Genomic DNA, 56,968 nt, shown 5'->3' with positions numbered 1-56,968 from the left:
CTACCCGGTGTTCGTGCACGAACTGGCCGGCCGCACCGCAGTACCGTCGATGCCGGGCGTGGAGCGGCTGTCGATCGAAGAACTGCTGAAGGTGGCCGAAGAGGCGCTGGAGCTGGGCATTCCGGTAATCGACCTGTTCCCGGTGATCGACCCGTCGCTGAAGTCGCTGGATGCATCGGCGGCGTGGGCCGAGGACGGCCTGGCGCAGCGTGCGATCCGCGCGCTGAAGTCGCGCTTCCCGGAGCTGGGGGTGATGACCGACGTGGCGCTGGACCCGTACACCACCCACGGCCAGGACGGCATCATCGATGACAAGGGCTATGTGCTGAACGACATCACCGTCGACGCACTGGTCAAGCAGTCGGTATCGCACGCCGAGGCCGGCGTCGACATCGTTTCGCCGTCGGACATGATGGACGGCCGCATCGGCGCGATCCGTCGTGCGCTGGATGCCGACAACCACATCAACGTGCGCATCATGGCGTACTCGGCCAAGTACGCCTCGGCGTTCTACGGTCCGTTCCGTGATGCGGTGGGCAGCGCCGCCAGCCTCGGCAAGGCCGACAAGAAGACCTACCAGATGGACCCGGCCAACGGCGACGAGGCCCTGCGCGAGATCGCGCTGGACCTGGAAGAGGGCGCCGACATGGTGATGGTCAAGCCGGGCATGCCGTACCTGGACCTGGTGCGCCGGGTGAAGGAGAAATTCGGCGTGCCGACCTTCGCCTATCAGGTGAGTGGCGAGTACGCGATGATGAAGGCCGCCTTCGCCAATGGCTGGCTGGACGAGCGCGCCTGCGTGCTGGAGTCGCTGCTGGGCTTCAAGCGGGCCGGTGCCGATGGCGTGCTGACCTATTTCGCGCCGCAGGTGGCGCGATGGCTGCGCGAGCGCTGACAATAGCGCCACGATAGACGGAGGAATACGCGATGGGACCCGAACTGGGATGGATGCAATGGCTGATCTGGGGCATCGGTACGCTGGTGTTCGGCGCCATCATCGTCGGTGTCTTCATCGCTGCCTGGCGGGCCGGCAAGCGCCCGCCGGAGCAGCTCTCCGCCGCCCGGCATGTCGCCCGTGAGCAGGCCCTGCCGGACAGCGTGCAGGCCGAACTGGCCGCGCTGAACCAGCGCAAGGACAATGGCCAGCTGAGCGAGGTGGAGTACGAGCAGTTGCGCGCCAAGGTGTTGTCGCGCTGACCGGGCGTTCCATCCACGCATGGCGTGGATCTACCGGATACACCCGGCCACCGCCGCCACCTTCGGCGCCGCCAGCCGGTACACATCCACGCCACCGGCACGCGGGGCCTTCGCCGCGCTGCTGGCGACCATCATCTCGCCCGGCTTGGCGTTGTCGATCACCGGCGCGCCGGTCCAGCCACCGGTCTGGTTGAACGACAGCCCCAATGGCTGCAGCGACGCGCCGGTCCACGCACAACCGCTGCTCCACACCTGTGCGGTCGTGCCGTTGCCGCGGCTGAACACCACGGCGCCGTCATTGCCCAGCCAGTCGCCGTCGGTCTCGTCGTCGGCGCTGTTCGACGCGGTCAGTGCGGTGGCCGGGCCACGCACGCCCTGCGCATCCAGCGTTGCCACGAACAGGTCCCAACCAGCGCCACGGCCCTGCTGGCGGGCAAACAACAGCCGCTGGCCGTCCGCGCTCAGGGCCGGCCCGCGCTCTTCCCGGCGCCCGCCATCGCCGGCCAGGGCCTGCGCGCTGCCCAGCTGGCCATCGGCGGCCAGCGCGGCCCGATACAGCGCCAGCTTGCCCTCGTGGCCGGCCGCGAACAGCAGCCAGCGGCCGTCACGGCTGAAGTAGGGATCACGGGCCTCACCGGCCACGCTTACCGGCAAGGCCTGCGCCTGCTGCCAGCGGCCGTCGACCACGCGCGCCTCCCACAGGCCCCAGCCAGCTTCGCTGCGGCGGGCGAAAACGATGCGCTGGCCATCGGCGCTGATCGTGGCGCGGCCCTCGTCGGCACGGGTCGAGACCACGCCCATGCCTTCGATACCGTACTCGTTCAACGCCATCGCCACGGGGGCAGAGAGTAGACTGGCGGCAAGCACCAGCAGGGGCGGGGTGATGCGCATCATCCGGGTCCGTGCACGAAAGAGCATCAGTCTAGCCAGCTTGAGGATTCCATGACCGACCGTTACGCCGTCTTCGGACACCCCGTTGCCCACTCGAAGTCGCCGCAGATCCACGCGACGTTCGGTCGCCAGGAAGGCATCGCGGTGGATTACCGCGCGATCGACCTGGCCCCGGATGCGTTCCTTGCCGGCCTGGAAGCCTTCGCCGCCGACGGCGGTGTCGGCGCCAACGTCACCTCGCCGCACAAGGAGGCCGCGTTCTCGGTGTGCACCACCCTGACCGCACGTGCGCGCCGCGCCGGCTCGGTCAACACGCTGCTGCGCAAGGGCGACCGCTGGCATGGCGACACCACCGATGGCATCGGCCTGGTGCGTGACCTCACCGACCGCCATGGCCTGGACCTGCGTGGCCGCCGCATGCTGCTGATCGGTGCCGGTGGCTCCGCGCGCAGCGTCGCCCCGGCCTTCCTCGATGCCGGCATCACCGAGCTGGTGGTGGTCAACCGCACGCCGGAACGCGCCGATGAACTGATCGACGCGATGGGCGAACCGGGCCGCGCGATCAGCCGCTACGGGGAAGACCTGCGTGACCTGGGCGACTTCGAGCTGATCGTCAATGCCACCTCGGCCGGCCGCGACCGCGACGTCGAGTTCAAGCTGCCGCTGTCGCTGGTCAATTCAATGACCACCGCCGTCGACCTGAACTACGGCGAGGCGGCCATCGCCTTCCTGGCCTGGGCGCGCGCGGCGAACTGCCGCAATACCGTGGATGGCCTGGGCATGCTGGTCGAACAGGCGGCCGAGAGCTTCCTGCAGTGGCATGGCGTGCGCCCGCAGACCGACGAGGTCTACCAGACCCTGCGGCAGGGCTCGGCCGTGCTGGCCGGCGAGGACTGATCGATGGACAGCACAACGTTGATGGTGACCGTGCTGAGCATGGTCGGCGTGCGCCTGCCGGTACTGATCGCGCTGTGCATCGGCCTGGTCTGGGTGGTCGGCGCACCGCGCGATGCCACCCGCACCGGTGCTCTGGTCGGCCTGGTGCTGTTGCTGCTGTCCAGCCTGGGCGGCCTGGCGGCGGGTGTCCTGCCGATGTGGTTGGTCAGCAGTGGCAACTTCAGCGCCATCTCGGGCATGGGCGCCATCCTCGGCGTGCTGCATTTCGCGCTGGCGATGGTCGAGGCCATCGGCGTGGTGCTGCTGGTGTGGGCACTGGTACGCGTGCTGCGTAGCCGTACGATCCCGGCGGCCTGAGCGGCAGCGCCGGGCCATGCCCGGCGTATCTGGCCCTTGGGCGGTCCGGCGATCGGACCGTGACCGCCGCCAGGCGTCGTCGCTGGCCCGTTCAGGGTGCCGGCAACGGTGAATGCGGCCTGCCATGCGACAATGACCGGCCTGATCCAGCCACGGTAATTCCCGGCGTGACCGAAACCGTCGCCGCTCCGCGCACGCTCGATGACCCCTTGAAGGATGCGATCCGCAAGGCGTACACGACGCTGCAGGCCAATACGCCCGGCTTCTCCACCCGCCGCTCGCAGAGCCAGATGATCGGCGTGGTGTCGCGCGCGCTGTCGAAAAGTGGCGGCGTCGGCGTGGTCGAGGCGCCCACCGGCGTCGGCAAGAGCCTGGGCTACCTCACCGCAGGTGTACCGATCGCGCTGGCCAGCAAGAAGAAGCTGGTGATCAGCACCGGCACCGTGGCCCTGCAGTCGCAGCTGGTCGAGCGCGACATTCCGAATTTCCTGAAGGCCACCGGCCTGGAAGCGACCGTGGCGCTGGCCAAGGGCCGTACCCGCTACCTGTGCACGCGCAATGCCGCCGAAGCGCAGGGCGAGGGCTCGCAGGGCGGCATGTTCGAGGATGACGCGCCCCTGTTCGACCGGCCGCTGGCACCGATCGAGATGGACATCGCCAAGCGCCTGACCGATGCCTTCACCGGCGGCAGTTGGGATGGCGATATCGACAACGCACCGGAGACCATCAGCCCCGGCCTGCGTAGTCGCATCACCACGCCGGCTTCGGGCTGCGCGGGGCGCCGTTGTGCCTATTCGGCGCAGTGTGCGGTGCTGCGTTCGCGTAACACCGTGCGTGATGCGCAGATCGTGGTCACCAATCACGCGCTGTTGCTGTCGGCGCTGTCGATCGGCGACAGCGACAACGGCCAGCCGTTGATCGCACCGCCGTCGGACATGCTGCTGGTGCTGGATGAAGGCCATCACATCGGCAACGTGGCGATCGACCAGGGCGCGGCCAGCCTGGCGCTGGACGAGATGGCCAAACGCACCGGTCGCCTGCAGATCCTGATTGCCGGTGCCTACCGCGCGGTCGACAAGGATCGCCTCGGCAACCTGCTGCCGAACGAAGCGATCGAGGTGGCCAGCAACGTGGCCAAGCAGCTGCGCGCGTTCCGCGATCATATCGAGCGCGTGTGGATGCCTGCGCCGGCCGACGAAGAGCCGATGTGGCGCGCGGCCAATGGGCGCCTGCCCGAGGCGTGGCGCGAGCCGATCGAAGCACTGGCCGACGATACCCGCAGCCTCTACAACTGGGCGCATGCCGCCACCGCGCAGGTGGCCAAGGGCAAGCCGGACGATGCCGCGCGCGAGCGCCTGCAGCGCAACCTGGGCATGGCGCTGGAGATGATCGAACAGCAGTACAACCTGTGGCAGGCCTGGCGCCGCGAGGACAAGGACGGCGCGCCGCCGATGGCGCGCTGGGTCACCGCTACCCGCGATGGCGACCTGGTGCTGCACGGCTCGCCGGTATCGGCCGCGCACGTGCTGCGCAAGCTGCTGTGGGATGAAGTGGATTCGGTGGTGATGACCTCGGCGACGCTGACCGGCGGCGGTGACTTCCAGTCACTGGCGATCGACAACGGCATTCCGGAAGAGGCCGAGATGGTCTCGCTGTCCTCGCCGTTCGACCTGCCCAACCAGGCTGAGCTGATCGTGCCGAAATTCCCGGTCACGCCTGATGACCGCGAAGGCCACCCGCGCGAAGTGGCGCGCTATCTCGACACCGAACTGGACTGGGCCAAGGGCTCGATGGTGCTGTTCACCTCGCGCTGGAAAATGGAGAAGGTAGCCGGGCTGATGTCGGCCGCGCGCCGCAAGCAGGTGCTGGTGCAAGGCGAGATGTCCAAGACCCGCCTGATTGACGAGCATCTGCGCCGCGTGGCGGCGGGTGAAGGCTCGGTGCTGTTCGGGCTGAACTCGTTCGGCGAGGGCCTCGACCTGCCCGGCGAAGCCTGCACCACGGTGGTGATCACCCAGGTGCCGTTCGCGGTGCCGACCGACCCGCAGACTGCCACCCTCAGCGAGTGGTTCGAGGGGCGTGGGCTCAATGCCTTCAACCTGATCGCGATTCCGCATGCGCTGCGCACGCTGACCCAGTTCGCCGGCCGCCTGATCCGCACCTCCACCGACACCGGCCGCGTGGTGATCCTCGATTCGCGGCTGCTGACCCGCCGTTACGGCAAGCGCATCATCGACGCGCTGCCGCCGTTCAAGCGCGTGATCGGCTGACCGGTAGTGCCGGCCGCTGGCCGGCAAAAAGGGGACGGAGGGAATTAAGTCGTTTTTGCCGTAAACGACTTAATTCCCTCCGTCCCCTTTTCTGCCCCCGTAGTGTCTACCGCCGCAACGGCAGCCATTGCCCTTCGCTGGCGCTGCGCCACAGCCATTCGACCGGCCCGAAACGATGGCCGCGCAGCCACCATGCGCTCGCCAGCAGTTGCAGCGGGAACACTACTGCAGCCACCAGCAGCACCGGCCACAATCCATGCCGCGGGCCGATGCCCAGCCCGAAGCCGGCAAACAGCGGTACGCAGATCGCGCTTTGCAGCAGGTAGTTGCTCAGTGCCATGCGCCCGGCCGGAACGAATACGCGCAGCACGCGTTCGGCCCACGGGCGCAGATAGAGCAGGGCGAAGATCGCTGCCGCAGCGATGCCCAATGCCAGCGGCGCAACGCGGTACGACACGCGCAGCAGGTAGCCGGGCACGCCCCCACGCAGCGCCGGCCACGCCTGCTTGAGCGCATCTGCATTGACATCGATCCAGAGGAACACGATGCCCAGCAGCAGACCGCCGAGAGCGATCACGCGCAGCAGAGGCAGATGCGCGCGCGGTTGCTGCAACAAGCCGCGGCGGCCCGCCCAGTAGCCCAGCAGGAAGCGGCCCAGCACGAACAGCAGCAGTGCCCAGTTGCTCAGCTTCAGCCACGCCGCCAATTGCAGGTTGCGCCACCACGCCTGGGCCAGGCTGCCGTGCGCCAATGCATCGAGCGCTGTGGCATTCATCTGCGCGCGCGGAGTCAGCAGGGCCACCCATTCGCGTATCCACGGCGACAGCAGCGGTGGCAGCAGCAGGGCGATGATCACGCCGCTGCATAGCAGGGCACGATCACCCAGGTGCCGGAAAAGCGGCAACAGCAAGCCGACCAGTGCGTACACCAGCAGGATATCGCCCCACCACAGCAGTACCGAATGCAGCAGGCCGATCACCAGCAGCACACCCATGCGCCGCAGGTGCGCGGCCATGCTGCCCTGCGCATTGCCGTCCATCTGCATCGCCACGCCCATGCCGAACAGCAGCGAGAAAAGGGTGATCGCCTTCATGTCCACCAGCCATTCCATGCCGGTGCGGATGGCGTGATCAAACGGGGCACTTGGCAGGGTCTGCTGCGCGGCCTCGGTCATCAGTGCATCGAGCGAAAAGAAGCGCAGGTTGACCAGGAACACGCCGAGCAGCGCGAATCCGCGCAGGGCATCGATGAGGGGTTGGCGCGGCGGGCGTTGGGTCATGCCGCGCAGAGTAGCGGATCGGTAGCGCCGGCCGCTGGCCGGCAACCGTTGTTGGTAGATGCCGACCTTGGTCGGCGCTGTGGGTTCCGTGCCAACCAAGGTTGGCACCCACCAGAGCGATGCGGCGATTGTTGCAGAGGTAGTGCCGGCCGCTGGCCGGCAACCTCATTGATGTGGGGCGTCGCAGTACAGATGCCGGCCAGCGGCCGGCACTACCGTATGGCGGTCAATCACCCAGCAGGGCGGTGTTGCGTACGGCGCCCTTGTCGGCGCTGGTGGCCAGCAGGGCGTAGGCCTTCAGTGCGCTGGTGACCTTGCGCGGGCGCGGCGCACGCGGCTTCCAGCCACGCGCATCGGCGTCGCCGCGTCGCTGTGCCAGCGTGGCCTCATCCAGCAGCAGGTCGATGCGGCGGGCCGGAATGTCGATGCGGATGCGGTCGCCATCTTCCACCAGGCCGATGACACCGCCGCTGGCGGCTTCCGGTGAGACATGGCCAATCGACAGGCCGGAGGTGCCGCCGGAGAAGCGGCCATCGGTCAGCAGCGCGCACTGCTTGCCCAGCCCCTTCGACTTCAGATAGCTGGTCGGGTACAGCATCTCCTGCATGCCGGGGCCGCCCTTCGGGCCTTCGTAGCGGATCACCACCACCTCGCCCGGCAGCACCTCGTCGGCGAGGATGCCGGCAACGGCGGCGTCCTGGCTTTCATAGACACGCGCGGGACCTTCGAATACGTGGATCGATTCGTCCACGCCGGCGGTCTTCACCACGCAGCCATCGACGGCCAGGTTGCCGCGCAGCACGGCGAGGCCACCTTCCAGTGAGTACGCATGCTGCAGCGAGCGGATGCAGCCCTCGGCGCGGTCGACGTCCAGCGTCGGCCAGCGCGTGGCCTGGCTGAAGGCTTCCTGGGTGGGAATGCCGGCCGGGCCGGCCTTGAAGAAGGTGTGTAGGGTGTCGTTGTCACTGCGCACCACATCCCAGCGTTCCAGCGCTTCGGCCAGGCTGGCGCTGTGCACGGTGGGTACCGTGGTTTCGAGCAGGCCGGCGCGGTCCAGTTCACCGAGGATGCCGAACACGCCGCCGGCGCGGTGCACGTCCTCGATGTGGTACTTCGGCGTGTTCGGCGCCACCTTGCACAGCTGCGGCACGCGCCGCGACAGCGCGTCGATGTGGGTCAGGTCGAAGTCGACCTCCGCTTCCTGCGCTGCGGCCAGCAGGTGCAGGATGGTGTTGGTGGAGCCGCCCATGGCGATGTCCAGGGTCATCGCATTGGCAAATGCGGCCTGGGTGGCGATGCCGCGCGGCAGCGCGCTGGGGTCTTCGCCGCCATACCAGCGGTGGCACAGTTCGACGATCAGGCGGCCGGCGCGGCGGAACAGCGCCTCGCGGTCGGCATGGGTGGCCAACGTGGTGCCGTTGCCGGGCAGCGACAGGCCCAGCGCTTCGGTCAGGCAGTTCATCGAGTTGGCGGTGAACATGCCCGAGCAGGAGCCGCAGGTGGGGCAGGCGCTGCGCTCGAACGCGGCCACCTTCTCGTCGGAGGCGCTGTCATCGGCGGCCACCACCATCGCATCGACCAGGTCCAGCTTGTGCTCGGACAGTTTGGTCTTGCCCGCTTCCATCGGCCCGCCGGAAACGAACACCACCGGGATGTTCAGGCGCAGCGCGGCCATCAGCATGCCGGGGGTGATCTTGTCGCAGTTGCTGATGCACACCAGTGCGTCGGCACAGTGCGCGTTGACCATGTACTCCACGGCGTCGGCGATGATCTCGCGGCTGGGCAGCGAGTACAGCATGCCGTCGTGGCCCATCGCGATGCCGTCGTCCACGGCGATGGTGTTGAATTCCTTGGCGACGCCGCCGACCTGCTCGATCTCGCGCGCGACCAGCTGGCCGAGGTCTTTCAGGTGCACGTGGCCGGGCACGAACTGGGTGAAGGAGTTGGCGATGGCGATGATCGGCTTGTGGAAGTCGCCGTCCTTCATGCCGGTGGCACGCCACAGGGCGCGGGCGCCGGCCATGTTGCGGCCGGCGGTGGAGGTGCGGGAACGGTATTCGGGCATGGCTGGCGGAACGGGCGGGCCGTACGACGTGGGAGTCAGCCGATCATGGCCAATTTTTTCGGTTGCTGCTGCAACCACCTTCACCGCTTGCAGCGGCTTGGTGGTCCGCGCATTTCCCCTTATCCCCGCGCCTTCGGCGCGCCCCCCTTGAACAACAAGGGGGCTTCTTGCCGAAGACTTGGCTGCGCGTGCCGGGCATGACCGGGCGCCGCGGGATGTGTGCCAACCAAGGTTGGCACCTACTAGAGCGGTGCGTCGCCTGGGGTCGGATCCCATCGCGGCGCGATGGGCTCTGACCCCAATGCCGACGAAAATGAAAGTCCGTTCATCTTTCGGACTTTGCCGATTCCGGTTGCTGGTCCGGATTTGGCATCATTGGGGCATTGATCCGTCGACAGGGCATGAGGCCATGAAACGTTCCCGCACCACCGCGCTGCTGCTGATGAGCGCCGCGCCGCTGCTGTTCACCGCCTGCCAGAAGGAGCCGGAGGTGAAGGTGCAGGAAGGCCTGTACACCTCGGTCGAGGCCTGCACCGAGGCCACCGGCGATCCGTCGTCGTGCCGCAATGCCTTCGCCGAAGCGCAGAAGCAGGCCGCCGATGCGGCGCCGAAGTACGCCAGCAAGGAGGCCTGCGAGAAGGACTACAAGCCGGAGCAGTGCGTGCAGCAGCACACCTCGGCCGGCACCTCGTTCATCGGCCCGATGATGATGGGCTTCTTCATGTCGCAGATGCTGAGCAACCGCGGCGGCCTCGCCCCGCAGGCGCCGGCGGCGTCGCCGGCCTACCAGGACAAGAGTGCCGGTTGGGCGCGCCCGGCACCGGGTGGCAGCGGCGGCCTGAACACCGCCAGCGGCATCGGCGCGGGCAAGGCTGGCCTGGCCCCGGTCACCAGTGAACCGAACCGTGCGGTCACTGCCAGCCGTGGTGGCTTCGGCAACACCAGCGCGCGCCGCAGCACCAGCGGCAGCTACGGCGGCTGATCGACCCATGCAGCGTATCCGGATTGCCGAGCGTGCCCAGTGGCGGGCACGCGCGGAAGAGGCGGGTTTCCGCTTCCACACCATCGACGGCCAGCCATACTGGGATGAAAGCGCGTACTACGCGTTCACCCTGCGCCAGATCGAGCAGGACATCGAAGACCCCAGCGCCGAGCTGCATCAGATGGCGCTGGATCTGGTCGGCGATGTCATCGGCAGCGAACGGCTGATGGACCAGCTGGCGATTCCGTCGCACTACCGCGACTGGATCGCCGACAGCTGGCGCCAGCGCCAGCCGCACCTCTATGGCCGCCTGGACCTGGCCTACGACGGCACTGGCCCGGCCAAGCTGTACGAACTGAACTACGACACGCCGACCTCGCTGTTCGAGGCCAGCTTCTTCCAATGGCAGTGGCTGGAAGACCAGCGCAACGCCGGTCGCCTGCCGCAGCATGCTGACCAGTTCAATGCCATCCACGAAGCGTTGGTCAAGCGTTTCAGCGAACTGGCCACGCAGTTGCCGCCGCCACTGTATTTCAGTGCGGTGGGCAGCTCCGAAGAAGATCGCGGCACTGTCGACTACCTGCGCGACTGCGCCTCGCAGGCCGGCCTGCATGGGCAGGCTATCGCCGTCGAGGACATCGGTCTGTCCGAGGATGGCCGGTTCACCGCGCTGGATGATTCGGTGATCGGCACGTTGTTCAAGCTGTATCCGCTGGAAGACCTGATGGCTGAAGAGTTCGGCCGCGCGCTGCCCGGCTCGGGCGTGCAGCTGCTGGAACCGGCGTGGAAGGCGGTGCTGAGCAACAAGGGCATCCTGCCGCTGCTGTGGCAGCGCAACGTGGGCCACCCGAACCTGCTGGAAGCGCATTTCGATGACGGCAGCGCGCTGGCCTCGGGTTGGGTGCGCAAGCCGCTGTTCTCGCGCGAAGGCGCGAACATCGAGATGCACCTGGCCGATGGCAGCACCCAGCGCAGCGACGGTCCCTACGATGGCCCGGCGATCATCCAGCGCGCCCATCCGCTCACCCGCTTCGAAGGCGGCTACCCGCTGATCGGCAGCTGGGTGATCGGTGACCACGCCTGCGGCATCGGCATCCGCGAGGACGACAGCGCGATCACCCGCGACAGTGCGCGCTTCGTGCCGCACGCGATCGTTGATGAGGCGCCGACGCGGATCTACGTCTGATGCCGGTGCGGCGCCCCAAAGGTCGACGAGGACGAGTGACGCCGGTGGCAGGGCGACATTTTGATGATGGTCGTGGTCTTCGGTCGTTCTCCGACCCGGTCGCGGTGCGCTGCCATCGTTGTGATACGCCTGGTTGGGTGGTTACCAGCAAGACTTGCTGCAGGACGTCAGCGCGGTTCCGCTGCACCGGGTGCAGTGCGTCCCTGGATGGCTCGGATTGGGTCGGTGCGATGCGCATGCAGGGACATCGGCCGTGCGGCTACTGTGGTCATCAATGGCTGTGCGTCAATCGGCACATTGCATCGGGTACACCCGCACCGACCACTTTTCCTGCTCGCTGTGAGCAGTGTGGACGAACCAGTGATGTTTCGGTCACGGCTTCCCCGCTGCGTGAAGCAGAGGCTGCAGATCCGCATTTCGGATTGCCGTTGCGCTTGGTTGAACCGACCCGCGCAGGCTTGCTCTGGGCCTACAACGCCGAGCACCTTCAGGCATTGCATGACTATGCGGTATCGACGTTGCGCGAGCGCGGCGCTGTACACAATGGATCCATGTTTTCGCGCCTGCCGCAGTGGATGAAGCTGGCCCGCAACCGGGTGTTGCTGCAGCGTGCGGTGGAGCGGTTGCAGCGGCGGTTGTTGCAGGGGTAGTACCGGCCGCTGGCCGGCAACCGTCGTTGGTAGATGCCGACCTTGGTCGGCGCTGTGGGTTCGTGCCAACCAAGGTTGGCACCCACCAGAGCGATCGTTGGTATCAGAGCAGCCCTTCGCGCTTCACCGCCAGGTAGCGCTCCACCAGCGCGCCGGGCAGGGCATCGGCGGTCACGTCCAGCACCATTACCTTTTCGCTGCGCAGTGCCTCATGCGCCTTCGCACGCTGCTGCAGGTACAGCGCCGCGGCACCGGCCTGGGTGGCGTCTTCCAGTGTCTGCACTTCGCCCTCCAGCACGCCGTCCAGCTCGCGCTCGCGCAGGCTGGCCACGCACACCAGGTGGCGCCGCTGCAGCAGGCGCACTGCCGCCAGCAGGTCTTCGATGTCTTCGTCGCGCACGTTGCTGACCAGCATCACCAGCGCACGCCGGCGCTGGCGCAGTGAAACCTCGGTGGCGGCGGCCAGGTAATCGGTGGCCACCGCGCGCGGCTGCAGGTCGTAGCTGGCGCGCAGCAGGTGCTCGACCGTGCCCATGCCGCGCTGCGGCGCCACCCATCGGCGTTCACCACCGGCAGCGAACAGGCCGGCGGCGTCGCCCTGGCGCAGCGCCAGGTAAGCCACCACCAGCGAGGCATTCAATGCGTGGTCGAAGTGCGAGAGTCCGCCTTCGCTGGCCAGCATGCGCCGGCCACTGTCGAGCATCAGCAGCAGTTGCTGGTTCTTCTCGTCCTGGTACTCGCGCGAGATCAGCTTGCGCGCACGCGCGGTGGCCTTCCAGTCGAGCTGGCGCAGGCTGTCACCGATGCGGTACTCACGCATCTGGTGGAAGTCGGTGCCTTCACCACGGCGGCGCTTCACGTGTGCACCGACCAGCCGCGAGGCCTGGTCGGCACTGAACAACGCAAAGCGGGTAAGCGGCACGAAGTTCGGATAGACCCGCACGTCCAGCGCGGGCGGCAACGTGCGTTGCTGCCACCACAGGCGCCATGGCGAGCGCATGCGCAGGTGCACGCCTTCGAAGCGGAAGTGCCCACGCTGCAGCGGCTGCAGGTGATAGTGCAGGGTGGAAGCGGTGCCCGCCTGCAGGCGCACGCGCTGCGGCAGCGATTCCAGCGGCCAGCCGCCGGGCACCAGGTCGAACACCTGCACCGTCATCGACGCGTCTGCCTGCAGCCGCAGTGCAGCCTCGCGGCGCACGCCCAGTGCCAGTGCTTCGGGCAGTTCGCGCTGCACCTGCGGCGACGGACGCCGCGACTGCCGCCACAGATCCATCAACGCCGGCACGGCAATCGCCAGTGCCGTCAGCGCCCAGCTCCAGCGCGGCAGCACCCCGCCCAGCACCAGGCCGCCCAGCGCGGCCCAGGCCAGCAGCAACGCCAGCAGCAGCGGGGCCGGCCTCATCGGCGCGGCGCTTCCACCTTGGCCAGCAGCGCGCCCAGTACATCGTCGGCGTCCTGGCCTTCGATCTGCAGTTCCGGGGCCAGCGCGATGCGGTGGCGCAGCGCCGGGCGTGCGATGTCGCGCACATCATCCGGAGTGACGAAATCACGACCGGCCAGCACCGCCTGCGCGCGCGAAGCACGCACCAGCGCGATGCTGCCGCGCGGACCGGCGCCGACCGCGATACCCGGCCACTGCCGGGTGGCGGCAACGATGCGTACCGCGTAGTCAATCACTTCGTCATCGACGGTGATCGCCGCCGTGGCACGTTGCAGTTCCAGCAGTTCGCCGGCACCGAGCACGCGCGGCACCTGGCTCAGGTCGAAATCGCTGGCAGCGCGGCCGCTGGTGATCGCGGTCACCATGCGCTTCTCGTCCTCAAGCTGCGGGTAGTCGATCAGCACCTTCAGCAGGAAGCGGTCCAGCTGCGCTTCCGGCAGCGGATAGGTACCTTCCTGCTCCAGCGGGTTCTGCGTGGCCAGCGCCATGAACGGCGGTGCCAGGGTGAAGGCCTTGCCTTCGATGGTCACCTGGCCTTCCTGCATCACCTCCAGCAGTGCCGACTGTGTCTTGGCCGGTGCACGGTTGATCTCGTCGGCCAGCAGCAGGTTGGTGAATACCGGGCCGCGGCGGATCTTGAAGCTCTCGCTCTTCGGGTCGTACACCGCGTGGCCGCTGACGTCGCTGGGCATCAGGTCGGGGGTGAACTGAACGCGACCGTAGTCCAGCTCCAGGGCCTGGGCCAGCGCGCGCACCAGCAGTGTCTTGCCCAGCCCGGGTACGCCCTCGATCAGCACGTGGCCACCGGCCAGCAGGGCCACCAGGATCTGGTCCAGCACATCGGCCTGGCCAATGAAGGCGTGTCCGACGGCGGTGCGGATGGCATCGACGCGTTCGATCAGGCGGGCGTTGGCGGCCGCCGGCAGCTCGGGGACTTCGGTCATAGCAGGGATCTCATCTGGAGCAGCAAGCGGATGCGCTCGCGCAGGGCGGAGGAATCGTGCGGCGGAGGGGGCGTGAGCGCGCTGGCAACGCGGCCCTGCGGCCACTTCAGCAGCTCGGCGATGGCTTGATCGCGCGGTGCGCCCTCCAGTGCGGCGGCAATCGGTGCGCGCAGGCGCAGGCGGTGCAGGAACAGGGCGAGTACGGCCTCGTACAGGCGTATGCCGTGACCGAAACGCAGCAGCAGTTCACCACTGGCTCGCACGTGCTCCAGCAGCGAACGGCGTTCCAGTACCGGTGACGGCAGCAGGCTGCCGAAGCGCTGCGAGCGGCCCCACAACCAGCCCAGCAGGGCCAGCAGCAGCGGCGCCCACAGTGGCCAGCCCTGATAGAACATGCGCGACCACAGCGATGGTGGGCGGCTGGCATAGACCAGCCAGACCGCACCCTTGCCATAGTTCGGATCGAGCAGGTAGCGGGTCAGGTCGCGATGCGACGCGTCGTGCAGGCCGTCGCTGGGCCCGCCGCCTGCTGACCCCAGGCGCGCCGCCGGTGAGTCCACCTCGCTGCGCATGAACTCCATGTCGGCCAGCACGCTCACCTTGCCCTGGCCATGGCGCAGGCGCGCGAACACCAGGTCGCGATCAGTGCCCCAGCGGCGTTCGGCCTGCGCACTGGCGGCAAAACCCAGGGTGAAGCGGCGGCCACCACAGAATTCAACGTGGCCAGGATCGTCGTCGACATGGAACGGCTGGCAGTCGCTGCGCTGGAACAGGCTGTCCACGCCCAGCCGGTCCAGCAAGGGGCCCTGCGTGCTGCCGGCATCGTCCTCGGCCGGCGGCGGTGTACGTACCAGCAGGTGGCCGCCACCGTCGACCCAGTCCAGCAGCGCGCTGGCGACGGGCGGCGGCAGTTCGCTGCTGTCCTGCAGCAGCACCACCGTATCGTTCGGCGCCAGTGCCATCTGCTGCAGTTCCAGCCGTGGCCGCGAGTGCACGACGATGCCATCGGCGCGCAGGGCCTGGCCGAGTACGTACAGCGGGTTGTAGGCGGCCTCGCCCTGTGGCGGCAGCCGGATCGTCTCGGTCACCCGTTCGTGCGTGCGCAGGTAGAGGATGGTCAGCGGTACGCCGAACAGCACCAATGCACCGAGCAGCAGCGACCAGAACAGGCGCGGACTCATGCCTGCCACCCATACTGCTGGCGCAGGGTATCGGCCAATGCGTCGAAATCGGCGCGGCTGGGCAGGCGGCCACCGTAGGCGGCGTACTGCCACATGCGCACGATGCGCGCGAACAGGTCACGGTCGCTGGCATCGGGCATGCGTCGCGACGCGCGCAGGCATTGCGCTTCGGTGGCACCGGGTGGAAGCGCGATACCGCTGCGCTCGCCCACCGTGCGCACGCTGGCGCGGTACAGCAGGGCCAGCGCCTGCCGCGGCCGGCCCTGGTCCCAGAGCAGGCCGGCCTGGGTGGCCACGTCCGGCGGCAGCACCACCGGCAACTCCACCTGTTCCTCCACCACCGGCGGTGCGGCCTCGGCCTTGCGTCGGCCACTGCCCCGCAGCCACGGCAGCCACAGCCGTGCGGTCAGCAGCAGCACCAGCAGCAGGATGCCGAGCAGGCCCCACAGGCCCCATTCGGCCAGCCGTGCCAGCCAGGCGATGCCGTCCTTGCGCGCTTTGCGTTCACCTTTGCTGTTGGTGTCACGCTGCAGCTGCTTGTCTTCCTTCTTCTCTTCCTCGGCCTGTTCGATCGGCTTCCAGCGGGTGACCTGGCGGGTCGGGCGCTGCAGCGGGTCTTCATAGGCGCGGTTCACTGCCTGACGGAAACCGGCGGTGTCCACCGGCGTAGCGCCGAAGATCGTTGCCGGCGTGTTGGCCGGGTCGATGGCTGCGGTGGCCGGTTCTTCCGCACTGTCTTCGTCTTCTTCGGCATCCTCGGCCTGCTCAGCGACCGTCTGCGCGTCCTGCGCATGCACCGGTGCGGAGACCAGCGGCAGTGCCAGGCACAGCAGCAGCGCCAGCGTCGATGCCGCCGGCAGCAGCCGCTCGCGCAGGCGGCGCAGGGCGATTTCCACGTCCCACGCTTCCATCTGCGTACGCCGGTTCAGGTACAGGCCGAAGCCGGCACCGACGTAGAACGGCCCGATCAGCACCGATGCCAGCCAGCACGCCAGGTTGAAGGCCAGCCGCGCCCATGCGGGTGTGTCCTGGCCGATCATGTCCCATGCGGCGCGCCAGGATTCGGACATCAGCTCCAGTGGCATGAACATGAACACCGCACCGATCGCGCCGGATACCAGCACGGCTTCGAACGCCAGGCAGGTCACGGTCAGTACCAGTGCCGCGCCCGCTGCGCCGGCTGCCACCGCACGACGGCGTGGGCCGCGCTGCCCCGGTGTGTTGCCTTCCAGCAGGTTCACCGGCAGGCACAGACTGCGCAGCACGCTGAAGCGGCGCCAGCTCAGGTAGCCCCAGAAGCCGCTGTTGCCCCAGCTTCGCTGCGCGCGCAGCGCGGCCAGCGTGCCGACCGGCTCACCGAAAATGCCGCGCGACAGCACGTACAGCGGCGCGCGTTCGAACAGCGGCTTGCACCACCACATCGCCAGCCAGGCCCAGCCGAAGGCATCCAGCCACCAGCCCAGCGCGTTGAAGATCACGAACAGCGGTGCACTGGCCAGCAGCCAGCTGCCCCACACCGCACGCGCGTGACGGCGGGACAGGGCGGTGCCCAGCTCCATCGCTTCCCAGCCACTGCGGGCGCGGAGCGCCACATCCAGGTGGTCAATGCGCATGGCCGCCCCCACGTCCGCCGCGCCACAGCCACAGCAGCACGCCGGCCCACAACACACCGGCCACGCTGAACTTGCCCCACGCCGGTACCTCGGCAAGCGAGGACCAGAAGGCTTCGATGAAGGCGGCCACCAGCAGCATGAACGCCGCGCCCAGGCACAGCCGGGCGCCGATCCGTCCGCCTTCGACCAGCGCATCCAGGCGGCTGCGCCGGCCGGGGGCCAGCAGCTTCATGCCCAGCTGCAGGCCGGCACCGCCGGCGATCACGATCGCAGTCAGCTCGAAGGCGCCGTGGCCGACCACGAAGCGCCAGAACGGGTCGCCATGGCCGATGTGCTGCAGGTGGCCCGCCACCGAACCGATGATCACGCCGTTGAACAACAGCACCAGCAGCGTGCCCAGCCCGGCCAGCAGTCCGCTGGCGAAGGTGCGCAGGGCGATGCTGATGTTGTTCATGATGTAGTGGCCGAACATCATCCAGTCGGTGCCGCTGTCACGCCCCAGGCGCTCGGCGGCGGGATCGTACATGCGCTCCATCTCGGCGATCTGGAGGTTGTCCATCAGCATGTGGATCAGGTCCGGATAGACCTGCACCAGCACGAAGCAGGCCACCGCCGGCAGCGCGAACATCGCCAGCGCCACCCACATGCTGCGCGCCTGGCTGCGCACCAGCAGCGGGAAGTCGGCGACCAGGAACTCCAGGGCACCCCGCCAGCGTGTCGGCGGCGTGCGGTACAGCACGCTGTGGCCCTGCTGCATCAGTTGCTGCAGGCGCTGCACCAGCTGCGGGCTGTAGCCGCGCTCGCGCGCCAGCGCCAGCTGCTGGCACAGCCGTCGGTAGCGCTGCGGGAAGGTGGTGTCGTCCAGTGCCAGGCCGCTGGCCTTGCGGCGCGTGCGGCGTGAGGCGCCGGCACGCAGCAGCAGCCACTGCTCCAGGTCCTGCCATTCCTGCTGGTAGCGGGCGACGAACTGCTCCTGTTTCATCGCCGCCCCAGCAGCCAGTTGGCCATCGCATACAGGCGCAGCACGCCGACCTGGCCATGGGTGCCGGTCAGTGGCTCGGCAATACCGGCCAGCTCCTGCTGGCGTGCCGCCGACAACCGCGGCGCGCGCTCGGCGAAGGCCATCAGCGCGGCCTGTTCCTCTGGTCGCAGGGGCTGCGGCGGAGCCAGCACGCTGTCGATGGTCGGCGGCGGTGGCAGGTACAGCGCGGGTGCGTGCACCACCACGGTGCCCGCCACCAGGTCGCCAAGGCGACGGCCATGCGGATCGAACAGGCTGCTGATCAGGCCCAGCGCATAGCCGAAGGGCAGCATGTCCACCGTGCGCAGCAGGTTGCGGGTGATCGCCGCCATCCAGCCTACCGGCGCGCCATCGCGGGACAGCACGCGCAGCCCCAGCGCACGCTTGCCCAGCGTGCGCCCCCACAATGCTTCGCAGACGATCGGGTAGGCCCAGTAGACCAGGAACATCAACACCAGGTAGAGGCCGGAGCCGAACTTGTCCAGCAGCGCCAGCGGAATGGACACCAGCACCAGTGCCGCGATGCGCACGCCGAGATCGACCAGCCAGGCCATCGCCCGCGGTACCGGACCGGCGGCAGGCAACTGCAGCGGCACACCCTCCGGCGTCACCACCTCGCGGTAGGTATCGAGCATCGGTGCGGCCATCAGCGCAATGGCCTTCGTTGTGGGCGCCGGGGTCCTCTCCGGCGGGCAGCCACAGGCATGGGGGTCTCGACAGGTCCTGGTCGGGCCAAGACTTTAGCAGAGCCGCATGGCAGCGTCGGGGGCTCAGCCCCGGTATTCGTCCTTCAGCCGCACGTAGTGGTCGGCCGAGTAATGCAGCGCCTCGATCTCCTTGTCACTCAGCGTGCGTGCCGGCCGGGCAGGGTTGCCGACCCACAGCTCGCCTTCGCCCACCACCTTGCCGGGGCCGATCACCGCACCGGCGCCGACGAAGCCATGGCGCTCCACGCGGGCACCGTCGAGGATGCAGGCGCCCATGCCGATCAGGCTGTAATCGCCGATCGTGCAGGCGTGGATGATGCAGCCGTGGCCGACGGTCACGCCTTCGCCGATCAGGGTCGGATAGCCGGCCTTGTTGTACGGGCTGTGGTGGCTGACGTGGATGATGGTGCCGTCCTGCACGTTGGTGCGTGCACCGATGCGCACATGGTTGACGTCACCGCGGATGACCGTACCCGGCCACACCGACACGTCGTCGGCCAGCTCCACGTCGCCGATGAGGGTGCAGGCCGGATCGATGTACACGCGCTCGCCGAGGACGGGCATCTTGTCGCGGAAGGGGCGCAGCGGGTTCATCGATGTCTCCGGAAATCAGGGCGTACGCGACGATGATACGCGCTCGGCCAATGGCGACCCCGCCGACACCTACCAGAGCGGTGATTGCAGTAGATCCACGCCATGCGTGGATGGCATCCAACGGCCTCGCGTTACGCCACGCGGCCGCGGCGCGCCCGCTCCAGGTGCACCAGCAGCAGTGAGATCGCGGCCGGGGTCATGCCGGGAATCCGCTGTGCCTGGCCGATGGTCTGCGGGCGCACGCGCTCCAGCTTCTGCAGTGCTTCGGCCGACAGCCCGCGCACCGTCGCGTAATCGAAGGCTTCGGCGATCGGCATGGCTTCGTGCCGCTGCTGGCGCTCGATCTCCTCGCGCTGGCGGTCCAGGTAGCCGGCGTACTTCACGCCGATCTCCACCTGCTCGGCGACCTTGGCGTCGGCCACGGCCGGGCCCAGTGACGGCACCTGCATCAGCTGCGCGTAATCCAGCTCGGGGCGCTTGATCAGGTCCAGCACATTGGTTTCGCGGCTGACCGCCACGCCCAGCGTGTCCTGCACTTCGCGGCCCAGTGCATTGGCCGGGGTTGCCCACAGTGCGCCCAGGCGCGCGCGCTCGGCAGCAACAGCGGCCTGCTTGGTCTCGAACGCGTTCCAGCGGCGGTCATCCACCAGGCCCATCTCGCGGCCGGCCGGGGTCAGGCGCTGGTCGGCATTGTCCTCGCGCAGCTGCAGGCGGTACTCGGCGCGGCTGGTGAACATGCGGTACGGCTCGTTGGTGCCGTGGGTGATCAGGTCATCCACCAGCACACCCAGATAGGCCTCGTCGCGGCGTGGGCACCAGCCGTCCAGCCCGCGCACCTGGCGTGCAGCGTTGAGGCCGGCCAACAGGCCTTGCGCGGCAGCTTCTTCATAGCCGGTGGTGCCGTTGATCTGGCCGGCGAAGAACAGGCCGTTGACCAGCTTGGTTTCCAGTGAGGCCTTCAGCCCGCGCGGATCGAAGAAGTCGTACTCGATCGCGTAGCCGGGGCGGGTGATGTGCGCGTTCTCGAAGCCACGGATGCTGCGCACCATCTCCAGCTGCACGTCGAACGGCAGCGAGGTGGAGATGCCGTTGGGGTAGATCTCGACGATGCCCAGGCCTTCGGGTTCGACGAAGATCTGGTGGCTGGCCTTCTCGGCAAAGCGCACCACCTTGTCCTCGATGGACGGGCAGTAGCGCGGGCCGATGCCTTCGATCTGGCCGCTGTACAGCGGTGAGCGGTGCAGTGCGTCGCGGATGATCTGGTGGGTCTGTTCGGTGGTGTGGGTGATCCAGCAGCTGACCTGCTGCGGATGCTCGTCCACCGAGCCGAGGAAGGACATCACCGGGCGCGGCGAATCGCCGGGCTGCTCGTCCATCGCGCTGTAGTCCAGCGAGCGGCCGTCGATGCGCGGCGGCGTGCCGGTCTTCAGGCGGTCCACCTGGAAGGGACGTTCGCGCAGTCGTGCCGCCAGCGTGGTGGCCGGCGGATCGCCCATGCGACCGGCGGCGTACTGGGTGGGGCCGACATGGATCTTGCCGGCCAGGAAGGTGCCGGCGGTCAGCACCACCGCCTCGGCGTCGAAACGCAGGCCGGTCTGGGTGATGACCCCGCGCACGGCGTCGCCTTCGATGACCAGGTCATCGACCGCGGCCTGGAACACGGTCAGGTTGGCCTGGCCTTCGACGATGGCGCGGATCGCCATGCGGTACAGGTTGCGGTCGGCCTGGCAGCGGGTGGCGCGCACGGCCGGGCCCTTGGACGCGTTGAGGGTGCGCCACTGGATGCCGGCGCGGTCGGCGGCATGCGCCATCGCACCGCCCAGGGCGTCGATTTCCTTGACAAGGTGGCCCTTGCCGATGCCGCCGATGGCCGGGTTGCAGCTCATCGCGCCCACCGTTTCGATGTTGTGGGTCAGCAGCAGGGTGCGCACGCCGGTGCGGGCCGCGGCCAGCGCGGCTTCGGTGCCAGCGTGGCCACCGCCGATGACGATGACGTCGTAACGATGGAAGGACGGATTCATGGGGGCTGTTCAGCTGGGCGCGGCCGGGGGGCGGCGCCGGGGTGGCGATTTTAGCGCCATTCGAGGCCGGGACGTCGGTGCCGGCCGGCCGGCGCCGAAATCAGCCCTAAAGTTGGCAGGATTTTTGCAGATAACCCAATAGCACCCATCGTGGCTGGCGCCGTAGGCGCCCGTGACCGGAATTGGAACAGGGGCCGGTACAGGCGCACGGTGGGGGAGCAGAGGGCCGGCAGTCGGGGGACTGTCCGGCCCTGTTTTTTGGGGCTGTCGGGAAGGCGCCATCCACGCATGGCGTGGATCTACTGAAGCTGGGGCCCTCGCCGGTTGGCGACCCCACAAAACAAACGGCCCCGCACTGCGGGGCCGTCTGCCTTCAGAGGTGCCGACATCCGACAGGGCCGGAACAGGGGGGATCCAGATGTTCCTGTCGGATATCGACGTAGAGCTTTTTGCGGCGGCCCGTGTCGTTTTTGTCACTTTGTGACGCGGGCCGTCACTGTCCGCGTAGATTGCGGCTTAGACCGTGTGAAATGCAAGACGGTTCAGCGCTCAACTGTGCGCTGCGTCGCACGATCCATGTTGCGCCAAGGGGAACCGTTCATCCTCGGCGCACTCGGTGCCGGCGCCGGACGGGCCTGCGGCGGGGGCGCCGACGGCTGGGCGTTCGATTGCGGCGGGCGGCGCATCGAGTCCATGTTCCGCCACGGCGAACCCCCGTTGTACGACGGTCGCGACGGCGGCGGCGGACGGTGCTCGCCGCCATTGCCCGGGCGCGGCGGCGGGCGGTGGTTGTGCGGCGGGCGGTAGATCGGGCGCGAGTAATACGGGTTGCCGTAGCCGCCGTAGTAGCCGCCATAGCCACCGTAGTAGGGGCCGTAGTTGTAGGGATAGCCGGCCGGGTAGCGGTATTCCACCGACGGCGCACCGTGGTAGTAGCTGCCGCTGCGGCCGCCGCCGACATAGTCGTAGGTGGTGCAGCCGGTCAGGGCCAGCAACAGGCCACCGGCAAGCATCAGGCGCATTTTCATGGTGGGTCCCCCCAGAGGACGGGTGTGCAGTCAGCTTCGGGCGCCAGCGTTGAATCGGCCCTTAATTCCGCCGGCCAGGATGAATGGAGGCGTAGGGCTGCATGCTGGCATGACCTGTGTCCCGGTCGCCAGCGCGAAGCCATACGTTAATCTTGCGTCATGAGCGATTCACTGTTGCCCCGCGCCGATGACGTCCTGCTTGCTGCGGCGAGGATCGCTCCGCATGCCAGCGTGACGCCGGTGCTGCGCTCGCGCACGCTCGACGCGCTGGCCGGCGCGCAGCTGGCGTTCAAGGCCGAGCACCTGCAGCGCGGTGGCGCATTCAAGTTCCGTGGTGCCTGCAACGCGGTGTGGTCGCTGGAGGCCCATCGCGCCAGTGCCGGCGTGGTCACCCACTCTTCCGGCAATCACGGCGCCGCCCTGGCGCTGGCCGCACGCACCCGGGGCATTCCCTGTCACGTGGTGGTGCCGGAAGGTGCGGTGGCGGCCAAGCTGGCCAATATTGCCCGCCATGGCGCCACGCTCTGGCACTGCCCGCCGACCATCGCCGACCGTGAGGCCACCTGCGCCAAGGTGCAGGCCGATACCGGCGCGACCCTGGTGCATCCCTATACGAACCCGGCGGTGATGGCCGGGCAGGGTACCGCCGCCCTGGAACTGCTGCACAGCGACGGCCCGTTCGATGTGCTGGTGGTGCCGGTGGGCGGTGGTGGCCTGGCCAGCGGTACTGCGCTGGCGCTGCAGCACGCCAGCCCGCGGACCCGTCTGGTGCTGGCCGAGCCGGCTGGTGCCGACGACACCGCGCGCTCGCTGGCTGCTGGCGAGCGCCAGGGCGCGTTCACCCCGGACACGATCTGCGATGGCCTGCGTACCCTGATCGGCGCGCCCAATTTCGAACTGCTGCGCGCGGCCGGTGCCGAGGTGATCGTGGTCGATGACACCGAAACGATGGCCGCAATGCGCCTGCTGTGGGAGGTGCTCAAGCAGGTGGTCGAGCCGTCTTCGGCCACCGTGCTGGCCGCGGTGCTGGCACAGCCGCAACGTTTCGCCGGCCTGCGCGTGGGCCTGGTGCTGTCCGGCGGCAACGTCGACCTGCCCGCGCTGCGCTGGGGGGCGCCATGAGCCGCGACCGGCATCGGCCTCGCACCGGCCTGCTGGGCTGGCTGTGGCGGCTGTTTGTCCTGCTGGTGATCTGGCTGCTGGGCGTGACTGCCTGGATCGTCTGGGTCGGCGAGCGTGACCAGGCCTCCAAGGCCGATGCCATCATCGTGCTGGGTGCGGCGGCCTATGACGCCAAGCCGTCACCGGTGTTCGAAGAACGTATCCGGCATGGGCTGGATCTGTACGAAGCCCAGTACGCGCCGCTGCTGATCTTCACTGGCGGTTACGGTGGCACCGGTGCGCGCTTCTCCGAATCGCAGGTGGCGCGGCGCTATGCGCTGAAGCATGGCGTACCGGACGATGCGATCCTGATCGAAACCGCTTCGCGCAACACCGTGCAGAACCTGGTCGAAGCCAAGCGGCTGATGGACCAGCGCGACCTGCACCGGGTGATCATCGTCAGCGATCCACTGCACATGGCGCGCGCGCTGCGCCTGAGCAAGGCACTGGGCATCGATGCGCTGGCCTCGTCCACGCCCAGCACGCGCTTCCGCAGCTTCCACACCAGCTGGCGCTTCCTGGTGCAGGAAATCTATTTCTTCCACCGCGACCTGGTGCGCCCGCCGCTGAGTTCGCCGGCCAATACCTGAGCAGCTGCCGCTGCGATCGCCCGGGTTATCGTGCTGGCCCATACCTGCCTTTGGTAGGTGCCGACCTTGGTCGGCACGATGCTGGCGGCACCGCGATCTGATGGGTTGTGCCAACCTAAGGTTGGCACCTACCAAAAGCAGACCCGCGATCGTTCGATCAGGTCTGCTTGCGCCGGATCGGAATCGCCGACACCGGCACCGAGGCCACGTCATGCCCGCCTTCGCGGATCGGTGCGCCCGGGTCAGGTGCCCAGGCATGCGCATAGATCACTTCCCAACTGCTGGGCAGCTTGCCGTCGGCACGGCGCATCGGCTCGTACGCGGCGGCTGCAGCCGCGAAACGGCTACGCCCGGTCAGGGTGTGGCGGCGGTCCACCCGCGCGTTGGTCGCGCCCATCGCGCGCAGTTCGCGCATCAGCGAAGGCAGATCATCGTAGGTCAGGGTGAACAGATCGCGATCCAGCACCGGGTCGCGGAAGCCGGCCATCATCAGCGCGTCGCCGAACTGGGCGATCTGCGCGAAGCGGCTCACGTGCGGGCGGTCATCGGCGGCCGCGAAGGCCTCGTTGAGTTCGATCAGGGTTTCCGGGCCGAAGGTGGAACACACCAGCAGGCCCCCGGGCTTGAGCACGCGACGGAAGCCTGCGAACACCGCCGGCAGGTCGTCCACCCACTGCAGGCACAGGTTGCTGAAGATCACATCCACGCTGTTGTCGGCCAGCGGCAGCGCAGCGGCGTCGCCGCACAGGCGCTGGAACGGCCTCCACCAGCCGGCCTGGCGCTTGGCCTGGTCCAGCATCGGCAGCGCCACGTCCAGCGCGATCACCTGCGCCTTCGGCCAGCGCTTCTTCATCAACGCACTGGCATGGCCGGTACCCGCGCCGATGTCCAGCACCACCTCGGGCTTGCGCGCCTCCAGGTAGTCCAGCGATTCGATCAGCCGCGACTGCACCTCGCGCTGCAGGGCGGCGGCGGCGTCGTAGCTGCTGGCGGCACGGGCGAACGCGCGGCGGACGTGGCGGGCATCGAAGTGGGACGGCATTGCGAAAGTCTCTTAGAACGTACCGGGGTAGGCGCCGCCGTCGATCAGCAGGTTCTGCCCGGTGAGGTAACCGGCCTGCGCACTGCACAGGAAGGCGCAGGCGGCGCCGAATTCGTCCGGCGTGCCGAAGCGGCCGGCGGGAATCTGCTGGCGGCGGCGTTCGGCCACTTCGCCGGCATCGCCGTCCTTGCCCGCGCTGTGGGCGAAGTTGGCGCGCAGGCGGTCGGTGTCGAACTGGCCAGGCAGCAGGTTGTTGATGGTGACGTTGTGGGCCACGGTGCGGCGCGACAGGCCGGCGACGAAACCGGTCAGGCCACAGCGCGCGCCGTTGGACAGCGCCAGGATGTCGATCGGTGCTTTCACCGCCGATGAGGTGATGTTGACGATGCGGCCGAAGCCGCGTTCGATCATCGCGTCGACGGTGGCGCGGATCAGCGCGATCGGCGCCAGCATGTTGGCGTCCAGCGCGGCAATCCAGTCGTCGCGTTCGAAATTGCGGAAATCACCGGGCGGCGGACCACCGGCGTTGTTGACCAGGATGTCCACCTGCGGGCATGCGGCCAGTACTGCCGTGCGGCCGGCCTCGGTGGTGACATCGGCGGCGACCGCGCGTACCTCGGCAGCGCCGGGCAAGGCGCGCAGTGCTTCAGCGGCGGCCTGCAGTGCAGCATCACCACGGGCCACGATCACCACGTTGACGCCCTCGCGCACCAGCGCACGCGCGCAACCCAGGCCCAACCCCTTGCTTGCGCCGCAGACCAATGCCCAGCGGCCGTTGATACCCAGATCCATGCGTCAGTCCTGCGGAATTCGGAAGGCGCTCATTGTCCGCCATCGGCCGGTGACAGGCCGGCAACGAAGTGTTGCAGGGCCGCGGCGACCTCGTCGGCATGGCCGAGGAAGGGCGCGTGGCCGCCGTGGGCGACGGTCAGCGCCTGCGCACCCGGGGCCAGTGCCGCGGCGGCCTGCATCTCCACCGGAGACACCAGACGGTCACGCTGGCCGGCGATCCACAGGCTGGGCTTGCCCAGCGTTGGCAGTGCCCCGCGCAGATCGGTGCTCTCCAGCAGGCGCAGGCCTTCCAGCAGGGCGCGTTCGGTGGGCGCACCGCGCTCGACCAGGCGCTGGCGCAGGGTGCGCAGCTCATCGCGGGCGTGTGCCGAGCCCATTACGTCCAGCGCGAGGAAGCGTTCCAGCGTGCCGCCGAAGTCGGTCGCCAGCTCGCGGCCGAACTGCTCGAACACCGCCGGTTCCACCGCGTGCGGCCAGTCTTCGCCTCGCACGAAGCGCGGCGTGGCGGCGATCATCGCCAGCCCGCGCACCTTTGGCAGCGTGGCCGCCGCATGCAGCGCGAACAGGCCACCCAGCGACCAGCCACACCACACCGCCGGCGGCGTGGCCGCGGCAATGGCGTTGACCACGAACGGCAGGCGCAGCGGCGTGGTGTCGTCGCGGCTGTGACCATGGCCGGGCAGGTCGACCAGATGCAGGGTGAACTGGTCCGCGAGGCGCTGCACCAGCGGCGCGAACACACCGCCCTGCAGGGCCCAGCCGTGGATCAGTACCAGGTCCGACCCACGGCCGGTGACTTCAATATGCATGGGCAACGACACGGAACTCAGGCAAAAGCGGGCAGCGGCGGTGGCGCGGCTTCACGCACGGCCAGGGTCACGCGATCACGCGCGCTGGCGATGGCCTCGACCAGGCCACGCACCTGTTCCGGCGTGTGCAGCGCGGACAGTGTCACGCGCAGGCGTGCCTTGCCTTCCGGCACCGTCGGCGGGCGGATTGCACCAACCAGCCAGCCGGCCTGTTCCAGCGCCGTGGACATCGCCACGGCGGTGTGGTCATCGCCGCACAGCAGCGGCTGGATCGGCGTTTCCGAAGCCATCAGGTCCAGGCCATGGCGACGCGCTTCACTGCGGAACAGCGCGATCAGGTCGGTGAGCTTGGTGCGGCGCCAGTGGTCGCGGCGCGCCAGGCGCACCGCTTCAAGCGCAGCAGCGGCCATCGCCGGTGGCACGGCGGTGGTGTAGATGTACGGGCGCGCGGTTTCGGCCAGATGCTCGATCAGGTCGTCGCGGCCCAGCACCAGTGCACCGGCACCGCCCAATGCCTTGCCCAGCGTGACCAGCTGCAGCGGTACGTCGTCCACGCCCAGCCCGGCGGCGGCCACGGCACCACGGCCATCACCGACCACGCCTACACCGTGCGCATCGTCAACATAGAACAGCGCCTGCTGCAGGCGTGCCACAAGCGACAATGCACGCAGCGGTGCGATGTCGCCATCCATGCTGAAGACACCATCGGTGGCCAGCATTGCCGCGCCATCGGGCGCGTGCTTGAGCTGACGCATTGCGCCTTCCGCATCCAGATGCGGATAACGGCGCAGGCGTGCACCGGCCAACCGGGTGGCATCGAGCAGGCTGGCGTGGTTGAGCTTGTCCTGTACGCAGACATCGTTCTCTTCGCTCAGCAGTGCCTGCTGCACCGCCAGATTGGCGGCGAAGCCACTGCCAAACAGCAGCGCACGCGGGTAGCCCAGCCACTCGGCCACCTCGCGTTCCAGCGCCTCATGCAGGGCATGGTGGCCGCAGACCAGGTGTGAGGCACCGGCGCCAGCGCCTTCGCGTGCGGCGGCGTCCTGCAGCGCGTTGACCACGCTGAACTGCTGGGCCAGGCCCAGGTAGTCGTTGCTGCAGAAGGCGGTCAGCCACTGGCCGTCCACTTCCAGGCGCACGCCATCACGACGGCTGACCGTGCGTCGCGGGCGGCGACGGCCTTGGGCATCGCGCAGAGCGCGCTGGGCGTGGAGGCGGGCGGTCAGGTCGGGGCGGGCCATGGTGGCTGAATGCGTCGACGGGGCGGCTAGGGTAGCGCGTTGCCGCGGCGCCTGCTTGCGGCCCGTCTCAGGCCGCGTGAGCGCAGCCACAGCCGGGCGTATCGGCACTGATATCGGCGTGCACGGTGCCGCCGTGGTCGTGGCCCTCGGCATCCACCTGCACCGCCATCGGCTGCAGGCCCAGGCGTGCGAACAAGGCCAGGTCGCGCTCGCTCTCCGGGTTGCCGGTGGTCAGCAGCTTGTCGCCATAGAAGATCGAATTGGCACCGGCCAGGAAGCACAGCGCCTGCAGCTCGTCGCTCATCGCCTCGCGCCCGGCCGACAGCCGCACCATCGAGCGCGGCATGGCGATGCGCGCCACCGCGATCATGCGCACGAACTCGAACGGGTCCAGCTCGGCACTGCCATGCAGCGGCGTGCCCGCCACCTGCACCAGCTTGTTGATCGGTACTGAATCGGGATGCGCTGGCAACGTGGCCAGTGCCAGCAGCAGGCCGACGCGCTGCGCGCGCGTCTCGCCCATGCCGACGATGCCGCCGCAACAGGTTTTCAGGCCTGCATCGCGCACGTGCTCCAGCGTATCCAGGCGGTCCTGATACTGGCGCGTGTGGATGATCGAATCGTAGTAGTCCGGCGCGGTGTCGAGGTTGTGGTTGTAGTAGTCCAGGCCCGCATCCTTCAGCGCACGCGCCTGCTCGCCACTGAGCATGCCCAGCGTGGCACAGGTCTCCAGGCCCAGTGCCTTCACCCCGGCAATCATTGCCGCCACCTTCGGAATGTCGCGGTCCTTCGGCGAACGCCACGCGGCACCCATGCAGAAGCGCGATGCACCGGCGGCCTTGGCCTGGCGTGCCTTGGCCAGCACCGCGTCGGTCTCCATCAGCTTCTGCGCGTTCACCCCGGTGTTGTAGCGCTGTGCCTGCGGGCAGTACGCGCAGTCTTCCGGGCAGCCGCCGGTCTTCACCGACAGCAGCGTGGACACCTGCACCTGCGATGGGTCGAAGTGCTCGCGATGGACCGCTGCGGCGCGGAACAGCAGCTCGGGGAACGGCAGATCGAACAGCGCCTGCAGTTCGTCGTGTTGCCAGTCGTGGCGGATGGCAGCAGCCATGGCGGGACCTTGGGTACGAGTGGAGCGAGGGCGGCAGTGTGGGTGGGCGCGCGCAGGCTGTCAACAATATTCATGTTTGCATGGTTTACAGTGTTTGCGCTCCGGGCGATCCCGCCCGGAGCGTTGCTTCTGTCGTCGAGCGCGAAAAGCGATCGGCATCAAGGCGTGTGCGGTGTTTCGCTGATCAGCGCGGTCACCTTGCCGAGGATGAAGGGACCGTCATCGAAGTAGCCGTGGCCCCAACCTTCGCGCTGGTCGGCATTGAGGTCATCAAGGGTCCACCAGCTCACCGCGCTTTCTCCCTTCCGGGCGAAGAACGCCTGGCAGGCCGAGATGTCTGCCCACGCCGCAGAGTTGCGATAGACGTTCTCCCGGGTGAAGAAGCGTTCCATGCCGAGCAGAGGCTCATCGGCAGCATCTTCGAAGATGTTGGACACGATGTAGAGCAGCGAACCGGGAAAGAACAGTGAGCGCTCGTTGGCTTCGTCGGCATCCCTCATCGCCAATTGCCGGAACCTCCCGATTCGGTCCTCGTGCTTCGAGATGGCGCGCGCGAACCGACGACACGTCACCGCAGGCGCTTCGAGAATAAGGTCGAACTTCAGATCCGGAAGGATCTGCGCCGCCTGGTCCAACAGCTCGCACAGGAAGATGCTGCCGGCGCTGTGGCCGACGAGCGTGATGCGGGGAATAGAGGCTTCGGACTGCAACTGACTGTGCAGCTCGCGCAGGAATCTGACGCCACCCGATGCGGGGCCGTCGAATGAATCCTGTGCGTCCTTCTTCATGGGATTCCACCAGCCGATGCGCCCCACGTCATCGAGATAGAACTCACGCAGCACTTCTTCCACGATCACGGCAGAGACGGCACCTGGGCGCCCTCGACCATTCTGCTGGCGCTGCCATACGCGTATCACCAGTCTGGCCACCTTGATGGCCAGCGCGATCCAATTCAATGCCACGGCTTTGTTGGGTGACGGAGTGCCAAACAGTTCCCTGGCCGTGCGCTCGTTGACGATGGCCGCGCGTTCGGCTGGCGGTTCGTGTGCCAGCATCTTGTTGGCGGGCGCCAGCGTCGCCTCCCTGTAATCGTCACGGGCCTCGGCAATGGCTTGGTTCACCTCGGGATCATCAGCGAATTCCTGCGCGAGATCTGACGAAAGGCTCTCCTCGTCGGGTGGCGCGGCGTTGAGGATCTTCATGCCGGGCGTGAGAACCTGCCCGCCGCCTAGCTTTTCCAGGATCTTGTCGTGGACTTTCCTGAAGAGAAGTTTGGCAAGTACTGCACCCAGGATCTCGCCCAGGTTGTTCAACGGAGCTTCGATGTCACCCGTTTCCCAGACGAAGAACAAGGGGTAGGCCTGTGCCCGCACATAGGGGTCATGCAAGGCTTCTGCGATGCGCCGTCCACGCTTCTGCGAAACGCGGCCGCCATGTACATGGATAACGATTCCGGAAGGTGACCTGGCCTGCAGCGCGCGACCGACAATCCGGCGAAGGTCTGATTCCTGCAGCGTGCCATCACGAAGATGGATGATGTGATCCAGCGGGTCGTAGGCATTCATCTCACACTCCATTGTCATTGAGGATGTCGAGAACGAAGCAATTCACGCAGATGTCGGCACGCAGGTGCTGGCAAGCGCTACCGCGATGACGAGCGGTGGCGGCCTGTCGTTGCCGGCGGAGCTGCACCCCTCCCCAGAGGACAGCGGCTGCAATGCTACCTCCACGAGGCGCGTTGGACGAACCCGGAAGGAGTCGGCCGGCCTTCACACATGTGGGACGGCGTGCCATCGCTGCCAAAGCATGCGGTTCCCGGCGCGTGGGCGCATTCACCACATCCTGCAAGGCCTTCGGCCACAGTGGCCGCTGCCCAACCAAAGCGCTGGCGTGCAGACTCTACCCCATGACTGATCTCCATCACCTCCGCGGCCGCATCACCGCGCTGGTTCTCAGTGAGGCCTGGCGTCGCCGTGCCGCGCTCTGGGGTGGTGCCGTGGCCGTGGCGCTGGTGGCCATCCTGTTTGCCAAGGCCAGTGACGCGGCCTTCCATCTCTTCCAGCGTATTACCTCGCACTCGCCGTGGTGGGCCCTGCTGCTCACGCCCGGCATCTTCGCGCTGCTGGCCTGGTTGACCGCCGGTGTGCTGAAACCCACGCGGGGCAGCGGTATTCCGCAGGTCATCGCCGCGTTGGACAAGCCCGATGAGCCGTTCCGGAAGACCAATCTTTCACCTGCGGTCTCGGCCGGCAAGCTCCTGCTGACCTCGTTGTCGCTGCTCGGTGGCGCATCGGTGGGGCGCGAGGGTCCCACGGTGCATGTGGGCGCCAGCCTGATGTACCTGTTCGGCCGCTGGTTCGGTTTCAAGGATCCCCGCGAGCTCTCGCACTTCTTGCTGGCCGGTGGTGCGGCGGGTATCGCGGCGGCGTTCAACACGCCGCTGGCCGGCATCGTCTTTGCCATCGAAGAGCTCAGTGGCCGCTTCGAGCATCGCTTTTCCGGCACCCTGCTGACCGCGGTGATCGTCGGTGGCGTGGTGTCGCTGGGCCTGCTGGGCAACTACACCTACTTCGGCCATGTCAGCGCACGCCTGCCGCTCGGCCAGGGCTGGCTGGCCATCCTGCTGTGCGGCGTGGTGGCGGGCTTGCTGGGAGGCCTGTTCGCACGCGCGGTGCTGGCCAGTGCGGCGGGCCGCCCGCGTTGGCTCGGGCAACTGCGGCAGCGGCATCCGGTGTTGCTGGCCGCCGGCTGCGGCCTGGTGGTGGTACTGCTCGCCCTGGTCTTCGGTGAAGGCGCGTTCGGCACCGGCTACGAGCAGGCGCGCAGCCTGGTGCAGGGGCAGGCGATGGTCGGCCATGAGTTCGGGTTGATGAAGTTGTTGGCCAACCTCGCGTCGTACGTGGCCGGTATTCCCGGCGGCCTGTTCTCGCCGGCGCTGGCGGTCGGCGCGGGACTGGGCCACAACCTGGCGGTGCTGATGCCGGGCGTGGACCCGCGCGCGTTCGTGCTGCTGGGCATGTGTGCTTACCTGACCGGTGTGACCCAGGCCCCGCTGACCTCGGCGGTGATCTCGCTGGAACTGACCGACAGCGGTGATCTGCTGCTGCCGATCCTGGCCACGGTGCTGATCGCGCGTGGCGTGTCCGGGCTGGTATGCCGCGTGCCGATCTACCGCGGGTTGGCGGAGTTGTTGATGGTGCCGCAAGCAGAGTCAGCTGATAGGCATCGCTGATTGCCTTGATCGACAGGATAAATCAGGCCGCAATCTTCACTTTTGCAGTGAAGCTGATTCCCCGTTGCACCGTCTACCCGATGCCAGGTGCGCCGCTGAAGATGCACCCACGCCGGGGCTGCACCCGGACCTGCATCGAGAGCGACCATGATCAACTGCCGTATCCGCCGTCTGGCGGCTGCCGTCCTGGCCCTGGCCAGTTCCCCCATGCTGGCCATCGCCGGTACGCCATTGCTGCCCAGCGAGCGCAGCATCGGCATCATCGAGCCGGTGGCGCGCTTCGAGGGCGCCATGCCCACCAGTGTGGCGGTCTCCGAAACCGGTCGGATCTTCGTCAACTTCCCGCGCTGGGGCGATGAGGTGCCCTACAGTGTGGCCGAATGGCGCGACGGCCGCGCCGTGCCCTATCCGGATGCGCGCATCAACCGCAAGGACGGTCCCGATCCGGCGGCCCACTTCATCAGCGTGCAGAGTGTGGTGGCCGATGGCCAGGGTCGGTTGTGGGTGCTGGACACCGCCGCGCCCGGGTTCTCTGCACCACAGGCCGGCGGCGCCAAGCTGGTGGCGATCGATCTGGCCACCAATACCGTGGCCAGAACGCTGGTGCTCCCGGCCAACGTCATCGACGCGCGCACCTACGTCAACGATGTGCGCTTCGATTTCCGTGTCGGTCGCGAGGGCGTCGCCTACGTGACCGACTCGTCGCTGAGCGGCATCGGCGGCATCATCGTGATTGACCTCGCTACCGGCGCCGCGTCCAAGCGCCTGATCGGTCATGTGTCAACATCGGCGGATCCGGCATTCGTACCGATCGTGGAAGGACAGCAGATGCGGCTGCGTAACGCGGATGGTTCGACGCAGCCATTTACTGTGGCTGCCGATGGCATTGCGTTGTCGCCCGATGGCAGCACGCTGTTCTATACCCCGTTGTCCAGCCGCCATCTGTACAGCGTGCCCACCGCCTTGCTGCGCGATCCCAACGTAAGTGAAGCGGCGCTGGCTGCGGCCGTGGTCGACCTGGGCGACAAGGGGGCATCCGATGGCATGGAAATGGACGCCAACGGCCGGCTGTATGCCAGCGACTACGAGCACAACGCCATCCATGCCCGTGATGCGCAGGGGCGCTGGACGACCGTGGTGCACGACCCACGCATCCTGTGGCCGGATACGTTGTCGATGGGGCCGGATGGCTATCTGTACTTCACCGCCAACCAGCTGCACCGGCAGGCCGGGTTCAATGGTGGCGTGGATCGCCGACAGAAGCCGTACATGGTGTATCGCACCCGAGTGGATGCGAAGCCTGCGCCAACGCGGTGAAGTGATCGGGGCAGGAGGCGGGCGATGAAAATGCCTACGGGTCGTTGAGGGCGCCCCCGATAGCAACCCGCTGAGGGCGGCGACATGCTGAAGTGCATGTCTGCCTTCTTCGACCCAGTCCGCCACCTGCAGGCCGCACTTCGCGTGCTGCTACCGCTTCGTTGCCTGGTCTGCGGTGACCCGGGTCACGATGGACTCGATCTCTGTGATGCCTGCCTGGCCGGACTGCCCTGGGCCGGCCGGGCCTGCCTGCGCTGTGCGTTGCCGTTGCCCGAGACCGCGTTGATCGTCTGCGGCACCTGTCGCGAGGAGGTGCCGCCGCAGGCCGCCACGCATGCCAGCCTGCTGTACCTGCCGCCGGTCGACCAGTTGCTGGTCCGCTACAAGTTCCATCAGGATCTGGCGGCCGGGCGCCTGCTGGCGCAGTTGATGCAGCGCGCACCGCCGCCGTGGTGGTGTCCGCCGCTGGTGCCGGTGCCGCTGCACAATCGCCGGTTGCGCCAGCGCGGCTACAACCAGGCGGGCGAGCTGTGCCGGTTGCTGCCGATGCCGGTCTGGCAGGGACTGTACCGGCAGCGGCATACCGCACCACAGTCCGAGCGCACGGCCGAACAGCGCCGGGAAAATCTGTTCGACGCGTTTGCGGTTCGTGGTCCGTTGCCCACGCGGCTGACCGTGGTCGATGACGTGATGACCACCGGCAGCACGGTGATGGAGGTCGCCGAGACGCTGCGCCTGGTCGGTGCTGCGGAGGTGCGTGTGTGGGTCTGCGCGCGGGCGCCGTGATCGCCCTCTTCATCCACAGGGGCTAGGATGAGGCCGGTTCCGGATCGAAGGAGTGGCCATGAATTCCCCCCTGTCTCCCTTGTTGTCGGCAGTTGGGCGCAGCTGGTGGATCCTGCTGCTGTACGGGCTTGTCGCACTGGGTTTCGGCATCGTTGCCATCGGCTGGCCGTTGTCGGCGGCGATGGCATTGGCCTGGACGCTGGGCGTGATGGCCATTGTCGAAGGTGTCATCAGCCTGTTCGCACTGGTCAGCGGGGGCAGTGGTGCCTCGCGCGGCTGGCTGGCGCTGTATGCCATCGCTTCGTTGGGCTTCGGCATCCTGGCGGTGATCAATCCGCTGGCCACCGCCAGCGTGCTGGTGCTGTTCCTGGCGGCATGGCTGCTGGTGGCCGGCATCTATCGCATCGTGTTCGCGATCCGCGTGCGCAAGCAGATCCAGGGCGAGTGGCTGCTGATTCTCAGCGGCGTGCTGGCGGTGGTGCTGGGCCTGTTGTTCGCGGCCAACCCATATGCGGGCGTGGCGGTAACCACGCTGTGGATCGGCATCGGCAGCCTGCTGTATGGGCTGCTGCAGGTGCTGGTGGCATTCAAGCTGCGGAAGCTGAAGTGAGGGCTGCGCTTCCGCTGTTGCTGGGCGTGGCGTTGACCCTGGCCGGATGCATGCCGGGCGCCACACCCGGTGCCCTGGCAGGCAAGGATCATGCGCCACGCCCCGGCGTGGATGTGCGCCTGAGTGCGGTCGATACAGCCGGCAAGGGCACATCGGTGCAGTGGCAGGGCGAAACCCTGGCCCTGCGCGAGCCCCCGATTGCCGGCAGTGCCGACATCGCCGATGTGCGCTACGTACTGGACGAGGCCAAGCAGCCCGGCCTGCAGATCCGCTATCGGCCCGAAGCGCACCAGCGCATCCACGATGGCACGGCAGCACTGGTGGGCCAGCGTGCGGCGATCAGCGTGGATGGCCGCGTGCTGATGGTGGCGACGGTGCAGGGGCCGTTCGGTGAGTCGATGATGCTGAGCGGGCTGTCCAGCGTTGCCGAGGCGCAGGCGCTGGCGAAGCACATCACCGGTCAGTGACGGGCGCGCCAACACCCCGGCGCTGCGCGCGGAGGTCGACCCAGGTCGACCGCTACCGGGCGAACCGGGCCTCGATTTCTTCCAGTGACTTGCCCTTGGTCTCCGGCAGCCAGAATGCGGCCACCAGGAAGAACACGAAGGTGCACGCCGCCCAGAACACGAACATGCTGGCATAGCCGTAGTGCCCCACCGTGGGCAGGAAGATCGCGGCGATGGTGGTCGACACGAACTGGTTGATCAGCAGCGCGATGCTCATGCCATTGGAACGGATGCGGTTCGGCATCAGCTCCGACAGTGCCAGCCATACGCAGACGCCGGGGCCGACCGCGAAGAACGCGACGAACACCAGGATGCAGGCGGCCACGGCCCAGCCGTGTGCAGGTGGTGGCACCGGGCCGATGCGGGCCTGCTCGATGCGCAATGGCGCCTGGTTGGCACTGGCCGGGTCGGCGAACGGGTTCAGGTGGAGTTTGCGGAAGAACGCACCGATCACGCTGTCCGGCTGCACGGTACCCGCGCGTTCCACGCGCAGCTCGCGGTCGGTCAGGTTGTCGCTGCGCAGTGCGCGCACGTTGGTGAAGTCGCCGTAGGCGTACGACACCGTCAACTGCATCGGTCGGCCTTCGCTGTCGATGCCATTGCTCAGGCGCTGCCACTGCGCGTCATCCAGCACCAGCTGCAGGCCGTCGCCGCTGACCGCCGCCTGCAGCTGCGGCTGCACATCGGCCCGACCGCGCTCGGCCTGGAAGAACAGCGTGGCCGCCGCCAGCAGGGCCACGCAGATGCCGCCACTGCCGAGCATCAGCAGGAACTTGCGGCCCTTGCGGTCGACCAGCAGCAGCGCGACCACGGTCATCACCGCGTTGAGCAGCTTGATCGCCACGTCGGCACCGTTGGCCACCGAGCCGGACAGGCCGGCCTGGTTGAGGATGTTCACCGCGTAGGCCAGCACCGAGTTGATGCCGGTGGCCTGGGTGCAGGCCAGTACGACGCAGGCGAGCACGAACGGCACCACGTAGCGGCGGCTGAGCAGCGGGTCGCGTTTGCCGTCGCTGCTGCTCGATTCCGGCGCCTGGATCTGGACCAGCGTGGGCTCGACGTCTGCAGCGGGAAGGACGCGCTGAAGGCTGCGACGGGCTTCATCGATGCGGCCGCGGCGCACCAGCCAGCGTGGCGATTCGGACAGCCAGAAGATACCGGCGCAGAACAGCAGGCCCGGCGCCAGGCAGGTCCAGAAGATGGTGCGCCAGGCGTGATCCTTCACCGTGAACAGTTCCTGCGCCTGCTGCGCGACCGGCAGCGAACGCACGGCTTCGGCGGCGGCATCCACGGCGTGGGCGTGGTACAGGCCGATCAGGGCTGCCAGCACCAGGCCAACGGTCAGCAGCAGCTGGAACATGGCCGCGCCGCGTCCGCGTCGCTCGGGGCTGAGCACTTCAGCCAGGTACAGCGGAATCACTACGCCGATCAAACCGCCACTGATGCCCTGCAGCAGGCGTCCCAGCAGCAGCGGCGTGTAGCCGGAGGCCAGTGCCATGATCGGAATCGAGGCGGTGAACAACAGGCCGGCCAGCAGCATCGCGCCGCGGCGGCCGATCAGGTCGGCGATCATGCCGGCGAACAGCGAGGACAGCACGCTGCCCAGCAGTACCGCCGCCACCACGAAGCCGAGTTGCTGGCTGCTGAGCTGCCAGGCGTGGCTGGCGGTCGCTTCAAGATAGGGCAGGGCGCCGGCGATGATGCCGATGTCGATGCCGTACAGCAGGCCACCCAGGCCGCCGATGAAGAGCAGGTAGCGTACGGGCCAGCGCGGAGCGGTGGAGGCGGGTACGGCAGGTGCGGCGGCTGCGGTCATCGGCGTATTCCTGGAATAACGGGGATGGTGCGGGGCTGAGGCATTGCGCTTGCGCGCTTCATGTAGAGCCGAGCCATGCTCGGCTTGCCGCGCGAAGCGCGGCACGGACGTCATCGATGTCGGTATGAAAAGCAGCCGAGCATGGCTCGGCTCTACAAAAACGCAGATATCAGGCGTTTGCGGCGTTCAAATCGACCACGCGCCCAGCAACCACCACCTGCTGCAGACGCAGCTCGGCGTCCAGCACCACCAGATCGGCACGGGCGTCGGGCGCGATGCGGCCGCGATCATCCAGGCCCAGGTAGGCGGCGGGGAAGGTGGAGACACGCTGCGAGGCATCGGCCAGGTCCAGGCCCACCTGCACCAGGTTGCGCAGCGCCTGGTCCATGGTCAGCGCACTGCCGGCCAGCGAACCGGTGGCCAGGCGCACGCAGCCGCCGCACTTGTGCACGCGCTGCTCGCCCAGGGCGTACTCGCCATCGGGCATGCCGGTGGCGGCAGTCGCGTCGGTCACCGCATACAGGCGTGGGATCGCGCGCGCGGCCAGGCGGATCACGCCGGGATGGATGTGCTGCAGGTCGGGAATGATCTCGGCGTACTGCGCATGCGCCAGTGCCGCCGCCGCGATGCCCGGGCGATAGTGATCGACGCCGGTCATGCCGTTGAACAGATGGGTGAAGCCGGAGGCACCGGCCTGCAGGGCAGCAACACCTTCTTCGTAGGTGCCGGCACTGTGGCCGAGCTGCACGCGGATGCCCATTGCCGAAAGCGCGGGAATCAGCGCGGTGTGCTCGCCGATTTCCGGCGCCAGCGTCATCACCCGGATCGGCGCCAGCGCATGCAGTTGCTGCACCAGTGCCAGCGTCGCCTCGATGGTGCGGTTGGGCTGCGCGCCCAGCCGCTGTGGGCTGATGAACGGCCCTTCCAGATGTACGCCGACGATGCTGGCGGCGTCTGCATCGGGTGCGGCCATGGTGGCGGCCACGCCGTGCATCGCGTGCTCGATCTCATCCAGGCCGGCGGTCATGGTGGTCGCCAGCAGCGTGGTGGTGCCGAAGCGTAGATGGGTACGGGCGATGGTGCGTGCCACGTCGCCGCCCTGCATCAGGTCCACGCCGGCGGCGCCATGCACATGCAGGTCGATGAAGCCGGGCAGGATCACCGGCAGCTGCAGGTCGTCGGCACCACTGTGGTCATCCACCTGCAGCTGGCGCACGTGCGAATCGAAGTGGACGTGGCCACGCCGCCAACCCAGCGGGGTGAGGATGCGGCCATGCAGGGAACGGGTGTCGCTCATGCGGTGGGCTCGGCGATGATCACCTCGATGCCCAACCGCTGCAGTCCCTCGCGGGTTGCGTCGTCGATGCCGGCATCGGTGATGATGGTGTGGATCTGGTCCAGCAGGGCGATGCGGTGCAGGCTGACGCGGCCGAACTTGGAGGCATCGGTCAGCACCACGATGCGGCGCGCACGCTCGACCATGCGGTGGTTGAGGCGGGCTTCGGCTTCGTCATGGGTGGTCAGGCCGAACTGCAGGTCCAGGCCATCCACGCCCAGGAACAGGGTGTCGAAGCTGTACGAATTGAGGCTGGCTTCGGCCTGGCTGCCCTGCAGCGACAGCGACTGCTGGCGCAGCAGGCCACCGGTCAACAGCACGTTGATGCCGGGTGCATTGGCCAGTTCCCAGGCGATGTTCAGGCCGTTGGTCATCACCGTGACGTCGCGATGCGCGCGAAGGTGGCGGGCCAGGGTCATCGTGGTCGAGCCGGAGTCGATGATGATGTTGTCGCCGGGCCGCACCAGGCGCGAGGCACAGGCGCCGATCGATTCCTTCAGCGGCAGGTTCAGGGCGTCCTTCTCGTGAATGTCCTGTTCCTGCGGCGGCGTGCGCACCAGCGTGGCGCCGCCGTGGGTACGGGTGGCCAGGCCCTGCGACTCGAAGTGGGTCAGGTCGGCGCGGATGGTCACCGCCGACACGCCGAAGCGCTCGACCAGATCGGCCACCTGCACCGAGCCGTGCTCGATCAGCAGCTGCAGGATCTGTTGCCGGCGGGAGCGGGTGTTGCGCATGGCCATTCTCGGTTTCGCGGGAAAAGGTAGAGATTAGCCGTTCGCAGGAACGCCGGCAGCCGAACTTTCGTTCTGCTTGCGGGTTCCAGCCCGGTTGGCGCTGCAGGCGCGGGCGTACTCGCCCAGGCACAGGCCGATACGGTGCTGCACCAGTGCGGTGGGGGTGTTGGCCAAGGTGCCTTCGCGCACGGCGCGGTACTGCTCCGGCAGGTACTGGCTGAGCAGTACCAGCGGCGGCGCGTGCTGTTCCAGGTTGGCGAACAGGGTCTGCACCGCCTCTACCAGCGCCGGCTCGCCCCAGTAGTAGCGGCAGCGGTCGCTGAAGGAGTAGCTGCGCAGCAGGCGCAGCGCGGCGTCATCGCCCTGGTAATAGGACTGCCAGTACTTCGGCTGCGCCACCATCACCTCGTCCAGCACCTGCGGCAGTCGCGAGCACTGTGCAGCCGGCAGCAGTTCGGCTTCGATCGCAGCCAGCGCGAACAGCGCCTCGCGGTAGGCGAAGGTGGCCGCCGGGCCGACCTTGAGGATCGCGAAGTGGTCGCGCACCAGCGCGTGCAGGCCGCTTTCGCGCTGGTAGTCGGTGGAGTGCGCTTCGAACACGATGCGCGGCTGCTGTTCGAGGAAACCGGCCAGCGTGCCGGCAGCGGCGGCGTCGTACTCGTGCACGCTGCTGTGGTCGAAGTCCACGCCCGGTTGCACCACCATCGCGATCACGCGCTGCCACGCATCGCGCAGCTGCGGCGTATCGAACGCCTGCTGGTGGATCGCCAGGGTCTGCGCGGCAGCGGCCGGCGTGGTCACCTGCAGGCCCTCGGCAAGGGAGGCTTCGCCGCCGGGAATCGGCACTTCGGTACCGATCACGTAGACCGGCGGCGGCAGGCCGTGTTCGGCGGCGGTGCGTTCGGCGATCTCGGCCAGCTCGGCCGAGCGCGCAGCAACGATGGCATCGGGCAGCGGCACCGGATCATCGGCGCAGGACATGCTGCAGTCGAGGTGGATCTTGTGGAAACCGGCGGCGACGTAGGCCTCGATCAGCACGCGCGCGTGGGTCATCGCTTCGGCGGCCGGGCGCTTCTGCCAGGCATTCGGGCCGAGGTGGTCACCGCCCAGGATCAGCCGCTCGCGCGGGAAGCCTTCCTCATCGGCCAGCGTGCCGACGTAATCGCGGTACTGCGGCGGGGTCATGCCGGTGTAGCCGCCGAACTGGTCGACCTGGTTGGAAGTGGCTTCGATCAGCAGCACGGTGCCATGTGCCAGCGCCACGTGCATGGCCGCGCGCAGCACCTGCTCGTTGCTGCAGCAGACGCTGTACAGGCCGACGTTGGCACCGGCGCGGTGGGAGGCAAGCAGGGTCTGCAACGGGGACATGATCAGGCTCCGGTCAATCAGGAAAACGAGGGTTGGCAGGCGAGCAGGGCGGCACCACGTGCGCCGCCGGCATCGCCGAAACGCGGCGGCACGATCGGCGGTACCTGTACGCCGTTGAACAGATGAGCGGCGATGGCCGCCGGCAGCTGCTGGTACAGCGGCGCGTACTGCGAGAGGCCGCCGCCGAGCACGATCACGTGCGGGTCCAGCGCCAGCACCAGCGCGGCCAGGCTGTGGCCAAGCAGATCGCGGTGGATGTCCAGCGCCTTGCGCGCACGCACATCGCCGGCCTCGGCCAGTGCGATCACCGCGCTGGCGTCGGTGGCGCTGCCACCGAGATGGCGTTCGATCATCGCCACACCGCTGCCGGACACATAGCGCTCCACGCAGCCCTGCAGGCCGCAGCCGCAGTCCAGCAGTGGCAGGCCGTGGCGCTGCAGCAGATGGCCGGGCACGCTCCAGTGGCCCCATTCGCCGGCCAGGCCGTTGAAGCCGGACAGCAGCCGGCCCTGCAGGCAGAAGCCACCGCCGGCACCAGTGCCGAGGATGGCGCCGAACATGCTGGGGTAGCCGTCAGCCGCGCCGCCGTGCGCTTCAGACAGGGCAAAGCACTGCAGATCGTTGCCGAAGTGCAGCGGGCGCTGCAGGCGTGCCTGCAGATCCCGCGCCACGCATTGGCCGGTCAGTGCAGGCACGTTCGCGCTGAGTTGGCGGCCACTGCGGCGGTCACGCACGCCGGGCAGGGCGATGCCGATGGCCGCATCGCTGCGGCCGAGGGCAGCGTCCGCCTCGGCCACCAGCGTCACCACCGCCTGCAGGAAGCCGTCGTAGTCACCCTGTGGGGTGGCCACGCGGCGGCGCCAGGTGACCTGCATCGCCGCATCGCACGCCACCAGCTCGATCTTGGTGCCGCCGATGTCGATGCCGTAGCAGGCGTGGGCGATCAGCTCAGCCATGGTGGATGGTGACGCCCTTGACGACGCGGTTGACGGTGCCATCCGGGAACGGGTTGTCCGGGGTCAGGCCCAGCGCGGCCGAGCGCTGCAGTGCGAACAGCTGCGCAAAGCCCAGCCACACCGGTGCCAGCCACGGATCGTCCAGTGCCGGCACGATAAGGGTGTATTCGTCATCGGCGCCGATGTCCGAATGCGGCCCGATCGCCAGCACCTGGCCGGCCACGCCGTCGCGGCGCAGTTCTTCCAGCAGATCCTGTTCGTAGCGGCGCGCCAGCGGCTGCACGCTGCGCAGCACCACCACCAGGGTGTTGCCATCCAGCGTCGACTTCGGGCCATGACGGAAGCCCAGCGGGGTGTTGGCCAGCGCCAGCACGCGGCCGGCGGTCAGCTCCAGCACCTTGAGTGCGCACTCGCGTGCCAGCGCTTCCAGCGGGCCGCTGCCGAGGTAGATGATGCGGTTGAACGGGCGCTGTGCCAGCGCCGCCACCGGTGCATCCCACTGCGCCTGGCCTTCGCGGGCCAGCGCGGCGATCTGCTTCAGGCGCGCCACGCGCGCATCCCACGGCGAACGATCGAACACGGTCAGTGCGGCCAGCAGCATGCAGGTCAGGCTGCTGGTCATGGCGAAGGCGCGGTCGCAGCTGGCCGACGGCATCAGCAGGGTGCAGGTATCGGCACGGCCAGCGCCACGGCGGGCCAGTTCGCCATCGGCGTTGCAGGTGATGTCGAGGAAGCGCGCGTCATCCACGTCGCTGCGCACGCGGTCCACCGCTGCGACGCTTTCCGGGCTGGAACCGCTGCGGCCGAACGAGACCAGCAGGGTCGGGCGGTCGCGCTGCAGGTACAGCGCCGGGTGGGTCAGCAGGCTGGTGGTGTGCACCACGCGCACATCAGCTGGCCACTGTGCGTTGATCGCATCGGCCACCATTTCGGCAATGAAGCCGGAACTGCCGGCGCCGGTGAACAGCACGCGCTGGTTGGGATCGTTGAGGCTGTCGCCGAGGAAGGCCTGCAGGCGGTCGCGGGCACGCGACAGGTCCTGTGCGAGGGCTTCCCACAGCGCGGGCTGCTGGGCGATTTCGGTAGCGGTATCGGCTCCGCCAAGGCGCTGCCAGGCGGACACATCGGAAAGCAGGGTGACGTCCATTCGGAGGTTCCAGTTGGGCCAGCGCACCATCTGCGTTTTCTTTCGAAATGTCAAACATCGAAAGTAAAAAGAAAGAAAATGGGTGAGTGGCTTTTCTCGCCGCGAGCTGCGCAGGAAAACGAAAGGAATGGCGAAATGCCGTATCGCACAATGCTTAACAGGCGCCTGCAAGCGCTTACACAAAGTATTGCAACGCAACAACTTTCGTTTCAGTGGAATATATCTTCCTTTTTCCTTTCAATTTGTTGACATCTTTCGAATCGCTGCCCTAGAGTCGGCCCAATCGCTTTCGAAACGCCCGGTGAACGGGTTGGGAGTCCGCGTGGAAATCTGCGTTCGTCGCTCGCCGCTGATGCTGGCCCTGTTGCCGGCATTGATGCTGGCGTCCATGCCGGCCCAGGCCGAGCCGGTCGGCAACCTGCGTTCGGTCGCCGCCAGCGCCAGCCGCGATGGCGTGCACGGCTGGGACCTGCAGACCGACAAGGGCGCGCGCATCCGCATCGAATTGCCGGCCACCGACATTATCCGCGTGCAGGCGGGCCGCAACGGCACGCTGACCGGTGCCGGCGACAAGGCTGCACCGATCGTGCTGCCGCAGCCCAAGGCGAACGTGCAGGCGCAGCTTGAAGAAGACGCACAGGAAATCCGCGTGCGCACCGATGCCCTGGTGCTGCATGTACAGCGGCAGCCGCTGCGCATGCGCCTGGAACGCCTGGACAACGGCCAGCCCACCGCGCTGTGGCAGGAACTGCAGCCGCTGGACCTGGATGCCACGCAGAGCGTGCAGGTGCTGTCCTCGCAGGCCGATGAGGGCTACTTCGGTGGCGGCCAGCAGAACGGCCGTTACCAGTTCAAGGGTCGTGAGCTGGAAGTGTCCTACTCCGGCGGCTGGGAAGAGGGCGACCGCCCCAGCCCTGCACCGATGCTGCTGAGCAGCCGTGGCTGGGGCATGCTGCGCAATACCTGGAGCGATGGCAGCTACGATCTGCGCGAGGCCGACCAGGCCACGCTGCTGCATCGCGAAGACCGCTTCGATGCGTACTACTTCGTCGGCGCCGACCTGCCGAAACTGATCGAGCGCTACACCCAGCTGACCGGCCGCCCGAACATGGTCGCGCGCTGGGCGCTGTCTTACGGCGATGCTGATTGCTACAACGATGGCGACAACAGCAAGAAGCCCGGCACCGTCCCCGAGGGTTGGAGTGACGGCCCGACCGGCACCACGCCGGATGTGATCGACTCGGTGGCCAAGCAGTACCGCGCCAACGACATGCCCGGTGGCTGGATCCTGCCCAACGATGGCTACGGCTGCGGCTACAAGAAGCTGCCGGAAACCGTGCAGGGCCTGGCCAAGTACGGCTTCCGCACCGGCCTGTGGACCGAGAACGGCGTCGACAAGATCGCCTGGGAAGTGGGCAAGGCCGGCAGCCGCGTGCAGAAGCTGGACGTGGCCTGGACCGGCAAGGGCTACCAGTTCGCGATGGACGCCAACCGCCAGGCGTTCAACGGCATCCTCGACAATTCCGATTCGCGCCCGTTCCTATGGACGGTGATGGGCTGGGCCGGCATCCAGCGCTATGCAGTGGCATGGACCGGCGACCAGAGCAGCAGCTGGGATTACATCCGCTGGCACGTGCCGACCCTGGTCGGTTCGGGCCTGTCCGGCATGGCCTACGCCAGCGGCGACGTCGACGCGATCTTCGGCGGCAGCGCCGAAACCTTCACCCGCGACCTGCAGTGGAAAGCCTTTACCCCGGTGCTGATGGGCATGAGCGGCTGGTCGTCGAACGCACGCAAGCACCCGTGGTGGTACGACGAGCCCTATCGCAGCATCAACCGCGATTACCTGAAGTTGAAGATGCGCCTGACCCCGTACATGTACGGGCTGGTGCACGAGGCCGCACAGACCGGCGCGCCGCCGGTGCGTGGCCTGATGTGGGACAACCCGCGCGATCCGCATGCGCAGGATGAAACCTACAGGTACCAGTTCCTGCTCGGCCGCGATCTGCTGGTGGCGCCGGTGTACCGCAGCCAGGCGGCCAGCCGTGGCTGGCGCCGTGACATCCATCTGCCAGCCGGCGGCTGGATCGACTACTGGGATGGCCGCCGCGTGCAGGCCGCTGCCGATGGCCGCCAGCTCGACCGCCAGGTGGACCTGGCCACGCTGCCGCTGTTCGTGCGCGCCGGTGCGATCCTGCCGATGTACCCGTCGATGCTGTTCGACGGCGAGAAGCCGCTGGATGAAGTGACGTTCGACCTGTATCCGCAGGGCGAGTCGCAGTACACGCTGTACGAAGACGATGGCAACACGCGTCGCTACCAGCAGGGCGAGTCGAGCACGCAGGTAATCCGCGTGCAGGCGCCGGCGCAGGGCAGTGGCCCGGTGCAGGTGCAGATCGACCCCGTGCAGGGCCAATACAACGGCCAGCTGGCGCAGCGTCGTTATGGCCTGCGCGTGCTCAGCCGCCAGGCGCCGCGTGCGGTGCAGGCCGGTGGCCGCGCGCTGCCGGCGCTGGCCGATGCAGCAGCGTTCAACAACGCCAGCGAAGGCTGGTACTTCGATGCCAAGGAACGCCGTGGCACGCTGCACGTGCGGACCGCCACCCAGGACATCCGCCAGCCGCTGCAGCTGCAGCTGGACTTCACGGTGGCTGCCGCGACCGCCGACGATGCCTATCCGGCCGCACCGGTGCTGGGCCGCGAACTGCCGGCCGACAGCCTGCTGGTGGTCAACCGCCCGGCCGAAGAGCCTGGCCATGCGCTGGAAAATGCCTTTGACGACGATCCGGCCACCTGGTTCCGCAGTGTTCGCAACCAGGCCGTGCGCACCGGTGCCCACGAATGGGTGGTGGGCTTCGGTGAGCGAAAGATGATCGACGGCATCGACATCGCGCCGCGCAACGACAAGAACTGGAAGCACGGCCAGGTACGCGACTATGAGGTCTACCTGGGCGACAGCAACGGCGAGTGGGGCGAGCCGATCGCGCGTGGCCGCCTGCAGTTGAAGGAAGGCGTGCAGCGCATCGACTTCCCGGCCCATGCCGGACGCCTGCTGCGCTTCCGCGTGCTGAGCGTGCAGAACCCCGAAGGCGACGGCGCCAGCAGCACCGACCCGATGGTCACTGCGGCACAGGGCAGCGCCCGCGCGTTCGATGCATTGCAGCCGCGCGACGTCGGCCCGATCGCCCTGTCCACCTTCCACATCCTCGAACACCAGGAACCGGAGCGACCGGCCCGGCAGCGCTATCTCTCCGAGCTGCCGGTGCCGGCCGCGCTGGCCAGCCAGGTGCGCACCGACCAGTCCTTCCGTGGCGACGCCGGCATGCGCATGAACGGCCTGCAGTTCCGCCGTGGCCTGGGCGTGGGCGCCACCAGTCGCATCGACCTGCGTCTGCAGGGCGGCTGGCACCTGCTGCGTGCCGACCTCGGCATCGACGACGCCTGCCGCAACGCCGGTGGCCTGCAGTTCCAGGTCTGGGGTGACAACCGCCTGCTGTACGACAGCGGCCTGGTCAAGGCGCCCGGCGTGGTCAAGCCGGAGCTGGACATCCGTGGCCTTTCCACCCTGAGCCTGCGCACGCTGGGTGCGCAGGGCAGCCAACCCGCCCAGGTCTGCGCCAACTGGGCCAATGCCGTGCTGATCGGCCAGGAGGGCGACTCCGCCAGCATCGTCGCCCCATGACCCCCTCGTAACACCGCTCCTCCCCCGCCCATTCCGACTACGGCCCTCACGGCCGTGGCCCGGGAGCGTTTTGCCCGCCGAACGCCCACGCGCTCACCATTCGCGCCGCACCCCTGCCAGGAGAGAACCCCGATGTTGCCCGCCCGCCACCACCGCCCCCCCTGTCGCTCGATCGCTCCGCTGACGCTGGCCATTGCCGGCGCGCTGTTCTCGATTGCCGCTCCCGCCGTTGCCCAGGAGAGCAAGGACAAAGCCACCGACCTGGCCCGCATCGAGGTCACCGGTTCCAACATCCGCCGCACCGACGTTGAAACCGCCTCGCCAGTGCAGGTGATCAGCAAGCAGGACATCCAGAACATGGGTGCGCGCACGCTGCTGCAGGTGCTCGACAACCTGCCGGCCGCACGCCCGGCGCAGCAGGACGCGCGCTCGCTGTTCACCGGTTCCGATGGTGCCTCGCAGGCCAATCTGCGCGGTCTGGGTGCGCAGGGCACGCTGGTGCTGCTGAACGGTCGCCGCCTGTCGTACTACGGTGCACCGGCCGGCTTCCAGACCCAGTTCGTCAACATCGACGCGATCCCGGCTGCAGCCATCGAGCGCATGGAAGTGCTGACCGACGGCGCCTCGGCGGTGTACGGCACCGACGCGGTGGCCGGCGTGATCAACGTGATCACCAAGCGCAACTTCCAGGGGGCCGAGGTCAGCTTCACCAACGACACCTCCTCGCGCATCGACTCCTACGGCGAGCGCCAGGCCAGCATCACCGCCGGTTTCGGCGACCTGGCCGAAAACCGCTTCAACATCTATGGCGCGGTGAACATGTACCGCCGCGATGCGATCCCGCTGAGTGACTTCTACGACAAGCGGCCCGACCAGTACTACGTCAACAACCCGAACTACCTCAACAACCTGCGCCTGGGCGTGGGCAGCAAGCCGGGCGAATTCAACCCGGGCAGCTACTTCGCCTTCGATCCGGTCACCGGCCGCCGCGTGCAGGAAGCTGCGCCGGGCTGCAAGAACGTGCTGACCAGTGAGGCAGCCGGCCCGCGTTGCGTCTGGGAAACCTGGATGAACAACGAGATCGATGCCGGCGCCAAGTCCGAGCGCAACACCGCCTACCTCAACGGCACCTTCCTGGTCGGTGACAGCACCGAGATCTTCGCCGAGGCGACTTACACCGATATCGACCTGCGCGCCAACGGCGGCACGCCGCGCACCTACGGCACAACCACCGGCAACCCGACCAGCTGGTTCTCGCGCAATACCGGCAACAACGTCAACCAGTTCCTGTACCCGTTCCTGGGCCCGAACAACGAGTACAACCACGCCAGCCCGGAAATGAAGGCGATGATGGGCGGTGTGGTCGGTCTGAACTACCTGCTGCAGGATGCCGGCCCGAACTACTTCGGCCAGCGCAATACCGACAAGAGCTACCGCGTGCTGGCCGGTGCGCGTGGCAACCGGGGTGACTGGAACTGGGAGACTGCCTTCGCCAGTGCCGGCACCCACTCCACCACGTACCAGACGATCAACGTCAACATCAAGGGCTTCGAGAAGGCGTTCGGACCCTACTCGGTCGATCCGACCACCGGCCGCGTGATCATCTCCGACCACCCGGCGTACAAGTTCGGCGAGATCAGCGAAGCCAACGCCGCATTGATCCGTGAAGCGTTCCCGACCTTCGACATCCAGTCGTGGACCCGCCTGCACACCCTGGACGGCAAGATCGAAGGCCCGTTGTTCCAGCTGCCGGCCGGTGAAATGCGCGCTGCGTTCGGCTTCAACGCCAGCCGCGAAACCTTCTACACCCCGGGCAATGCCGATGCGGCCAACGGCCTGATCTCCCAGCAGGGCGGCTCCTGGTTCGACGGCAAGCGCAACACTTACGCGCTGTTCGCCGAAACCGTGGCACCGATCACCGACAAGCTGGAGCTGGATGCAGCGGTGCGCGTGGACAAGTACCCGAACTTCAGCGCCAACGTGGCGCCGAAGATCGGCTTCAAGTACCAGGCGTTCGACCAGCTGATGCTGCGCGGTACCTACTCGACCGGTTTCCGTGCACCGAGCCTGGCCGAATCCGGCAACGGTGGCGTGTTCGCCCAGCTGGGTGGCTACCGTGACGAGCTGCGCTGCAACGAGACCAACGCCATCGCCAACCTGCTGCTGCGCTCGCAGCGTCCGGGCGATGTCGATCTGGGCAAGAACCTGTTGAACGTGGATTGCAGCCGCACCGTGGCCCGCATGACCCAGCCGAACAAGAACCTGAAGCCGGAGAAGGCGAAGATCGCCACCCTCGGCTTCGTCTACGAGCCGGCGACCTGGCTGTCGGTGTCGGCCGACTACTGGTTCATCTATCGCGACAATGAGATCGTCGCGCCGGACTACCGCCGCATGGAAGACATCATCTCCTCGTCGCGCTCGCCGATCACCGACAGCGACCGCGCCAACCTGGCGCAGCTGGCGGCGATGTGTGCCGACCCGGCCAGTGGCGTGAACTGCCCGTCGGTGCTGCCGGGCTACTCTGCCGGCAATGTGGCCAGCGTGGTGGGCCAGTACAAGAACCGCGGCAAGACGCTGATCGACGGCTTCGACATCGATGCACGCAGCCGCTTCTCGCTGGGTGACTGGGGCAACCTGAACATCGGCCTGGCCGCCACCATCGCCAACCGCAACCGCTTCTACATGGATGAAGCCAACGGCTGGTACTACGGCGATGTGGTGGGCTACTACAACAACCCGCGCCTGCGTGCCACGCTCAATGCCGACTGGACCTACAAGCAGGTTACCACCAGCATGTTCGTCAACTACGTGGGCGGCACCAAGTGGGCCACCGACCAGGTCGACGAAAAGAGCAACAACAAGGAAACCTGCACCGGCGGCTACCTGGCCCTGCAGAAGAGCAAGTGCGATGGCGCACCGTCGTGGTGGACCGCCAACATGAGCGTCACCTGGCGCCCGGATGATGCGTGGAACCTGAGCTTCACGGTCAAGAACCTGTTCGATCGCCTGCCGTTCTACGATCCGAACAGCTTCCTGGGTGACTCCAGTGACTACGCGACCATCTTCGGTCGTGGTTACAGTGTGACTGTCGGTTATCGGTTCAAGTAATTCCGTTTGCGTGACCTGGCGTGCCGGCTGCGGCCGGCACGCTGCCAAGAGGAGAGATGTTTGCCATGAAGCGTAGGGAATTCATCGCGGCCAGTGCCGCTGTCGCCGCCAGCAGCCTGCTGCCGCAGACCCCGGCATGGGCACGCGGGCGCAAGGTGCGCCTGGCCATGATCGGTACCGGCATGCGTGGCCTGGTGCTGCTGAAGGAACTGGTGCGCCGCGACGACGTCGAGGTGGTCGCCGTCTGCGATATCGAGCCGATCATGCTCGGCCGCGCCGTGGAGATGGTGACCAAGGCCGGCAAGCCGGCGCCGAAGACCTATGGCCAGGATCGCGACACCAATGCCTGGAAGCGTCTGCTGGAACAGAAGGGCATCGATGGCGTGATCATCGCCACGCCGTGGGAATACCACGCGCCGATGGCGATTGCCGCGATGCAGGCCGGTGTGGCGGTGGGCTGCGAAGTGGTGGCCGGCATCACCCTGCAGGACCACTGGGACGTGCTGAAGACCCAGCTGAGCACCGGCACCCCGTACATGCTGCTGGAGAACGTCTGCTACCGCCGCGATGTGATGGCCGCGCTGCAGATGGTGCGCCAGGGCCTGTTCGGCGAACTGGTGCACCTGCAGGCCGGCTACCAGCACGACCTGCGCGGCGTGAAGTTCAATTCCGGCGACCCGAACCAGCCCTACGACAGCGGCGTGGAATTCGGTCCCAAGGGCTGGAGCGAAGCCCGCTGGCGCACCGAGCATTCGGTGGAGCGCAATGGCGAGCTGTACCCCAGCCACGGCATCGGCCCGTGCGCGATGTACACCGGCATCAACCGTGGCAACCGCTTCACCCACATCAATGCCTTCGCGACCAAGGCGCGTGGCCTGCACGAATACACCGTGGCCAAGAGTGGCGGCACCACCCACCCCAGCACCAAGGTGAAGTTCAAGCTGGGCGACATCGTCACCACCACGCTGGCCTGCGAGAACGGCGAGACCATCCTGCTGCAGCACGACACCTCGCTGCCGCGCCCGTACTCGATGGGCTTCCGCGTGCAGGGCACCAAGGGCCTGTGGATGGACGTGAACCATTCGATCCACATCGAAGGCCGCAGCCCGCCGCATCAGTGGGAAGAGTTCAAGAAGTACCAGGACGAGTACGAGCACCCGCTGTGGAAGCAGAATGCCGACACCGCTGCCAGCGCCGGCCACGGCGGCATGGACTGGTTCGTCATCCATGCATTTGTTGAAGCGCTCAAGGCCAAGGCACCGATGCCGATCGACATCTACGATGCGGTGACCTGGAGTGCGATCACGCCGCTGAGCGAGCAGTCCATCGCCAACAGCTTCCAGACGCTGGAGTTCCCGGACTTCACCGCTGGCGCATGGAAGCAGCGCAAGCCGATTTTTGCGTTCGACGGGAAGTACTGATCTGCTCTGTGTAGAGTCGAGCCATGCTCGACTGGTTTTTAACACAACGCCGGGCACTGCCCGGCGTTGTTGTTTGTGGCGCCCCCCTGCCACGCCCATGCTAGGCTCGGCTTCGTGCCGGACAGTTGATGTCAATCGACAGAGAGGAGCTGCCTGATGCGCCTGCTGACCTTCACCTGTCCACTTTGCGGCGCTGCCGGGCAGCGGTTTCCGCTGCTTTCCGCATCGAGACGGCAGGCGAAGACGGCATGCAGGGAATGTGGCGTGGTGCTGCGCTCGGATCCCCGCTTGGGCCTGCACACGTTCTACCTGCTGTATACGCAGATCATCGTGCTGCTGGCTGCATTGCCCATGATCTGGGCCTATGCCTTGGGCCGATGGTTCTGGTTGGCTGCGATCTGGGCCGTGGTGTTGATGTTGTCCTGGGTCCCTGGCGCGATCAGGCACGCACGAAGTCCGATCGTGCGCGCCTGGCGCGATCCCGATTACAGCTATGCGCGCAGGCCGGGCAGACCATCCACCGGCAGCACCGCAGAACCGGCGCAGCGCAGTCGCATCCCATGATGGCTATCGATGATGTTCTACTGTGTTCGCATCGGTCCCGGCTCAATCGGCACGCCATCCCGCAGCCACCCGGTCCGCCAGCACCAGCTCGGTATCCACCTGCCGGCCATCGCGCAGATAACGGATGCCCACGCGCGTTCCAACCGGACGCTCACGCAACAGCGCACGCCAGTCCGCCAGCATCCGCGTGACAATCGGCTCGCCTGAAATCATGACGATGCGATCATCTCTGCGCAGCCCGGCGCGCGCTGCGGCGCTGGTCGGCGCCACATCGGCCACACGCAGTGCATCGTCCTCGGCCTGCAGCCACAACCCGCTGCGGTCGAAGGCATCGGCCTGCGTGCTTTCGGCATTGGGTACCAGATAGAGGCGCTTGGCATCGTAGTCGATGCCCATGGAGAAGCGCCGCAGCACGCCGCCACCCAGGATCGCGCCGTAGTCGGCCAGGGCCAGCGCACCCTTGTCGGTGCTGGACAGATCACCGACCAGGCCGGTGACCTCGATGCTGCCCATGCGCAGCACACCGAGCCGGGCCGGTCGCGCGCCCCCCGGGCCACCCAGGCCCCATCCAAGCACCGCCTCCTCACTGGCGTGGTATTTCTCCAACAGGCCATGGGTACGCACGAACGGACTACTCAGGCTCAGCGAGTTGCGTGAGCCGGTGTCCAGCCACAGGCGAAGGGGGATGCCGTCAAGCTCGCCATTCAGTACCGGCGCACGGTCATCCTGTTCGAACGGCAGCACCACCGCGTTGGCGGGTGGCTGGTAGTTGCCTGGCCGGGTGAAGCTGAGCACGCGCGCGCCATAGTCGAAGGTGGTGACGAAGCGCAGGAAGGTCTCGTAGCCGATGAAGCCATCATGCGGCACACCCATCGAGTTGATCTGCTGGCCGAGATCGATGATGTGGAACACCGGGTGGGTCAGGTGCGCGCCACCGATGCGCAGGTGGCGGGCCTGTGCCAGGCCCACGTCGCTGGCGTTGTCACCGGCACCATGTACGCTCAGGCGGCCCGCGGTGGCCAGGCCCAGGCGCTTGGCGGCGGTGGGCGTCAGCAGGTTGATGGCGCCGGTATCCACCAGGAATCGCGCCGACTGGCCGTCCACTTCGGCCTCGATATAGACATGGTTGTTGATCAGGTCGAACGGAATGCGGGTGGTGCCGCTGGCATCATCGATGTAGCTATCGTCGGAAATCGCCGGTGGTGTATACAGCGCATCCGGCACAGGGCTGTTCACCCGGTAGCGCTGCACCTGCACGTGGCTGCGCAGTCGCGGATCGGCTCGGCCCTGGGAATCGAGCGTATCGGTGATGATGCGATGGGGCAGCAACAGGCCGCCGACGCTTCGGTAGTCTTCCAGTGCGGTAGCGGTGGGTGTGCGAGGGGAGGCGATGACCACCCGGCCGAGGAGGCCGCTGCACGCGTCGAACCAGAGTTCGATCGGGTCCGCTTCCTCCGGCGTCGTCGACAGCACGTCATAGCGCTGCCCGTCGTGGACCTCGGTACGTGGGCCTGCAAAGTGCGAGGCCGGATAGGCGCTGGACCAGTAGGCGCGTGTGGCCAGCCACGACTGCGTGCGGGCAGTGCGGCGTGGCACGGTGCCATCCAGCAGGCCTACTTCGCCGCCGTAGTCGCGGCGCCATGACAGCTTGCCGTCGAAACCCTGTGCAACGGTGAAGGTCCCCAGCTGCGCCTGTTCGGCATAGCGCCCGGCGCGCAGGTCCTGGTTGAGCTGCCAGCGGCCTTGCAAGCCACCGACCGACTGCTCGCCCTCTGCCTGCAGTCGCTCTACCGACAGCCACGGCTCGCCGCCACTGGCTGCACGGGCCCTGGCCAGCACACTTGCCGCATCATCCACAGCAGCCTGCACTGGAATCGCCAGCATCCACAGCAGGCCGAACATCATCCGTTGCCATCGCATTGCATCACCTTCTTCGTCGGGTCGAGCGCTGATGGCAACGCAGCGGCGGGCGTCGTTCGACCGAGCGTGAAGGATTGGACGTTCAGCCGGACGTGGCGCGACTGCGGCGGTACTCGCTGGGTGTCTGCCCGGTGGCGCGCTTGAACGCACTGTTGAAGGTGGACTTGCTGCCGAAGCCGGCGGCAAGGCCGATGTCCAGCACGCTGCGTGGGTCAGCCGGGTCGGAGAGGAGGGACTTCGCGGCCGTGATGCGGAAACCGGTCACGAACTCGGAGAAGCTCTGGCCCAGACCCTGGTTGAGCGCCTGCGAGACCTGGTTGGGTGACCAGCCGCTGTGCTGGCTCAAGCTCTGGAGATCGAGTCCCGGGGCCTCATGCAGGCGTTCGCCCTGCATCAATGCGGTCAGCGCACTGGCGATGGCCGCGCATTGCCCCGCGTCGATGCCCGAGCGCTCGTAGCGTGCGACGGCGACGTCTTCGATGGGTGCTGGGATGAGATTCCCAATGCCCGGTACTGAGGCTCCCACGGGCGCGCGCAGTTGCTGGCGCACCACCCGGCACGCAAGCAGGTACATGCCGGCCGTGGTCAGCAGACTGAGCCCGATGCTGGCCATCAGCGGAGCGGCATCCGGCGGCCACCGGTTCATCGCGCTGGCAAGCCAGCAACTGGCCATCACCACTGCCAGCCCGCGCAATCCGCTGCGCTGGATGGCCGTTCCCTGTGTGGTCGAGGACGTACGGAATGACAGCCAAAGCGTGGCCAGCAGGTAGGGCGCGCCCTGCAGCAGCCAGCCATGGAAGCTGAGCCGGAACAGGGTATGGCCCAACGGAGAAGCCTCGAAAGGCGCAACAGCGTTCAACAGGGAAATGACGAACGCGAGCATGGCCGGCAGCAGATGCGCGAGCGGCAGCAACGATGCGCGGTCCGGCGCAGGTGACAGCAGCGCACGTGCATGGCCGTACAGCAGCGGACCCAGCAGATAGACCAGTGGCACCTCGATGACCCGCAGCCAGCGCACGGCGTCGGCCGGCAGCCAGGCCTGGCCACCCAGCAGCACCAGTCCGAACAGGTTGGCGGCGGCGAAACAGGCGAAGAAGGTGGTGAGCAAGTGGTTGCCACGCCGGGCGCGACCGAAGGCCACGCCGGTGGACAAGGCGGCCAGGCCCAGAATCGCAGCGCCTGCCGCCAGCTTCAGCAGATCCGGTGGCGTCATGCGCGCAGTGTTGATGAAGCACGTGGCAACGTCCAGCGCGGGCTGGCGACGTGCAGGCAACACAGGGGAAGATGGCGCGCCCGGAGGGATTCGAACCCCCGACCAATGGCTTCGGAAGCCACTACTCTATCCGGCTGAGCTACGGGCGCGTTGTAGAACCGCCGCGCCGTCGGCCAGTGCCGGGGCGGGCATCGCAGCGCCATGAAGCGGTGCGGGATCGGCATTCTATCCAGTTTCGCCGAACAAATCTCCCCCCACGGGCAAAGCCCTTCCAGAGGGGCAGGAGTATCCTATCGCCATGGCTGATACCCCCCTCACTTCGCCGCAGTCGCCGGCGACGCCGCGTTGGCGGCATTACTGGAGTCTGATGCGCGCTGATCGCCCGATCGGCACGTTGCTGCTGCTGTGGCCCACCTGGTGGGCGTTGTGGCTGGCCGCGGGCGGCCTGCCGCCGCTGTGGACGCTGTTCGTGTTCACCGCCGGCGTGTGGTTGACCCGCTCGGCCGGATGCGTCATCAACGACTACGCCGACCGCTGGCTCGACCCGCATGTGGAACGCACCAAGGCGCGTCCGCTGGCCACCGGCGCAATCAGCGGCCGTGCCGCGCTCGCCTTGTTCGCCGTACTGATGCTGGTGGCGTTCGGCCTGGTGCTGACCCTGAACGGGCTGACCATCGGCCTCAGCTTCATCGGCGTGTTCCTGGCTGCCAGCTACCCGTACCTGAAGCGCTACACCCATCTGCCGCAGGTGTATCTGGGCATGTCGTTCGGCTGGGGCATCCCGATGGCGTTCGCCGCCGTGCAGGGCGAGGTGCCGATGCTGGGCTGGCTGCTGTATGCCGGCAACATCCTGTGGTCCACCGCCTACGACACCTGGTACGCCATGGTCGACCGCGAGGACGACCTGAAGATGGGCTCGCACTCTACCGCGATCCTGTTCGGCGATCTCGACCTGGTCATCCAGGGCGTGCTGTACGCGCTGTTCCTGGCCACCATGGCGCTGGTCGGCGTACGCGGCGGGCTGAGCGGGTACTACCTGGCCGGCGTGGCCGTGGCCACTGCGCTGGTGGTCTACGAGTTCTGGATCTGCCGCAACCGCGAGCGCGGCCCGTGCTTCAAGGCGTTCCTGCACAACAACTGGGTGGGTGCCGCGCTGTTCGCCGGCATCGCTGTGGACCTGGCGCTGCGTTGATCCCAAGGTGAGGTAGAGCCGGCCGCTGGCCGGCTGCACCCGTGCGCGATCCCGAGGTTGCCGGCCAGCGGCCGGCACTACCGCCTTCCACCACCTGCGATGATGCTTGGATCTGGTAGAGCCGGCCGCTGGCCGGCTGCACCTGTGCGCGATCCCGAAGGTGCCGGCCAGCGGCCGGCACTACCGCCTTCCACCACCTGCAATGATGCATGGATCTGGTAGAGCCGGCCGCTGGCCGGCTGCACCTGTGCGCGATCCCGAGGTTGCCGGCCAGCGGCCGGCACTACCGCCTTCCACCACCTGCGATGATGCATGGATCTGGTAGAGCCGGCCGCTGGCCGGCTGCACCTGTGCGCGATCCCGAAGTTGCCGGCCAGCGGCCGGCACTACCGTCTTCCACCACCTGCGATGATGCTTGGATCTGGTAGAGCCGGCCGCTGGCCGGCTGCACCCGTGCGCGATTCCGAGATTGCCGGCCAGCGGCCGGCACTACCATCCCGCCACCTACGACCAATAGGTGGCTGACAGCCCGCAGCCCACCGCCCAGAATCGAGCCATCGAACCTGGGAGGGTAGGCGATGGCCTCGACGGCAGCAGTACAGGACGGCTGGATGGCGCGCGCAGCATTGCGCTCGGCCGCCTGGGCGGAAAAGTGGTTCCCCGATGCATACGTGTTCGCGGTACTGGGCGTGGTCATCGTCGCACTGGCCGCGATGGGCTTCGGCTCGACCCCGCAGGCCACCGCAAGCGCCTTCGGTGATGGCTTCTGGAGCCTGATTCCCTTCACCATGCAGATGGCTTTTGTGGTCATCGGTGGCTACGCCGTGGCAACCGCGCCGGTGGTCGCACGCTTCATCGACTTCCTCGCCCGGGTGCCGCGCACCGGCCGCGGTGCGGTGGTGTACGTGGGCCTGGTCAGCATGCTCGCCTCGCTGCTCAGCTGGGGCTTCTCGCTGGTGTTCGGCGGCCTGCTGGTGCGCGCGCTGGCGC

The 56,968-nt window shown here is 67.6% G+C and carries 47 protein-coding genes and 1 tRNA gene (2 of these 48 only partly in view); 21 read left to right on the top strand and 27 right to left on the bottom strand.

Annotation, left to right across the window (positions count from 1 at the left end):
• Positions 1–895: the 3' portion of a porphobilinogen synthase gene (gene hemB / locus AC13GF_RS15820; RefSeq protein ID WP_057501007.1), read on the top strand. 95 nt of this gene lie to the left of the window's left edge; 895 of the gene's 990 nt are visible here — the last part of the coding sequence; its start codon lies beyond the left edge, outside the window; its stop codon occupies positions 893–895.
• Between the two features lie 32 nt (positions 896–927).
• Positions 928–1,197 carry an SHOCT domain-containing protein gene (locus AC13GF_RS15815; protein WP_049424121.1) on the top strand — a complete coding sequence of 90 codons (270 nt, stop codon included), beginning with the start codon at positions 928–930 and terminating at the stop codon, positions 1,195–1,197.
• A 30-nt stretch (positions 1,198–1,227) separates the two neighbouring features.
• On the opposite strand, the gene AC13GF_RS15810 is transcribed toward AC13GF_RS15815, so the two are convergent.
• A complete protein-coding gene (locus AC13GF_RS15810) occupies positions 1,228–2,091 on the bottom strand; it encodes a TolB family protein (protein ID WP_483005244.1) in 864 nt (287 codons plus the stop codon).
• Positions 2,092–2,139: 48 nt separating this feature from the next.
• Here AC13GF_RS15810 and aroE point away from each other — a divergent pair, with 48 nt between their 5' ends.
• The 3 genes from aroE (at position 2,140) to dinG (ending at position 5,612) form a co-directional block, all read left to right on the top strand.
• Complete coding sequence (gene aroE / locus AC13GF_RS15805) at positions 2,140–2,985, top strand: shikimate dehydrogenase (protein WP_483005243.1); 846 nt, start codon at positions 2,140–2,142, stop codon at positions 2,983–2,985.
• Between the two features lie 3 nt (positions 2,986–2,988).
• Positions 2,989–3,342, top strand: a complete 354-nt coding sequence (locus AC13GF_RS15800) for a hypothetical protein (RefSeq protein ID WP_483005242.1) — start codon at positions 2,989–2,991, stop codon at positions 3,340–3,342.
• Between the two features lie 167 nt (positions 3,343–3,509).
• Complete coding sequence (dinG, locus tag AC13GF_RS15795; RefSeq protein WP_483005241.1) at positions 3,510–5,612, top strand: ATP-dependent DNA helicase DinG; 2,103 nt, start codon at positions 3,510–3,512, stop codon at positions 5,610–5,612.
• Between the two features lie 106 nt (positions 5,613–5,718).
• Here the strand turns inward: dinG and AC13GF_RS15790 are convergent, their stop codons facing one another.
• Positions 5,719–6,891, bottom strand: a complete 1,173-nt coding sequence (locus AC13GF_RS15790) for a DUF418 domain-containing protein (RefSeq protein ID WP_123959203.1) — start codon at positions 6,889–6,891, stop codon at positions 5,719–5,721.
• 226 nt (positions 6,892–7,117) lie between these two features.
• Positions 7,118–8,956, bottom strand: coding sequence for a dihydroxy-acid dehydratase (gene ilvD / locus AC13GF_RS15785; RefSeq protein ID WP_483005240.1), 1,839 nt, complete (start codon positions 8,954–8,956; stop codon positions 7,118–7,120).
• Between the two features lie 409 nt (positions 8,957–9,365).
• Between ilvD and AC13GF_RS15780 the strand changes: the two genes are divergently transcribed.
• From AC13GF_RS15780 to AC13GF_RS15770, 3 genes are all read left to right on the top strand, one after another.
• On the top strand, positions 9,366–9,938 hold the full coding sequence (locus AC13GF_RS15780) for a DUF1190 domain-containing protein (RefSeq protein ID WP_014038869.1): 573 nt from the start codon (positions 9,366–9,368) through the stop codon (positions 9,936–9,938).
• 7 nt (positions 9,939–9,945) lie between these two features.
• A complete protein-coding gene (locus AC13GF_RS15775; protein WP_483005239.1) occupies positions 9,946–11,124 on the top strand; it encodes a glutathionylspermidine synthase family protein in 1,179 nt (392 codons plus the stop codon).
• A 230-nt stretch (positions 11,125–11,354) separates the two neighbouring features.
• The gene (locus tag AC13GF_RS15770; RefSeq protein ID WP_483005238.1) at positions 11,355–11,774 is read left to right on the top strand and encodes a hypothetical protein; all 420 of its coding nucleotides are present in this window, start codon (positions 11,355–11,357) and stop codon (positions 11,772–11,774) included.
• Between the two features lie 103 nt (positions 11,775–11,877).
• On the opposite strand, the gene AC13GF_RS15765 is transcribed toward AC13GF_RS15770, so the two are convergent.
• The 9 genes from AC13GF_RS15765 to AC13GF_RS15725 all read right to left on the bottom strand — a co-directional run bounded on the left by AC13GF_RS15765 (position 11,878) and on the right by AC13GF_RS15725 (position 22,324).
• A complete protein-coding gene (locus tag AC13GF_RS15765) occupies positions 11,878–13,176 on the bottom strand; it encodes a DUF58 domain-containing protein (protein ID WP_483005237.1) in 1,299 nt (432 codons plus the stop codon).
• Entirely contained in the window at positions 13,173–14,159 is a 987-nt protein-coding gene (locus AC13GF_RS15760) for an AAA family ATPase (protein WP_014648782.1), read from the bottom strand. Before AC13GF_RS15760 ends, AC13GF_RS15765 begins: the two co-directional genes overlap by 4 nt.
• Entirely contained in the window at positions 14,156–15,340 is a 1,185-nt protein-coding gene (locus tag AC13GF_RS15755; protein WP_483005236.1) for a DUF4350 domain-containing protein, read from the bottom strand. Before AC13GF_RS15755 ends, AC13GF_RS15760 begins: the two co-directional genes overlap by 4 nt.
• Positions 15,337–16,953, bottom strand: coding sequence for a DUF4129 domain-containing protein (locus AC13GF_RS15750; protein WP_483005235.1), 1,617 nt, complete (start codon positions 16,951–16,953; stop codon positions 15,337–15,339). Before AC13GF_RS15750 ends, AC13GF_RS15755 begins: the two co-directional genes overlap by 4 nt.
• Positions 16,943–17,935 carry a stage II sporulation protein M gene (locus tag AC13GF_RS15745; protein ID WP_483005234.1) on the bottom strand — a complete coding sequence of 331 codons (993 nt, stop codon included), beginning with the start codon at positions 17,933–17,935 and terminating at the stop codon, positions 16,943–16,945. Before AC13GF_RS15745 ends, AC13GF_RS15750 begins: the two co-directional genes overlap by 11 nt.
• Positions 17,932–18,621: an RDD family protein gene (locus tag AC13GF_RS15740; protein ID WP_049400866.1), complete on the bottom strand. Its 690-nt coding sequence runs from the start codon at positions 18,619–18,621 to the stop codon at positions 17,932–17,934. Before AC13GF_RS15740 ends, AC13GF_RS15745 begins: the two co-directional genes overlap by 4 nt.
• A gap of 123 nt (positions 18,622–18,744) precedes the next feature.
• Positions 18,745–19,275 carry a gamma carbonic anhydrase family protein gene (locus AC13GF_RS15735; protein WP_483005233.1) on the bottom strand — a complete coding sequence of 177 codons (531 nt, stop codon included), beginning with the start codon at positions 19,273–19,275 and terminating at the stop codon, positions 18,745–18,747.
• Positions 19,276–19,406: 131 nt separating this feature from the next.
• Positions 19,407–21,296: a tRNA uridine-5-carboxymethylaminomethyl(34) synthesis enzyme MnmG gene (mnmG, locus tag AC13GF_RS15730; protein ID WP_483005232.1), complete on the bottom strand. Its 1,890-nt coding sequence runs from the start codon at positions 21,294–21,296 to the stop codon at positions 19,407–19,409.
• Between the two features lie 542 nt (positions 21,297–21,838).
• Positions 21,839–22,324: a hypothetical protein gene (locus AC13GF_RS15725; RefSeq protein WP_019337023.1), complete on the bottom strand. Its 486-nt coding sequence runs from the start codon at positions 22,322–22,324 to the stop codon at positions 21,839–21,841.
• A 159-nt stretch (positions 22,325–22,483) separates the two neighbouring features.
• Here AC13GF_RS15725 and AC13GF_RS15720 point away from each other — a divergent pair, with 159 nt between their 5' ends.
• Positions 22,484–23,446, top strand: coding sequence for a pyridoxal-phosphate dependent enzyme (locus AC13GF_RS15720; protein ID WP_483005231.1), 963 nt, complete (start codon positions 22,484–22,486; stop codon positions 23,444–23,446).
• Positions 23,431–24,075, top strand: a complete 645-nt coding sequence (locus AC13GF_RS15715; protein ID WP_483005334.1) for a YdcF family protein — start codon at positions 23,431–23,433, stop codon at positions 24,073–24,075. Before AC13GF_RS15720 ends, AC13GF_RS15715 begins: the two co-directional genes overlap by 16 nt.
• A 157-nt stretch (positions 24,076–24,232) precedes the next feature.
• Here AC13GF_RS15715 and bioC read toward each other — a convergent pair whose 3' ends face one another.
• The 6 genes from bioC to AC13GF_RS15685 form a co-directional block, all read right to left on the bottom strand.
• Positions 24,233–25,117, bottom strand: coding sequence for a malonyl-ACP O-methyltransferase BioC (gene bioC, locus AC13GF_RS15710; RefSeq protein WP_483005230.1), 885 nt, complete (start codon positions 25,115–25,117; stop codon positions 24,233–24,235).
• Between the two features lie 12 nt (positions 25,118–25,129).
• Positions 25,130–25,909, bottom strand: a complete 780-nt coding sequence (locus AC13GF_RS15705) for an SDR family oxidoreductase (RefSeq protein WP_483005229.1) — start codon at positions 25,907–25,909, stop codon at positions 25,130–25,132.
• A 29-nt stretch (positions 25,910–25,938) separates the two neighbouring features.
• Positions 25,939–26,718 (bottom strand): pimeloyl-ACP methyl ester esterase BioH, encoded by a 780-nt coding sequence (bioH, locus tag AC13GF_RS15700; protein ID WP_483005228.1) that lies wholly within the window; start codon positions 26,716–26,718, stop codon positions 25,939–25,941.
• Between the two features lie 17 nt (positions 26,719–26,735).
• Complete coding sequence (bioF, locus tag AC13GF_RS15695) at positions 26,736–27,959, bottom strand: 8-amino-7-oxononanoate synthase (protein WP_483005227.1); 1,224 nt, start codon at positions 27,957–27,959, stop codon at positions 26,736–26,738.
• 67 nt (positions 27,960–28,026) lie between these two features.
• Positions 28,027–29,070 (bottom strand): biotin synthase BioB, encoded by a 1,044-nt coding sequence (gene bioB, locus AC13GF_RS15690; protein WP_032127076.1) that lies wholly within the window; start codon positions 29,068–29,070, stop codon positions 28,027–28,029.
• A gap of 158 nt (positions 29,071–29,228) precedes the next feature.
• Positions 29,229–30,635: a hypothetical protein gene (locus AC13GF_RS15685; protein ID WP_483005226.1), complete on the bottom strand. Its 1,407-nt coding sequence runs from the start codon at positions 30,633–30,635 to the stop codon at positions 29,229–29,231.
• 341 nt (positions 30,636–30,976) lie between these two features.
• Between AC13GF_RS15685 and AC13GF_RS15680 the strand changes: the two genes are divergently transcribed.
• The 5 genes from AC13GF_RS15680 (at position 30,977) to AC13GF_RS15660 (ending at position 35,482) form a co-directional block, all read left to right on the top strand.
• Positions 30,977–32,302, top strand: a complete 1,326-nt coding sequence (locus AC13GF_RS15680) for a chloride channel protein (protein ID WP_483005225.1) — start codon at positions 30,977–30,979, stop codon at positions 32,300–32,302.
• Between the two features lie 147 nt (positions 32,303–32,449).
• Positions 32,450–33,619, top strand: coding sequence for an L-dopachrome tautomerase-related protein (locus tag AC13GF_RS15675; RefSeq protein ID WP_483005224.1), 1,170 nt, complete (start codon positions 32,450–32,452; stop codon positions 33,617–33,619).
• A gap of 96 nt (positions 33,620–33,715) precedes the next feature.
• The gene (locus AC13GF_RS15670) at positions 33,716–34,405 is read left to right on the top strand and encodes a ComF family protein (RefSeq protein WP_483005223.1); all 690 of its coding nucleotides are present in this window, start codon (positions 33,716–33,718) and stop codon (positions 34,403–34,405) included.
• 58 nt (positions 34,406–34,463) lie between these two features.
• Positions 34,464–35,015, top strand: coding sequence for an HdeD family acid-resistance protein (locus tag AC13GF_RS15665; protein WP_006399985.1), 552 nt, complete (start codon positions 34,464–34,466; stop codon positions 35,013–35,015).
• Positions 35,012–35,482 (top strand): SecDF P1 head subdomain-containing protein, encoded by a 471-nt coding sequence (locus AC13GF_RS15660; RefSeq protein WP_483005222.1) that lies wholly within the window; start codon positions 35,012–35,014, stop codon positions 35,480–35,482. Before AC13GF_RS15665 ends, AC13GF_RS15660 begins: the two co-directional genes overlap by 4 nt.
• Before the next feature lie 52 nt (positions 35,483–35,534).
• Here AC13GF_RS15660 and AC13GF_RS15655 read toward each other — a convergent pair whose 3' ends face one another.
• The 6 genes from AC13GF_RS15655 to AC13GF_RS15630 all read right to left on the bottom strand — a co-directional run bounded on the left by AC13GF_RS15655 (position 35,535) and on the right by AC13GF_RS15630 (position 42,878).
• Positions 35,535–37,337: an MFS transporter gene (locus AC13GF_RS15655; RefSeq protein ID WP_483005221.1), complete on the bottom strand. Its 1,803-nt coding sequence runs from the start codon at positions 37,335–37,337 to the stop codon at positions 35,535–35,537.
• A gap of 169 nt (positions 37,338–37,506) precedes the next feature.
• Positions 37,507–38,634, bottom strand: a complete 1,128-nt coding sequence (nagA, locus tag AC13GF_RS15650) for an N-acetylglucosamine-6-phosphate deacetylase (protein ID WP_483005220.1) — start codon at positions 38,632–38,634, stop codon at positions 37,507–37,509.
• Entirely contained in the window at positions 38,631–39,407 is a 777-nt protein-coding gene (locus tag AC13GF_RS15645; RefSeq protein ID WP_483005219.1) for a DeoR family transcriptional regulator, read from the bottom strand. The genes nagA and AC13GF_RS15645 overlap by 4 nt, the downstream gene beginning before the upstream one ends.
• A 33-nt stretch (positions 39,408–39,440) precedes the next feature.
• Positions 39,441–40,775: a D-tagatose-bisphosphate aldolase, class II, non-catalytic subunit gene (locus AC13GF_RS15640; RefSeq protein ID WP_483005218.1), complete on the bottom strand. Its 1,335-nt coding sequence runs from the start codon at positions 40,773–40,775 to the stop codon at positions 39,441–39,443.
• 17 nt (positions 40,776–40,792) lie between these two features.
• On the bottom strand, positions 40,793–41,731 hold the full coding sequence (locus tag AC13GF_RS15635; protein WP_483005217.1) for an ROK family protein: 939 nt from the start codon (positions 41,729–41,731) through the stop codon (positions 40,793–40,795).
• Positions 41,724–42,878, bottom strand: coding sequence for an SIS domain-containing protein (locus AC13GF_RS15630; RefSeq protein WP_164115027.1), 1,155 nt, complete (start codon positions 42,876–42,878; stop codon positions 41,724–41,726). Before AC13GF_RS15630 ends, AC13GF_RS15635 begins: the two co-directional genes overlap by 8 nt.
• Before the next feature lie 322 nt (positions 42,879–43,200).
• Between AC13GF_RS15630 and AC13GF_RS15625 the strand changes: the two genes are divergently transcribed.
• From AC13GF_RS15625 to AC13GF_RS15610, 4 genes are all read left to right on the top strand, one after another.
• Entirely contained in the window at positions 43,201–46,560 is a 3,360-nt protein-coding gene (locus tag AC13GF_RS15625; RefSeq protein ID WP_483005216.1) for a TIM-barrel domain-containing protein, read from the top strand.
• Between the two features lie 132 nt (positions 46,561–46,692).
• A complete protein-coding gene (locus tag AC13GF_RS15620; protein ID WP_483005215.1) occupies positions 46,693–49,668 on the top strand; it encodes a TonB-dependent receptor domain-containing protein in 2,976 nt (991 codons plus the stop codon).
• 65 nt (positions 49,669–49,733) lie between these two features.
• Positions 49,734–51,089 carry a Gfo/Idh/MocA family protein gene (locus AC13GF_RS15615; RefSeq protein WP_005414778.1) on the top strand — a complete coding sequence of 452 codons (1,356 nt, stop codon included), beginning with the start codon at positions 49,734–49,736 and terminating at the stop codon, positions 51,087–51,089.
• A gap of 156 nt (positions 51,090–51,245) precedes the next feature.
• On the top strand, positions 51,246–51,653 hold the full coding sequence (locus AC13GF_RS15610) for a hypothetical protein (RefSeq protein ID WP_483005214.1): 408 nt from the start codon (positions 51,246–51,248) through the stop codon (positions 51,651–51,653).
• A gap of 42 nt (positions 51,654–51,695) precedes the next feature.
• Here the strand turns inward: AC13GF_RS15610 and AC13GF_RS15605 are convergent, their stop codons facing one another.
• The 3 genes from AC13GF_RS15605 to AC13GF_RS15595 all read right to left on the bottom strand — a co-directional run bounded on the left by AC13GF_RS15605 (position 51,696) and on the right by AC13GF_RS15595 (position 54,935).
• Positions 51,696–53,573 (bottom strand): aspartyl protease family protein, encoded by a 1,878-nt coding sequence (locus AC13GF_RS15605; protein WP_483005213.1) that lies wholly within the window; start codon positions 53,571–53,573, stop codon positions 51,696–51,698.
• 82 nt (positions 53,574–53,655) lie between these two features.
• Entirely contained in the window at positions 53,656–54,786 is a 1,131-nt protein-coding gene (locus tag AC13GF_RS15600) for a helix-turn-helix domain-containing protein (RefSeq protein ID WP_483005212.1), read from the bottom strand.
• Positions 54,787–54,858: 72 nt separating this feature from the next.
• Positions 54,859–54,935, bottom strand: a tRNA-Arg gene (locus tag AC13GF_RS15595).
• A gap of 149 nt (positions 54,936–55,084) precedes the next feature.
• On the opposite strand from AC13GF_RS15595, the gene ubiA reads away from it, so the two are divergent.
• Positions 55,085–55,978 (top strand): 4-hydroxybenzoate octaprenyltransferase, encoded by an 894-nt coding sequence (gene ubiA, locus AC13GF_RS15590; protein WP_483005211.1) that lies wholly within the window; start codon positions 55,085–55,087, stop codon positions 55,976–55,978.
• Between the two features lie 578 nt (positions 55,979–56,556).
• Positions 56,557–56,968 carry the beginning of a short-chain fatty acid transporter gene (locus AC13GF_RS15585; protein WP_176510700.1) on the top strand. 1,013 nt of this gene lie beyond the right edge of the window, so 412 of the gene's 1,425 nt are visible here — the first part of the coding sequence; its start codon is at positions 56,557–56,559; its stop codon lies off the right edge, out of view.

The organism is Stenotrophomonas sp. 22LJNL06-5-1, assembly GCF_056861455.1.
The sequence above is the reverse complement of the archived record's forward strand: the minus strand, read 5'-3'. Positions and strand labels throughout refer to the sequence as shown.

Bases quoted from the DNA above. Each gene is read 5' to 3' on its own strand.
- AC13GF_RS15670 (WP_483005223.1), top strand. From the start codon at position 33,716: ATGTCTGCCTTCTTCGACCCAGTCCGCCACCTGCAGGCCGCACTTCGC.
- AC13GF_RS15610 (WP_483005214.1), top strand. From the start codon at position 51,246: ATGCGCCTGCTGACCTTCACCTGTCCACTTTGCGGCGCTGCCGGGCAG.
- ubiA (WP_483005211.1), top strand. From the start codon at position 55,085: ATGGCTGATACCCCCCTCACTTCGCCGCAGTCGCCGGCGACGCCGCGT.
- AC13GF_RS15655 (WP_483005221.1), bottom strand. From the start codon at position 37,337: ATGACCGCAGCCGCCGCACCTGCCGTACCCGCCTCCACCGCTCCGCGC.
- nagA (WP_483005220.1), bottom strand. From the start codon at position 38,634: ATGAGCGACACCCGTTCCCTGCATGGCCGCATCCTCACCCCGCTGGGT.
- AC13GF_RS15800 (WP_483005242.1), top strand. From the start codon at position 2,989: ATGGACAGCACAACGTTGATGGTGACCGTGCTGAGCATGGTCGGCGTG.
- AC13GF_RS15705 (WP_483005229.1), bottom strand. From the start codon at position 25,909: ATGGATCTGGGTATCAACGGCCGCTGGGCATTGGTCTGCGGCGCAAGC.
- AC13GF_RS15775 (WP_483005239.1), top strand. From the start codon at position 9,946: ATGCAGCGTATCCGGATTGCCGAGCGTGCCCAGTGGCGGGCACGCGCG.
- AC13GF_RS15645 (WP_483005219.1), bottom strand. From the start codon at position 39,407: ATGCGCAACACCCGCTCCCGCCGGCAACAGATCCTGCAGCTGCTGATC.
- AC13GF_RS15725 (WP_019337023.1), bottom strand. From the start codon at position 22,324: ATGAAAATGCGCCTGATGCTTGCCGGTGGCCTGTTGCTGGCCCTGACC.
- mnmG (WP_483005232.1), bottom strand. From the start codon at position 21,296: ATGAATCCGTCCTTCCATCGTTACGACGTCATCGTCATCGGCGGTGGC.
- AC13GF_RS15745 (WP_483005234.1), bottom strand. From the start codon at position 17,935: ATGAAACAGGAGCAGTTCGTCGCCCGCTACCAGCAGGAATGGCAGGAC.
- AC13GF_RS15600 (WP_483005212.1), bottom strand. From the start codon at position 54,786: ATGACGCCACCGGATCTGCTGAAGCTGGCGGCAGGCGCTGCGATTCTG.
- ilvD (WP_483005240.1), bottom strand. From the start codon at position 8,956: ATGCCCGAATACCGTTCCCGCACCTCCACCGCCGGCCGCAACATGGCC.
- aroE (WP_483005243.1), top strand. From the start codon at position 2,140: ATGACCGACCGTTACGCCGTCTTCGGACACCCCGTTGCCCACTCGAAG.
- AC13GF_RS15665 (WP_006399985.1), top strand. From the start codon at position 34,464: ATGAATTCCCCCCTGTCTCCCTTGTTGTCGGCAGTTGGGCGCAGCTGG.
- AC13GF_RS15685 (WP_483005226.1), bottom strand. From the start codon at position 30,635: ATGAATGCCTACGACCCGCTGGATCACATCATCCATCTTCGTGATGGC.
- AC13GF_RS15620 (WP_483005215.1), top strand. From the start codon at position 46,693: ATGTTGCCCGCCCGCCACCACCGCCCCCCCTGTCGCTCGATCGCTCCG.
- AC13GF_RS15675 (WP_483005224.1), top strand. From the start codon at position 32,450: ATGATCAACTGCCGTATCCGCCGTCTGGCGGCTGCCGTCCTGGCCCTG.
- AC13GF_RS15635 (WP_483005217.1), bottom strand. From the start codon at position 41,731: ATGGCTGAGCTGATCGCCCACGCCTGCTACGGCATCGACATCGGCGGC.
- AC13GF_RS15740 (WP_049400866.1), bottom strand. From the start codon at position 18,621: ATGGCCGCACCGATGCTCGATACCTACCGCGAGGTGGTGACGCCGGAG.
- bioH (WP_483005228.1), bottom strand. From the start codon at position 26,718: ATGCATATTGAAGTCACCGGCCGTGGGTCGGACCTGGTACTGATCCAC.
- AC13GF_RS15735 (WP_483005233.1), bottom strand. From the start codon at position 19,275: ATGAACCCGCTGCGCCCCTTCCGCGACAAGATGCCCGTCCTCGGCGAG.
- AC13GF_RS15615 (WP_005414778.1), top strand. From the start codon at position 49,734: ATGAAGCGTAGGGAATTCATCGCGGCCAGTGCCGCTGTCGCCGCCAGC.
- AC13GF_RS15780 (WP_014038869.1), top strand. From the start codon at position 9,366: ATGAAACGTTCCCGCACCACCGCGCTGCTGCTGATGAGCGCCGCGCCG.
- AC13GF_RS15815 (WP_049424121.1), top strand. From the start codon at position 928: ATGGGACCCGAACTGGGATGGATGCAATGGCTGATCTGGGGCATCGGT.
- AC13GF_RS15605 (WP_483005213.1), bottom strand. From the start codon at position 53,573: ATGCGATGGCAACGGATGATGTTCGGCCTGCTGTGGATGCTGGCGATT.
- AC13GF_RS15755 (WP_483005236.1), bottom strand. From the start codon at position 15,340: ATGAGTCCGCGCCTGTTCTGGTCGCTGCTGCTCGGTGCATTGGTGCTG.
- AC13GF_RS15680 (WP_483005225.1), top strand. From the start codon at position 30,977: ATGACTGATCTCCATCACCTCCGCGGCCGCATCACCGCGCTGGTTCTC.
- AC13GF_RS15750 (WP_483005235.1), bottom strand. From the start codon at position 16,953: ATGCGCATTGACCACCTGGATGTGGCGCTCCGCGCCCGCAGTGGCTGG.
- AC13GF_RS15790 (WP_123959203.1), bottom strand. From the start codon at position 6,891: ATGACCCAACGCCCGCCGCGCCAACCCCTCATCGATGCCCTGCGCGGA.
- AC13GF_RS15765 (WP_483005237.1), bottom strand. From the start codon at position 13,176: ATGAGGCCGGCCCCGCTGCTGCTGGCGTTGCTGCTGGCCTGGGCCGCG.
- AC13GF_RS15640 (WP_483005218.1), bottom strand. From the start codon at position 40,775: ATGTCCCCGTTGCAGACCCTGCTTGCCTCCCACCGCGCCGGTGCCAAC.
- AC13GF_RS15720 (WP_483005231.1), top strand. From the start codon at position 22,484: ATGAGCGATTCACTGTTGCCCCGCGCCGATGACGTCCTGCTTGCTGCG.
- AC13GF_RS15810 (WP_483005244.1), bottom strand. From the start codon at position 2,091: ATGATGCGCATCACCCCGCCCCTGCTGGTGCTTGCCGCCAGTCTACTC.
- AC13GF_RS15760 (WP_014648782.1), bottom strand. From the start codon at position 14,159: ATGACCGAAGTCCCCGAGCTGCCGGCGGCCGCCAACGCCCGCCTGATC.
- AC13GF_RS15770 (WP_483005238.1), top strand. From the start codon at position 11,355: ATGCGCATGCAGGGACATCGGCCGTGCGGCTACTGTGGTCATCAATGG.
- AC13GF_RS15630 (WP_164115027.1), bottom strand. From the start codon at position 42,878: ATGGACGTCACCCTGCTTTCCGATGTGTCCGCCTGGCAGCGCCTTGGC.
- bioF (WP_483005227.1), bottom strand. From the start codon at position 27,959: ATGGCCCGCCCCGACCTGACCGCCCGCCTCCACGCCCAGCGCGCTCTG.
- bioC (WP_483005230.1), bottom strand. From the start codon at position 25,117: ATGCCGTCCCACTTCGATGCCCGCCACGTCCGCCGCGCGTTCGCCCGT.
- bioB (WP_032127076.1), bottom strand. From the start codon at position 29,070: ATGGCTGCTGCCATCCGCCACGACTGGCAACACGACGAACTGCAGGCG.